59 protein-coding genes (1 of these 59 running past the window's edge) are annotated in these 57,671 nt (G+C 42.1%); 30 read left to right on the forward strand and 29 right to left on the reverse strand.

The annotated features are described in order from the left end of the window. Nucleotides 1–125 precede the first annotated feature (125 nt). The 3 genes from F957_RS06290 to F957_RS06280 are packed head-to-tail and all read right to left on the reverse strand — an operon-like array spanning nucleotide 126 to nucleotide 2,933. On the reverse strand, nucleotides 126–1,187 hold the full coding sequence (locus F957_RS06290) for a DUF6670 family protein (RefSeq protein WP_016542465.1): 1,062 nt from the start codon (nucleotides 1,185–1,187) through the stop codon (nucleotides 126–128). A gap of 16 nt (nucleotides 1,188–1,203) precedes the next feature. Continuing rightward, nucleotides 1,204–2,037 carry a CDP-diacylglycerol--serine O-phosphatidyltransferase gene (gene pssA, locus F957_RS06285; protein WP_016542464.1) on the reverse strand — a complete coding sequence of 278 codons (834 nt, stop codon included), beginning with the start codon at nucleotides 2,035–2,037 and terminating at the stop codon, nucleotides 1,204–1,206. 38 nt (nucleotides 2,038–2,075) lie between these two features. Continuing rightward, nucleotides 2,076–2,933, reverse strand: coding sequence for a 23S rRNA (adenine(2030)-N(6))-methyltransferase RlmJ (locus F957_RS06280; protein ID WP_004802589.1), 858 nt, complete (start codon nucleotides 2,931–2,933; stop codon nucleotides 2,076–2,078). Nucleotides 2,934–3,375: 442 nt separating this feature from the next. On the opposite strand from F957_RS06280, the gene F957_RS06275 reads away from it, so the two are divergent. Both F957_RS06275 and F957_RS06270 read left to right on the forward strand, forming a co-directional pair. After that, entirely contained in the window at nucleotides 3,376–4,002 is a 627-nt protein-coding gene (locus F957_RS06275) for a 2OG-Fe(II) oxygenase (RefSeq protein ID WP_016542463.1), read from the forward strand. 62 nt (nucleotides 4,003–4,064) lie between these two features. Further along, nucleotides 4,065–4,592 (forward strand): hypothetical protein, encoded by a 528-nt coding sequence (locus tag F957_RS06270; RefSeq protein WP_016542462.1) that lies wholly within the window; start codon nucleotides 4,065–4,067, stop codon nucleotides 4,590–4,592. A 29-nt stretch (nucleotides 4,593–4,621) separates the two neighbouring features. Here F957_RS06270 and F957_RS06265 read toward each other — a convergent pair whose 3' ends face one another. The 4 genes from F957_RS06265 to F957_RS06250 all read right to left on the reverse strand — a co-directional run bounded on the left by F957_RS06265 (nucleotide 4,622) and on the right by F957_RS06250 (nucleotide 8,796). Beyond that, nucleotides 4,622–4,864: a DUF2789 family protein gene (locus F957_RS06265; protein WP_016542461.1), complete on the reverse strand. Its 243-nt coding sequence runs from the start codon at nucleotides 4,862–4,864 to the stop codon at nucleotides 4,622–4,624. A 156-nt stretch (nucleotides 4,865–5,020) separates the two neighbouring features. Continuing rightward, the gene (locus F957_RS06260) at nucleotides 5,021–6,007 is read right to left on the reverse strand and encodes a malate dehydrogenase (protein ID WP_004655942.1); all 987 of its coding nucleotides are present in this window, start codon (nucleotides 6,005–6,007) and stop codon (nucleotides 5,021–5,023) included. A 167-nt stretch (nucleotides 6,008–6,174) separates the two neighbouring features. Continuing rightward, on the reverse strand, nucleotides 6,175–6,861 hold the full coding sequence (locus F957_RS06255; RefSeq protein WP_016542460.1) for a ribonuclease T2 family protein: 687 nt from the start codon (nucleotides 6,859–6,861) through the stop codon (nucleotides 6,175–6,177). Between the two features lie 27 nt (nucleotides 6,862–6,888). Next, on the reverse strand, nucleotides 6,889–8,796 hold the full coding sequence (locus F957_RS06250) for a lytic transglycosylase domain-containing protein (RefSeq protein WP_171068314.1): 1,908 nt from the start codon (nucleotides 8,794–8,796) through the stop codon (nucleotides 6,889–6,891). 300 nt (nucleotides 8,797–9,096) lie between these two features. Between F957_RS06250 and miaB the strand changes: the two genes are divergently transcribed. The 4 genes from miaB to F957_RS06230 all read left to right on the forward strand — a co-directional run bounded on the left by miaB (nucleotide 9,097) and on the right by F957_RS06230 (nucleotide 12,529). After that, on the forward strand, nucleotides 9,097–10,548 hold the full coding sequence (miaB, locus tag F957_RS06245; protein ID WP_016542458.1) for a tRNA (N6-isopentenyl adenosine(37)-C2)-methylthiotransferase MiaB: 1,452 nt from the start codon (nucleotides 9,097–9,099) through the stop codon (nucleotides 10,546–10,548). Between the two features lie 39 nt (nucleotides 10,549–10,587). Then, nucleotides 10,588–11,664: a PhoH family protein gene (locus F957_RS06240; RefSeq protein WP_004655946.1), complete on the forward strand. Its 1,077-nt coding sequence runs from the start codon at nucleotides 10,588–10,590 to the stop codon at nucleotides 11,662–11,664. Between the two features lie 68 nt (nucleotides 11,665–11,732). After that, nucleotides 11,733–12,218, forward strand: a complete 486-nt coding sequence (gene ybeY, locus F957_RS06235) for an rRNA maturation RNase YbeY (RefSeq protein ID WP_016542457.1) — start codon at nucleotides 11,733–11,735, stop codon at nucleotides 12,216–12,218. Nucleotides 12,219–12,229: 11 nt separating this feature from the next. Beyond that, a complete protein-coding gene (locus F957_RS06230; RefSeq protein ID WP_016542456.1) occupies nucleotides 12,230–12,529 on the forward strand; it encodes an antibiotic biosynthesis monooxygenase family protein in 300 nt (99 codons plus the stop codon). Nucleotides 12,530–12,600: 71 nt separating this feature from the next. Here F957_RS06230 and F957_RS06225 read toward each other — a convergent pair whose 3' ends face one another. Both F957_RS06225 and F957_RS06220 read right to left on the reverse strand, forming a co-directional pair. Beyond that, complete coding sequence (locus F957_RS06225; RefSeq protein ID WP_016542455.1) at nucleotides 12,601–14,751, reverse strand: TonB-dependent siderophore receptor; 2,151 nt, start codon at nucleotides 14,749–14,751, stop codon at nucleotides 12,601–12,603. Between the two features lie 287 nt (nucleotides 14,752–15,038). Beyond that, a complete protein-coding gene (locus F957_RS06220) occupies nucleotides 15,039–15,926 on the reverse strand; it encodes an energy transducer TonB (RefSeq protein ID WP_016542454.1) in 888 nt (295 codons plus the stop codon). A 243-nt stretch (nucleotides 15,927–16,169) separates the two neighbouring features. Here F957_RS06220 and F957_RS06215 point away from each other — a divergent pair, with 243 nt between their 5' ends. The 3 genes from F957_RS06215 (at nucleotide 16,170) to F957_RS06205 (ending at nucleotide 18,413) form a co-directional block, all read left to right on the forward strand. Beyond that, nucleotides 16,170–16,850 (forward strand): hypothetical protein, encoded by a 681-nt coding sequence (locus F957_RS06215; protein ID WP_016542453.1) that lies wholly within the window; start codon nucleotides 16,170–16,172, stop codon nucleotides 16,848–16,850. A gap of 194 nt (nucleotides 16,851–17,044) precedes the next feature. Beyond that, entirely contained in the window at nucleotides 17,045–17,749 is a 705-nt protein-coding gene (locus F957_RS06210) for a DUF3108 domain-containing protein (RefSeq protein ID WP_016542452.1), read from the forward strand. An 88-nt stretch (nucleotides 17,750–17,837) separates the two neighbouring features. Further along, nucleotides 17,838–18,413 carry a xanthine phosphoribosyltransferase gene (locus F957_RS06205; protein ID WP_005239835.1) on the forward strand — a complete coding sequence of 192 codons (576 nt, stop codon included), beginning with the start codon at nucleotides 17,838–17,840 and terminating at the stop codon, nucleotides 18,411–18,413. 48 nt (nucleotides 18,414–18,461) lie between these two features. Here the strand turns inward: F957_RS06205 and F957_RS06200 are convergent, their stop codons facing one another. Continuing rightward, complete coding sequence (locus tag F957_RS06200; protein WP_016542451.1) at nucleotides 18,462–19,286, reverse strand: YwqG family protein; 825 nt, start codon at nucleotides 19,284–19,286, stop codon at nucleotides 18,462–18,464. Nucleotides 19,287–19,445: 159 nt separating this feature from the next. Here F957_RS06200 and thyA point away from each other — a divergent pair, with 159 nt between their 5' ends. From thyA to msrA, 5 genes are all read left to right on the forward strand, one after another. After that, entirely contained in the window at nucleotides 19,446–20,288 is an 843-nt protein-coding gene (gene thyA, locus F957_RS06195; RefSeq protein ID WP_016542450.1) for a thymidylate synthase, read from the forward strand. A 16-nt stretch (nucleotides 20,289–20,304) separates the two neighbouring features. Next, nucleotides 20,305–20,814 carry a dihydrofolate reductase gene (locus F957_RS06190; protein ID WP_016542449.1) on the forward strand — a complete coding sequence of 170 codons (510 nt, stop codon included), beginning with the start codon at nucleotides 20,305–20,307 and terminating at the stop codon, nucleotides 20,812–20,814. A gap of 18 nt (nucleotides 20,815–20,832) precedes the next feature. Continuing rightward, the gene (locus tag F957_RS06185) at nucleotides 20,833–21,888 is read left to right on the forward strand and encodes an Lnb N-terminal periplasmic domain-containing protein (RefSeq protein WP_016542448.1); all 1,056 of its coding nucleotides are present in this window, start codon (nucleotides 20,833–20,835) and stop codon (nucleotides 21,886–21,888) included. 125 nt (nucleotides 21,889–22,013) lie between these two features. Continuing rightward, nucleotides 22,014–22,490: an META domain-containing protein gene (locus F957_RS06180; protein WP_016542447.1), complete on the forward strand. Its 477-nt coding sequence runs from the start codon at nucleotides 22,014–22,016 to the stop codon at nucleotides 22,488–22,490. 107 nt (nucleotides 22,491–22,597) lie between these two features. Continuing rightward, a complete protein-coding gene (gene msrA, locus F957_RS06175; RefSeq protein ID WP_016542446.1) occupies nucleotides 22,598–23,122 on the forward strand; it encodes a peptide-methionine (S)-S-oxide reductase MsrA in 525 nt (174 codons plus the stop codon). Nucleotides 23,123–23,175: 53 nt separating this feature from the next. Here msrA and F957_RS06170 read toward each other — a convergent pair whose 3' ends face one another. The 5 genes from F957_RS06170 to F957_RS06150 all read right to left on the reverse strand — a co-directional run bounded on the left by F957_RS06170 (nucleotide 23,176) and on the right by F957_RS06150 (nucleotide 26,852). After that, nucleotides 23,176–23,580, reverse strand: a complete 405-nt coding sequence (locus F957_RS06170) for an ExbD/TolR family protein (protein WP_016542445.1) — start codon at nucleotides 23,578–23,580, stop codon at nucleotides 23,176–23,178. Nucleotide 23,581: 1 nt separating this feature from the next. Beyond that, a complete protein-coding gene (locus tag F957_RS06165; RefSeq protein ID WP_016542444.1) occupies nucleotides 23,582–24,202 on the reverse strand; it encodes a MotA/TolQ/ExbB proton channel family protein in 621 nt (206 codons plus the stop codon). A 42-nt stretch (nucleotides 24,203–24,244) separates the two neighbouring features. Further along, complete coding sequence (locus F957_RS06160; RefSeq protein WP_016542443.1) at nucleotides 24,245–24,994, reverse strand: energy transducer TonB family protein; 750 nt, start codon at nucleotides 24,992–24,994, stop codon at nucleotides 24,245–24,247. Between the two features lie 207 nt (nucleotides 24,995–25,201). Beyond that, complete coding sequence (purU, locus tag F957_RS06155) at nucleotides 25,202–26,065, reverse strand: formyltetrahydrofolate deformylase (RefSeq protein WP_016542442.1); 864 nt, start codon at nucleotides 26,063–26,065, stop codon at nucleotides 25,202–25,204. Between the two features lie 88 nt (nucleotides 26,066–26,153). Then, entirely contained in the window at nucleotides 26,154–26,852 is a 699-nt protein-coding gene (locus F957_RS06150; RefSeq protein ID WP_004655980.1) for a TetR/AcrR family transcriptional regulator, read from the reverse strand. A gap of 121 nt (nucleotides 26,853–26,973) precedes the next feature. Here F957_RS06150 and F957_RS06145 point away from each other — a divergent pair, with 121 nt between their 5' ends. From F957_RS06145 to F957_RS06130, 4 genes are all read left to right on the forward strand, one after another. Continuing rightward, a complete protein-coding gene (locus F957_RS06145; protein WP_016542441.1) occupies nucleotides 26,974–28,428 on the forward strand; it encodes a coniferyl aldehyde dehydrogenase in 1,455 nt (484 codons plus the stop codon). Nucleotides 28,429–28,596: 168 nt separating this feature from the next. Continuing rightward, a complete protein-coding gene (rpmB, locus tag F957_RS06140; RefSeq protein ID WP_004649871.1) occupies nucleotides 28,597–28,833 on the forward strand; it encodes a 50S ribosomal protein L28 in 237 nt (78 codons plus the stop codon). Between the two features lie 12 nt (nucleotides 28,834–28,845). Further along, nucleotides 28,846–29,001 carry a 50S ribosomal protein L33 gene (gene rpmG, locus F957_RS06135; RefSeq protein WP_003654787.1) on the forward strand — a complete coding sequence of 52 codons (156 nt, stop codon included), beginning with the start codon at nucleotides 28,846–28,848 and terminating at the stop codon, nucleotides 28,999–29,001. Nucleotides 29,002–29,221: 220 nt separating this feature from the next. Beyond that, a complete protein-coding gene (locus F957_RS06130) occupies nucleotides 29,222–30,937 on the forward strand; it encodes a cation:proton antiporter (RefSeq protein ID WP_016542439.1) in 1,716 nt (571 codons plus the stop codon). Nucleotides 30,938–30,995: 58 nt separating this feature from the next. On the opposite strand, the gene F957_RS06125 is transcribed toward F957_RS06130, so the two are convergent. Next, nucleotides 30,996–31,277 carry a hypothetical protein gene (locus F957_RS06125; RefSeq protein ID WP_004655985.1) on the reverse strand — a complete coding sequence of 94 codons (282 nt, stop codon included), beginning with the start codon at nucleotides 31,275–31,277 and terminating at the stop codon, nucleotides 30,996–30,998. Nucleotides 31,278–31,380: 103 nt separating this feature from the next. Beyond that, nucleotides 31,381–31,884 (reverse strand): DUF6586 family protein, encoded by a 504-nt coding sequence (locus tag F957_RS06120; RefSeq protein ID WP_004655987.1) that lies wholly within the window; start codon nucleotides 31,882–31,884, stop codon nucleotides 31,381–31,383. 352 nt (nucleotides 31,885–32,236) lie between these two features. On the opposite strand from F957_RS06120, the gene F957_RS06115 reads away from it, so the two are divergent. Beyond that, a complete protein-coding gene (locus F957_RS06115; RefSeq protein ID WP_016542438.1) occupies nucleotides 32,237–32,581 on the forward strand; it encodes an EF-hand domain-containing protein in 345 nt (114 codons plus the stop codon). Between the two features lie 12 nt (nucleotides 32,582–32,593). Here the strand turns inward: F957_RS06115 and F957_RS06110 are convergent, their stop codons facing one another. The 8 genes from F957_RS06110 to F957_RS06075 all read right to left on the reverse strand — a co-directional run bounded on the left by F957_RS06110 (nucleotide 32,594) and on the right by F957_RS06075 (nucleotide 40,609). Beyond that, a complete protein-coding gene (locus F957_RS06110) occupies nucleotides 32,594–32,956 on the reverse strand; it encodes an ASCH domain-containing protein (protein ID WP_016542437.1) in 363 nt (120 codons plus the stop codon). A gap of 6 nt (nucleotides 32,957–32,962) precedes the next feature. Next, nucleotides 32,963–33,208: an RNA recognition motif domain-containing protein gene (locus tag F957_RS06105; protein ID WP_004802550.1), complete on the reverse strand. Its 246-nt coding sequence runs from the start codon at nucleotides 33,206–33,208 to the stop codon at nucleotides 32,963–32,965. Nucleotides 33,209–33,272: 64 nt separating this feature from the next. Then, entirely contained in the window at nucleotides 33,273–35,252 is a 1,980-nt protein-coding gene (locus F957_RS06100; protein WP_016542436.1) for an ATP-dependent helicase, read from the reverse strand. 117 nt (nucleotides 35,253–35,369) lie between these two features. Next, the gene (locus F957_RS06095) at nucleotides 35,370–35,942 is read right to left on the reverse strand and encodes an HdeD family acid-resistance protein (RefSeq protein ID WP_016542435.1); all 573 of its coding nucleotides are present in this window, start codon (nucleotides 35,940–35,942) and stop codon (nucleotides 35,370–35,372) included. Between the two features lie 177 nt (nucleotides 35,943–36,119). Then, nucleotides 36,120–36,878, reverse strand: coding sequence for a hypothetical protein (locus tag F957_RS06090; protein WP_016542434.1), 759 nt, complete (start codon nucleotides 36,876–36,878; stop codon nucleotides 36,120–36,122). A gap of 89 nt (nucleotides 36,879–36,967) precedes the next feature. Next, nucleotides 36,968–39,607, reverse strand: a complete 2,640-nt coding sequence (gene topA / locus F957_RS06085) for a type I DNA topoisomerase (protein ID WP_016542433.1) — start codon at nucleotides 39,605–39,607, stop codon at nucleotides 36,968–36,970. 33 nt (nucleotides 39,608–39,640) lie between these two features. Then, nucleotides 39,641–40,090 carry a hypothetical protein gene (locus F957_RS06080; protein ID WP_016542432.1) on the reverse strand — a complete coding sequence of 150 codons (450 nt, stop codon included), beginning with the start codon at nucleotides 40,088–40,090 and terminating at the stop codon, nucleotides 39,641–39,643. A 156-nt stretch (nucleotides 40,091–40,246) separates the two neighbouring features. Next, nucleotides 40,247–40,609 carry a winged helix-turn-helix transcriptional regulator gene (locus F957_RS06075; protein WP_016542431.1) on the reverse strand — a complete coding sequence of 121 codons (363 nt, stop codon included), beginning with the start codon at nucleotides 40,607–40,609 and terminating at the stop codon, nucleotides 40,247–40,249. Nucleotides 40,610–40,723: 114 nt separating this feature from the next. On the opposite strand from F957_RS06075, the gene F957_RS06070 reads away from it, so the two are divergent. Further along, the gene (locus F957_RS06070) at nucleotides 40,724–41,734 is read left to right on the forward strand and encodes a zinc-binding alcohol dehydrogenase family protein (protein WP_016542430.1); all 1,011 of its coding nucleotides are present in this window, start codon (nucleotides 40,724–40,726) and stop codon (nucleotides 41,732–41,734) included. A 56-nt stretch (nucleotides 41,735–41,790) separates the two neighbouring features. Here F957_RS06070 and F957_RS06065 read toward each other — a convergent pair whose 3' ends face one another. Beyond that, complete coding sequence (locus F957_RS06065; RefSeq protein ID WP_016542429.1) at nucleotides 41,791–42,036, reverse strand: SlyX family protein; 246 nt, start codon at nucleotides 42,034–42,036, stop codon at nucleotides 41,791–41,793. 32 nt (nucleotides 42,037–42,068) lie between these two features. Here F957_RS06065 and F957_RS06060 point away from each other — a divergent pair, with 32 nt between their 5' ends. Further along, nucleotides 42,069–43,973, forward strand: a complete 1,905-nt coding sequence (locus tag F957_RS06060; protein ID WP_016542428.1) for an ATP-binding cassette domain-containing protein — start codon at nucleotides 42,069–42,071, stop codon at nucleotides 43,971–43,973. A 56-nt stretch (nucleotides 43,974–44,029) separates the two neighbouring features. Here the strand turns inward: F957_RS06060 and F957_RS06055 are convergent, their stop codons facing one another. Next, nucleotides 44,030–44,560: an O-acetyl-ADP-ribose deacetylase gene (locus tag F957_RS06055; RefSeq protein WP_016542427.1), complete on the reverse strand. Its 531-nt coding sequence runs from the start codon at nucleotides 44,558–44,560 to the stop codon at nucleotides 44,030–44,032. Nucleotides 44,561–44,683: 123 nt separating this feature from the next. Between F957_RS06055 and F957_RS06050 the strand changes: the two genes are divergently transcribed. Next, nucleotides 44,684–45,619, forward strand: coding sequence for an LpxL/LpxP family acyltransferase (locus F957_RS06050; protein ID WP_016542426.1), 936 nt, complete (start codon nucleotides 44,684–44,686; stop codon nucleotides 45,617–45,619). A gap of 59 nt (nucleotides 45,620–45,678) precedes the next feature. Here F957_RS06050 and F957_RS06045 read toward each other — a convergent pair whose 3' ends face one another. Then, nucleotides 45,679–47,277: a PT dipeptide repeat lipoprotein gene (locus F957_RS06045; protein ID WP_016542425.1), complete on the reverse strand. Its 1,599-nt coding sequence runs from the start codon at nucleotides 47,275–47,277 to the stop codon at nucleotides 45,679–45,681. Between the two features lie 136 nt (nucleotides 47,278–47,413). On the opposite strand from F957_RS06045, the gene F957_RS06040 reads away from it, so the two are divergent. The 3 genes from F957_RS06040 to F957_RS06030 are packed head-to-tail and all read left to right on the forward strand — an operon-like array spanning nucleotide 47,414 to nucleotide 50,304. Next, complete coding sequence (locus F957_RS06040) at nucleotides 47,414–48,655, forward strand: cupin-like domain-containing protein (protein WP_016542424.1); 1,242 nt, start codon at nucleotides 47,414–47,416, stop codon at nucleotides 48,653–48,655. 48 nt (nucleotides 48,656–48,703) lie between these two features. Next, nucleotides 48,704–49,585, forward strand: a complete 882-nt coding sequence (locus F957_RS06035; protein WP_016542423.1) for a DUF6502 family protein — start codon at nucleotides 48,704–48,706, stop codon at nucleotides 49,583–49,585. Between the two features lie 2 nt (nucleotides 49,586–49,587). Beyond that, nucleotides 49,588–50,304 (forward strand): hypothetical protein, encoded by a 717-nt coding sequence (locus F957_RS06030; protein WP_016542422.1) that lies wholly within the window; start codon nucleotides 49,588–49,590, stop codon nucleotides 50,302–50,304. A gap of 311 nt (nucleotides 50,305–50,615) precedes the next feature. On the opposite strand, the gene F957_RS06025 is transcribed toward F957_RS06030, so the two are convergent. Beyond that, nucleotides 50,616–51,734: an endonuclease/exonuclease/phosphatase family protein gene (locus F957_RS06025; RefSeq protein WP_016542421.1), complete on the reverse strand. Its 1,119-nt coding sequence runs from the start codon at nucleotides 51,732–51,734 to the stop codon at nucleotides 50,616–50,618. Nucleotides 51,735–51,922: 188 nt separating this feature from the next. Between F957_RS06025 and asd the strand changes: the two genes are divergently transcribed. The 5 genes from asd to truA form a co-directional block, all read left to right on the forward strand. Next, entirely contained in the window at nucleotides 51,923–53,041 is a 1,119-nt protein-coding gene (gene asd, locus F957_RS06020) for an aspartate-semialdehyde dehydrogenase (protein WP_016542420.1), read from the forward strand. A gap of 141 nt (nucleotides 53,042–53,182) precedes the next feature. After that, nucleotides 53,183–54,646 (forward strand): FimV/HubP-related protein, encoded by a 1,464-nt coding sequence (locus F957_RS06015; protein ID WP_016542419.1) that lies wholly within the window; start codon nucleotides 53,183–53,185, stop codon nucleotides 54,644–54,646. 61 nt (nucleotides 54,647–54,707) lie between these two features. Then, nucleotides 54,708–55,964 carry a hypothetical protein gene (locus F957_RS06010; protein WP_016542418.1) on the forward strand — a complete coding sequence of 419 codons (1,257 nt, stop codon included), beginning with the start codon at nucleotides 54,708–54,710 and terminating at the stop codon, nucleotides 55,962–55,964. Nucleotides 55,965–56,008: 44 nt separating this feature from the next. Further along, on the forward strand, nucleotides 56,009–56,977 hold the full coding sequence (locus tag F957_RS06005) for an asparaginase domain-containing protein (RefSeq protein WP_016542417.1): 969 nt from the start codon (nucleotides 56,009–56,011) through the stop codon (nucleotides 56,975–56,977). 15 nt (nucleotides 56,978–56,992) lie between these two features. Next, nucleotides 56,993–57,671, forward strand: the 5' portion of a protein-coding gene (truA, locus tag F957_RS06000) for a tRNA pseudouridine(38-40) synthase TruA (RefSeq protein ID WP_016542416.1). 119 nt of this gene lie beyond the right edge of the window; only the first 679 of its 798 coding nucleotides appear in the window; it begins with the start codon at nucleotides 56,993–56,995; its stop codon lies beyond the right edge, outside the window.

Below are 57,671 nucleotides of genomic sequence, written 5' to 3' on the forward strand. Positions count from 1 at the left end.
TAGCCAAATCCTTGTTTCTCAACAAGTTTTTATCTGCATCACCGCCGATGGATGTGCATTCTACAGTATTTCAGTTCAGGTGCAACCCCCTTTTTCAAATTTATTTAAATTATTAAATCAAGCGACTATTTTTTGCACAAATAAGGCTGAAAATGTGCGATTTGGTCGATTATTTGCTCAGTTTTATTTTTTTCTTGCCAGTGTAACGGCCTGCAATCGATATATTCACAGTATCCAGTCCCCTCATAGTTTTCATTTCCCCATAAGAGTTGATAGTGAAAGCTGCCCACATAGCCTGCAGCCAAACCAAATTTATAATCACCTCGGCTTTGTGCTGTCAGATGAAATACAACTGCATCATTTTCTGAATATTGCCATGTAAATTCTCGTGGTAAATACATGTCACGCCCATTCGGTGTTTGCACCTTTGGATAGACACGGCTGACATCAAAAATGACTTGATGATCATAAAGTACCGAATGTTGTTCATTCGATTGTATTTCAATGCGAGAAAAAACAATGTTATTCCATTGATTCCTAAGTTCAGACAAGATGATCTGAAAGTCTGAATTGACCTGAATAATTTGATAGGTAAAAAAGTGAAAGGCAATAAAAGGTAAATAGATGGCTCGGGCATGTTTTAAAATTCCCTGCGCCTCAATTTGATAGTGTTGTTTTTTATAGGTGATTTCCCCTTCACATTGGCAGCGTACATACCAGTAATCCCCTACCCCCCATTGCAAAGCTGAATGGTTTTCAATGTCCGTGCCAATATTGACTTTGAGCTGGCAACTGAGTTCCTCATCATCACGCTTAAAATAATAATTTGGGAAATCAACCTGAATATGATCAACATCTAGAAATTGATAACGATCTTGCTCTAATTGACACTGCTCTTTGGCGCTATAACTTTTGAGATGTCCGACAGTCGATAAACTACTGGCAACTAAAACCGTCGCAGTATCGATTGCAGTCGTGGTAATCGCACTGGCGTTATAACAAATGGGGATGCGAGGTTGGCCGATTAGGCTAATGAAATTTAAATAATGAAAGGGTTCAGGTAAATTGGGCAAGATCAAAGCCTGATAGACGATCTTAAATAAGCCTTTAGGTGGGTGGAACGTTAAAGCATCTGACTTATTAAGGTTCAGCTGCTTTAATTGATTGTTATTCATCAATATTGGCATACTGAACCTCCGTATTTTAACTTGTTATTTTGGCATCATTTTTTTTGGCAAATAGTGTCGTTACAAATCCTGAAAGGACGTAGATGATACAGACAATCAGTATCCCTACAGGAATGTTGTACGTGATTGCAGCAAAAATCAAGACCACAGGTAACATCACGACGAAAGGTACACGCTTACGGTCCATTTGTTTAAATGAATAGTATTTGATGTTGGAAATCATCAGTAAACCCACAGCAACCATAACCACTGAGTTAATCACTTGAATAACAATATCATTTAAATCAAAGATGAATGGATAATCACGGCCGACCCAAACCAATGAAATCACCGTCACTGCTGCAAGAGGACTAGCAATACCAATGAAGTAACGTTTATCTACAACACCAATCTGTACATTAAAACGTGCTAAACGGAAAGCTGCACAAGCCGTATAGATAAAGCAACAAGCCAAACCAATACGCCCAAGATCATGTAAACTCCAGCTATACATCAAGATCGCTGGGGCAACACCAAACGCCAACAAGTCAGAAAGCGAATCGTATTGCTCACCAAATGCACTTTGTGCACCAATGGCACGTGCCACCCGACCATCTAATCCGTCAAGTAATGCAGCCAAGAAAATGGCATAGATCGCTTGATTAAAGTTTCCATTCATACTGGCAATAATAGAATAAAAACCAGAAAGCAGTGCGGCTGTTGTAATTAAATTCGGCCATAAATAAATACCACGGCGTTTCACTTTTTGTCCTTCGTGCGTATGCTCTTCTTCTTCTACTTCAAAAGTGATTCCATCAAAAGAATGATCTTCTTTATTCAAATTAGAATCAGGTTTAAGAGAATTTGTCATTATTTTCAATTCCTCGAGAATATTTGGACATTGATGGGTTATTCACCCACCAACCAACGCACAGCAGCATGTCCACCATTTTCACTCATGCGCAAATGTGGAAACAACCATTGTAATGCTTGATCCGCATCTTCTGAGAACTTCCAAGGTGGGTTAATTACCAATAAACCACAACCATTTAATCCAACTGGTGTGTCATCTGGCCATACACAAATTTCACAAATGAGCTGACGGCGAATCCCCGTTTTCATCATTTTCTTTTCAAAACGCTCAATCATGGCGCGATCTTTGATTGGATACCACACAGCAAATACACCGGTTGGCCATTTTTTATGTGCGGCTTGGAGTATTTCAACCAATTGCGGGAAATCTTTACGCTCAATTTCGTAAGGAGGGTCAATCATGACCAATCCACGCTTTTCTTTAGGCGGAATGACACCCATCAAGCCTTCATAGAAATCACGCTCATGCAAACCCGCACGTTTATCGCGAATATTAAAATACAATTGCTGAAATACATCACGCTGCATTTCAAATATAGTCGCTTTATCAATATCACGCATGCCTTCAAGTGCAAACCAAGGTGAACCTGGATAAGCACCTTTACCCGAACCTGCACGCATATCTTCAACAATTTTAAGATATTGTTTTACACCTTCAGGCGCATTACGTTTAATCGAATCGTCAAGCTTGACCAAACGATGGATACCCGTTAAGAATTCACCTGATTTTTGTGCTTCCGACGTAGATAAATCATATTTACCTGCACCACCATGGGTATCGATATATCGATAAGGTTTATCTTTAGCATTTAAACGAGCGAGCAGTTGAAGCAAAAGTACATGCTTCATAACATCGGCAAAGTTACCCGCATGGAAATGGTGACGGTAATTCATGTTGACAATTTATTCCTCAATTCAGCAGGTAGTTTAACATGAAAATAGGGGCCGATGACATTTCACCTTGCGAGCTCTAGCTCTCATTGCGACTGTAGACATTTTTTAGCTGATACAAGGCATGGTTTACGAAATTTAGTATCCTAAATGAGAAAAACATAACGCTGTAGCAGCAAAAAACGTCACAGTCCTTGAGCTTCGCCTTGCGCTGCAACCAAAGCAATGTTTTGCTTTTGCTCAGGGTTATAGCTAAAACTACCCTAAACTTCGTTATGAAACTTGACAAGGGAATCGCCATTGCCTACGTTCCATGCCTCGTTTATGTCGTTTTAGCTTATAACGCAAAGCATGGTTGAAACGTCAGCAGCCCCTAAATTATTCTTTAGCGTTGATGTGATCGTCTAAAATTGTCCTGTAATCAACCCAATGTCACTGGAGTGCCATGCAAGCAACCTCTCTCCCCCAAGCTTTTAATCTTCAATCTTGGAATTTGGACCAAGTGCTGAATGATTTAAATGAATTTGGTTTTGCCTTGATTGATCAAGTGTATTCAGATGAATATGTACAAGCACTTGCACATGAATGTAGTGCTCATCTTGCAGAATTCAGAGCAGCTGGGATACAAAATGGTGTGGTCAGCCATATCCGCAGTGATCATATTTTATGGATTGATGGACAACTGCCGATTGCACAACAACATCTACAAACGCTAGAGCATTTATCGCAAGCATTGAATCAGGCCTTCTATTTAGGTATTAAAGAAGTTGAGGCTCATTTTGCCTGCTATAACGCAGGCGAATTTTATGCGTTGCATCGAGATAATCCGCAGCAGAAAAACGACCGAATGATTTCAACCGTGTTTTATTTGCATGAAAATTGGCAAGAGGATTGGGGTGGGCAATTACGCTTACAAGATAAAAAGGATCAATGGCATATCATCCAACCGCAACCGAATCGTCTGGCGATTTTTCAAAGTGACGTTTTGCACGAAGTACTGCTTTCCAAACAACAGCGTTTATCGATCACCGCATGGCTACGCAGTGGCGGTTCTATTTGGAATCAGCGCTAAGACCTTTAAATTACTAAAAACACCCTTATATACCACGCATAACTGACGATTTTGGATCCATAATGTCGAATGAAACTCAACAAGTGATTGCTCGAATTGGTGAAACAGACCAACTCTATTTAGACAGCAATACTCCCGAACTTGCTCTAGAGCGTGCTGACCTACGTTTGCAATTAGTGGTACTGAGTCATATTCGTCAGGAACAATTGCATTTCTTGCAAGAAGCAATCGTACTGCTTGAACAAGCGCGTGTTGAATATGATGAAATGCCATTAAGCTTGTATTTGAATTTGTCTTTATGTTTAGCCAAAGCCTATATGATTTACTTTGAGCTCACTAAAGAGCAGCGTTTTGCTTTAATTACACAGCAAATTCTTAAACCTTTGGCATATACAGAACACTTAGATATTTATTTCTTCTTGGCTTACGCTTCAGCTGCTAAGCAAGAACTAGCATTAACACGGCATTGGCTAACGAAATACGTATCTTGCTTGGATCATGATTTAGAGTTATTACAACTCCACCCTGCATTTAATGCCATACGCCAAGAAGATTGGTTTAAAACCTTGATTCAAAAAAAAGCTCACTAATGTGAGCTTTTTTTGATCGGACTAATGAATTATCTGGTGCTATCGACATGCAGTTGTTGATTCAACTCATCAATCACGATCGCCCACTCATCATCTTTATCCCAGTGACTTTTGAGAAAATCACGCTGTCCTGCACTCCAGAACTCAGCTTCATGTAACTTTTGATCAGCGGGTAGTTGATGAGTTTTCACAAAATTTTCGATTGCTGCCTCATCAGCCCCAAGCCCAAGTTGTTCGAATAAAAGCCCAAGTGTCGGTTGCTGTTCAAACATTGTTATTCTCCAAGTGATGTCCTTTATCAAAATAATCTAACAGTAAATCGCCTTGTGATGCAGCGATAGGTCTATCTTTTCTTGTTGTTTTTTGTGTTTATTCGCATAAAAAAAGCACTCTCTAGGAGAGTGCTTTCAATTTATCCAAAAGATAAATTATTTTACCATGTCAGCAATTGCTGCACGCTCTTCTTCAAGCTCATTCAGCGTGAAGTTGATACGTTCACGGCTGAACTCATCAATTTCTAAACCTTGAACGATTTTGTATTCACCGTTTTCAGTCGTTACAGGGAAACCAAACATTACGCCTTCTGGAATACCATAAGAACCATCAGATGGAATACCCATAGTTACCCATTTACCGTTTGTACCTAATGCCCAGTCACGCATATGGTCGATTGCAGCATTTGCAGCTGAAGCAGCTGAAGACAAACCACGCGCTTCGATGATCGCAGCACCACGTTTACCAACAGTTGGAAGGAACACATCTTTGTTCCATGCCGCATCGTTGATTTTGTCTTTTAAGCTTACGCCATTTGCAGTTGCAAAACGGTAGTCAGCATACATTGTTGGAGAGTGGTTACCCCAAACAGTCATGTCTTCGATGTCAGAAACTGCAACACCTGCTTTTTGAGCAAGTTGAGTTAATGCACGGTTGTGGTCAAGACGTAACATTGCGGTAAAGTTTTTCGCTGGAAGATCTGGAGCAGATTTCATTGCGATGTATGCATTGGTGTTTGCTGGGTTACCAACAACCAATACTTTAACGTCACGGCTCGCAACTTCGTTGAGCGCTTGGCCTTGACCGATAAAGATTTCGCCATTCACTTTCAACAAGTCAGCACGTTCCATACCAGGACCACGTGGGCGAGAACCAACTAATAACGCATAGTCAGCATCTTTAAATGCAACTTTAGGATCATCAGTCCCGATCATGCCTGCCAATAATGGGAAAGCACAGTCATCAAGTTCCATCATCACGCCTTTAAGCGCTTGTTGAGCTTTCTCAAAAGGAACTTCAAGCAATTGTAAAATTACTGGTTGATCTTTACCTAACATTTCTCCGCTTGCGATACGGAATAATAAGCTATAACCAATTTGACCAGCAGCGCCTGTAACGGCAACACGAACGGGTTGCTTCATGTGATATTCTCCAATGAGATGCGTTTGCACGATTGAACGCTATTATTATTCAATCGAATTATCATAAACGGCAAAGATTGTACTCTAAAGCGAATACAGATGCATGTAAAAGAGAATGAATTTCAACGAAAGTCTAATAGAAAATACAAATCAAACTAGGTAAATACCTAGTAACTGCCTTTAATTGTAAATTCACTTGGGCAGCCCGTCACAATATGGCTTGCACACTGTTTGTATTGACCATTTTTCTGATAGCAGACCCGTATTTCAGTCAAGACTGAATCAAATCTCGATGACTGGCAAGTAAAGCGAATACCATTCGGCGGTAAAGACGGATTGAGCTTGGTAAATTGCTGTCTCAAGCTTTCTTTTTGTACTTCTATCGTATTCGGGCTAGTCAAATCTGCGGGGATTTTTAAACGCTCTGCAAAGTTAATAATGGTTCTAAAATATTGGCTGGCATTCATTGGCATACATCCACCCACATCCTGCCATAACTGCACACGTGCATTTTCATCAGGCATGACGCGCGCCACCACCTTGGCTTGTAAAGGTGAGAGTTTGGCAGACGTTTTGGTTGAGCAATCACGGTTGGGCGGTACTTCAGGCAATAAACTTGCAATGGTCAGTGAATAGCCTTCTAGACATTTGCGTTGCTTTTGTCTTGACGAATCAAAAGAGCACGCGGCGGGTGTCATCTGCACATGCATCACATAGCCCGTAACGTCTGAATTACTCGCAGCATGTAATGGCATAGCAAAAGACAAGACCAAATAACAAGCCAATGCCTGCAAAGATCTCATCAACTGCCCTGTGAGTAATTCGATTGGTTTCATCAAATGCAAAAACTTCATTATTTCACTTAAACATCTTGCTGTGTCTTAAGGCCCACTGCGTACAGGAATCGTGCTCATTCGTTTTTCTAACGATTGTGACCCCTGCCCTAACACCACGCCATAATGCGTGGCGTTGGTCATGACATGTTTAACATAGTCACGTGTTTCCAATAATGGAATGGTTTCAGTGTACTGATCTGCCGCCATATTCTGAGCATCCGGCTGCCAACGGCGCGCACGATTTGGGCCCGCGTTATAGCCTGCTGTTGCCAATACGGCATTACCGCTCAATTGACTTTGAATCATTGAAAGATAATAGGTCCCATAACGAATGTTGGTATTCATCTCACTCAGTGCCGCAGGATTATACGTTTCACCCATTTGTCTTGCGATCAGTTTGGCTGTGTTTGGCATAATCTGCATTAACCCCCCTGCCCCAACATGAGAGCGTGCCGAGGTTACAAAACGGCTTTCTTGGCGCATTAAACCATAGGCCCACGCAGGATCAATACCAGCATTGTAACTATGACTGGTGACATTACTACGATGCGGCGTGGCATAGCGATAGGTATCGTTGTGGCGAGATGTGGTTCGATCCGCCGCATAAATCGCACGATCATACCAACCCATATCATGCGCACGTTTCGCTGCTGCTAAAAGCAGACCATCGTCGTGTTGTAAATAGGCCTGACGAACTGCCCAGTTCCATTCACGGTTAGTATAGTTGGCAGGCGCATTGACATCTCTGAGTGCAAAAGCTCGTCTAAAATGAATATTTTGATTCAGACGCTGAATATCTTGGGTGCTTGGCTGCTCATTATAAGGCTGATGGTTATAACGTTCGCCTAGACGATCTTTTGCCAACAAATTATGGTAGTCATCCCCAGCTTGTGCCAATTTGCGATAGATCTGCTGCGCTGCTTGTTTAGAACCACCATCTGAACGCTGTTCCGATGCACGTGCCAACCAATACTGCCAACGGTCTTCTTGCTTTTGCGTCACTGACATGGCATCAATCGCACGAATCAGACTTTCCCAAGCCCCGAAACGAATCGCCTGACGCGCATAAATTTCAGCTTCTTCTGGACTTAATGGATAACCATAACTTTGATCATAGGCATTTAATACTTCACGATTAAAGCCATTCTTCATCACGGTGGTGCCACCGACATAGCCAATGGTGCGATACAAATATTGTTGTACGGGTTGCGGAACATCCTGAGCAGCACGCTGTACATTGCCCAAGGCATTGGTTAAGTCACTATCTGCCACACGTCCCAAGGCAAAAATCAAATAGGCATAATCGGCATCATTGGCTTTCGGCGCACTCCACAGATAACCCAATGGATTGGCTTGAATTTGATTGAACTGTGCTAAAGAAAGATTCAAGCCTATGGTTTGAGCGGTCGCAATCGCCGGCCCAGACTGGCCTGCACGCAGCTGTCCCCATAAACGTTGTTGACGATCTTGGGCCGTCATCAGTGGACTAGACAACATCAGATGACCTAAACCATTACATGATTCAGGTTGGGAATTGGTAGCGAGCCAAATGTCTTTATATTCTGCAAAAACCAGACTATCACCTGTTTTTGCACGAACTTGCGCAACTGCACAACTTTCTTCTTGATCTGGATTGGTCACATAACTCAGTACAGGCTTGGCATCGGCAAAGCTTCCGAGTTTGACTTTTTCTTCCACATAATCAGCAGAGAGTTTTTCTGCCATTGCCGATTGCGGATAACGTTGCGCAAAGCTGATAATCGAAGCAGCGGGCTGAAAGCCTAAATTGGTATTGAGCTTCCAATATTCGGGATAATAACCCAAAGCATCATTTTGCATGTCAGATTGGTACTGATCGAGCAAAGCAGAATTGCCCGCATTGGCAGCACGCAAAGCATCATTAAATTGTTCATCTAAAGCATAGACAGACGAGCAGGCAATCATTCCTCCCATTGCAATAAAACAACGGAAGCTCTTCTTGTTATTCAATTTACGAGTTAAGGTTGTTCTAAAATTATGCTGCTTTTTCATCTTCATCAATATCTATGCTCAATTTTGCCCAGCCATTATAGTGTAATAAGTCTCGCCTTCCACTATTGTTGTGTTATGTAAATTACTGATTCATATTCATTAAAATTCACGCAATTTTATTCACAAACTGTCCATTTTTGTCAGTTTTTTATTCTCTGCGTTCGATCTAAAATACTGCTATAATCCGCCGTTTATTTAAATCCACCTTGTTTAGGAGCCTGCATGACGGTTCAAACATTCACTCCCAGTGCTGTAAAAGCTGCTTCAGAAAACACTGTTACCCAGCCAATGCACACCGCTGATGTTTCGATCAAGAAATTGTTTATTGAAACTCAAGGGTGTCAGATGAATGAGTATGACAGTCATCGTATGGCAGATTTGTTAGGTGATTCACATGGCTATGTGCTCACTGACAATCCAAATGAAGCAGACATTCTGCTCATGAATACCTGCTCGATTCGTGAAAAAGCGCAAGAGAAAGTATTCAGTGGTTTAGGTCGCTGGCGCAAACTGAAAGAACAAAACCCAGATCTCATCATTGGTGTGGGTGGTTGTGTTGCATCGCAAGAAGGTGACAACATTCAAAAACGTGCGCCTTATGTGGATATGATCTTTGGCCCACAAACGCTGCACCGTTTGCCGCAAATGCTAGATCAGCATCACGCTCAAATTGAAAAACCAAAGAAAGAAAAAATCAAATTGGTTGATATTTCTTTCCCTGATATTGAAAAGTTCGACTTTTTACCAGAACCACGTGTGGAAGGCTTCAAGGCATTTGTTTCCATCATGGAAGGTTGCTCGAAGTATTGTTCATTCTGTGTGGTCCCTTATACCCGTGGCGAAGAAGTGTCTCGTCCGTTGGATGATGTGTTGGCAGAAATCGCTGGCTTGGCTGAAAAAGGCGTACGTGAGATCAGCTTACTCGGTCAAAACGTCAATGGTTATCGCGGTGAAACCTTTGAAGGTGAAATTTGTACTTTCCCAGAATTATTGCGCTTAGTGGCAGAAATTCCAGGGATTGGTCGTCTACGCTATACCACTTCTCACCCGCTTGAATTCTCTGAAGATTTAATTCAATGCTACCGTGATTTACCGCAAATGGTTTCGCATTTACATCTACCCGTACAAAGTGGTTCAAACGATGTATTGCAAGCGATGAAACGTAACCATACGATTGATGTCTACATCGATAAAATTGCCAAATTACGTAAAGTCCGTCCAGATATGCATTTATCCAGCGACTTCATTATTGGTTTCCCCGGTGAAACCGATGCGCATTTTGCTGAAACACTGCAATTCATTAAAGATTTGGATTTCGATCATTCTTACAGTTTTGTTTACTCTAAGCGTCCAGGTACGCCTGCTTCTGATTTACCAGACAGTACCCCTGAGCAAGTGAAAAAAGATCGCTTGGCTCAAGTACAAGAAGTGATTAAACGTTCGAGTATTGATAAAACGGATGCCATGCTCGGTAAAATTGAGCGTGTGTTGATTGAGAAAGTTTCTGATAAAGATCCAAATGTTTTGATCGGTACAGCAGACAATACACGTTTAGTGACATTTATCGGTGATGCCGCGTGGATTGGACGTTTCGCAGAGATTGAGATCACTGAAATTAAAACTTTAAATTTAGTTTACGGAGAACTCTTGAATCTTGAACCTGACGTGGCGTAATGTAAGGGTATTCCTACAGAGCAACAAAAAGGGTTTATCTTGACTGCAGCGATTCGACGTACAGTAACGTTCCCTGAAATTCAATTGGAACGTTTGAAAAGCATGCTCGGTGCGTATAACGGGCATTTAAAACAAATCGAACAACGTTTAGATGTCAAAATTACTCACCGTGGCGATGCCTTTTATCTCGATGGTGATATAGAAGCGGTCGAAAGAGCCGAAGCACTATTGCAACGGCTCTATCAAGAATCAGAAATTTCCTCACAAATTAGTGCCGATGTGATTCATTTGATGATCCAAGGTTCACAGACGGATCGTGAACTGATGGATGATTCAGATCAAGAACATACAGGCCTCGACAGTGTTTGGTTACAGACCCGCAAAGGGCGAATTAACCCACGTGGCGCCAATCAAAAACGCTATGTGCAACGTATTTTACAAAGTGATATTTCCTTCGGTATTGGCCCAGCAGGGACAGGTAAAACCTATCTGGCGGTTGCTGCCGCGGTTGATATGCTGGAACGTAATGAAATTCAGCGAATCTTGCTGGTTCGCCCAGCAGTTGAAGCCGGTGAAAAGCTCGGTTTCTTACCCGGTGACCTCACCCAAAAAATCGATCCCTACTTGCGTCCTCTTTACGATGCCCTGTATGAAATGCTGGGCTTTGAAAAAGTAGCTAAACTGATTGAACGCCAAGTGATTGAGGTCGCTCCGCTGGCCTACATGCGCGGACGTACCCTGAACCATTCATTCGTGATTTTAGATGAAGCACAAAACACCACACCTGAACAGATGAAGATGTTCCTGACCCGTTTAGGTTTTGGTTCACGTGCCGTGATTACGGGTGACGTCACACAAGTTGACTTACCACGTGGACAACAATCAGGTTTAGCACAAGCATTACGTGTACTTGAAAATGTCCATGAGATTCATATCACCCGTTTCCATTCACGTGATGTGGTTCGACATCAATTGGTACAAAAAATTGTTGAAGCTTACGAAGGTTGGGACAGTGAACAGCAACGCCTGTCTGCTGAAGCCCGTGCCGAACGCAAAGCCAAACAAGAAGCACTGATCGCAGAAAATGATTCTGCGGCAGATGCGCAACACATTTAGAAAAATCCCCCTCACTCCCTCTAAGATGCTTTAGTCGCATCTTAGGGGGACGATTTTAAGGATCTACTTTGAAAATCAATCTAAGTCTTCAACAAGACTTTCAAGCTGCGGAATTACCACTCAAACGTGGTCAAATCAAAAAAAATATCGAAACTGCACTGCGTCATGTCGGTTTTGATGTCAATTGTGAAATTGGAATTGCCTGTGTTGATCTAGCTGAAAGCCATGAACTCAATCTGCAATACCGCGAAAAAGACAAACCGACCAATGTGCTGTCTTTTCCAAGTGATATTCCTGAGGAAATGCTCAGCTTACTCGATGCAGAACCTCTAGGTGACTTGGTCATTTGTATTCCTGTGGTTTTACAAGAAGCTGCAGAACAGCAAAAGACGCCAAGCGATCATTTCACCCATTTACTGGTTCATGGCGTTCTACACCTGCTTGGTTTCGATCATGAAACCAGTGAAACTGAAGCCGAAGAAATGGAAGCTTTAGAAATTGCGATTCTAAAAAAATTGGGAATCGCCAATCCTTACCAAGCCGATGAAAGCTAATCCAAGGTTCTATGTATATCGTTATTTTTAAAGCCACCATCAAACAACTTGATGCGACTTATTCAGAAATGGCGCAAAAGTTGAGACATAAAGCCTTGAGCCAATTTAACTGCATCAAGTTTGAAGCGTGTAGTGAAAATGGTTTTGAAATAGCACTGTCTTACTGGCATAAGCTTGAAGATATCAAGCAATGGCAACGCGATGCAGAACATCTGGTTGCTCAGCGTTTGGGTAAAGAAAAATGGTATCAGGATTTTAGTGTCGAAATCTGCACAGTTGAACGTGCTTATTCGAGTCAAAATAGCTTGTGAATAAGCGCGAACTTATCCACATTTTGAATAAAAAAACGGCTGCATTCAGCCGTTTTTTTATTTATCAAATTTTAGAACTGATAACGTAGCGTCAAAGTGACATTGCGAGGTGATCCATAAACCATACTGTTATTCCCGATGCCTGAATAATATTTTTTATCAAATACATTATTCAAATTAATCTGTGCTTTGATATTTGAGTCGATATCATAGCCCACCATTAAGTTTGCTAAAGCATACGCATCTTGATTAATTCGTTGGCTACCTTCTCCCGTATAAAATTTACTCTTATAGTTTAGCCCACCACCAACACTCCATTGATCCCAGGTATATTTGGTAAAGAGATTGGCGCTGGTTCTTGAAGACATAGTTTGAACTTCATTCCCTTTTGCATCTTTGGCATTGAAATGTGCAACACCAAAACTTAAGTTCCAGTTGTCTCGAATTTCACCGTCTAATTCAAACTCAACCCCTTTGCTTTCAACGCTATCTACACTACGGTAGGCTTTTTCATTCGATGAGCTACCATTGGGATTAGGTACAAAAACACCATCAATCTCTTCTGGGACATTATCCTGTAAGGTTTTAAATACCGATAAAGCTGCATTCAATTTACCGTCTAAAAACTCACCTTTTAAGCCAGTTTCATAGCTTTTACCTTCTCTTGGATCAAGATATTGGCGATTCACATCTCGTTTATCTTCTGGCTTAAAGATACTGGTATAACTGGCATACCAAGAGTATTGATCCAGAAAATCAAAAACTAAGCCTGCATAGGGTGTAACTTCATTATTAAATTCCCGATTACCTTCACCATTGTCACTTTCATACTTCCAGTTTGATAAACGTACCCCTGTAATTAACTTCAATGGCTCCAATAAGCTGAACTTGCCGGCAAGATAAGCGCCTGTTTGTGTGGTCTTATTTGGGGGTTGATACAAGTTATTATTCTGAATTGCACCGATTAATGGAATATTTGGATGATCAAAATCAAGCACAGCACCTGAAGCAATTGGAGGCGTTCCTGAGTACCATTTATCTTTCTTGCTTTGGTTATACATAAAGCCTGCAACAACTTCCTGCTTTAAACCACCCAACATAAAAGGTGCTGAGAGATAGGTATCAATATTATTTTCTTTGGTCTGGGTGGCATCAGACCAAGTCATGAAAGAGCCAAGTGTATTGGTTGCTTTATCTAACTTCCCCCATGAATAGAGCAAAGCCGTGTCTTGTTTTACTTCTCGATAAGCATAGTTCACATTCAAATTGATATCGTTAAATAGATTCTGCTTCAATGTCGCAAACGCCGTGGTGGTATCGGTATTCCAGTAAGTCCAATCCGAACTCACCGATTTAGAACGATCGAAATGAGTTCGGGTACCATCGGTGTAAAATGCGGGCAATCCGCCCCAACGAACACCATTTCGCTCCAGATTCTGATAACCCGCGCCGACTGAAAGGTACGTCTTATCCGTAATATCCGCATCCACAACCGCATAGACGACATTATTGGTTTTTTCGTAGCGATCCATATAAGAATCCGTATCCTCATGCTTCACCACGACACGACCACGGACACTGCCATCTGCATTTAATGGCGTTGAAACATCTGCTGAACTTGACCATGCATTCCATGAGCCCAAAGAAGTGCTGACATTCCCTGTCAACTCTTTCGCGTTGGCATGTTTTCGAATCATGTTAATTGCAATTGCAGGATTCCCAGCACCTGTCATCAAACCATTTGCACCTTTCACCAGTTCAACTCGATCATACATGGTTAAATCAGGGTCATTGGCTTCCATCCCCACATTGCTTGGAACACCATCAAACAGATAATAGTCGACGTCAAAACCACGCGCCGTTGGATATTGACGCTCATCCCACTGATTCACAGTCACGCCTGTGACGTTACTTAACATGTCCTGAAACGATGTAATATTGGCATCATCCAAATACTCACGGGTGAGAACTTTGACAGATTGTGGTGTTTCTCGAAGCGATAAATTGAGTTTAGTCGAGGTATTGGTACTTTTAGCGGTATAGCTTTTCTTTCCTTCCGTTACAGCCAGAGCTCCTTCATCTGCTTTTACTGTAATCGTTGGCAATTTTGCATTTTGTTTAGCCTCATCTTCTGCAAATGCCAAGGTCGGTAATAAGATTGCAGCCATCGCCAAGACCAAAGGGCGGGCTTTAAACAGATTTAAAGTTGGATGTTGATGCATGAAATATATCCTTATTGCAAGGGAGCGGTCTTGAAAACATGCATCTCATTCCCCCGATAAATTTTAAGAAGGATGCATTTGTTTTCAAAAGGAGAGTTAACCAAAAACATATTGCAAATGATAATTGTTTTTATTATCAATTCAAGTTTCAAGCAATAAATTTACTTAATTGTTTTTATTGGATTTAAAAAAATATTTAAGACAATTAAAAAGTAATCAAATGATTTTTATGAATATTTAATTTTTAGTTTATCCATCATTATTTTCCAATAAGAAGTACCCCTTCATTAGTGCACTTCAAATTCGGCATCGACGGGATCAAAACGCCAAGTCCGAATGATACGTAACTCAGAGATTTCTTTTTTCATACTGGCATCAAATGCGCCAAAAGGTGCACCACGGCGTACCGATGCTTTAGCTGCTTCATCCAAGATTGCATGACCAGAACTTTCAATAAGACGAATCGCTCGGATTCCTCCTTCAGCATTCAAAATCACCATTAAACGCACTTCACCCGCCAAGCGTTGTTGTTTGGCTTGATCGGGATAATAGCGATTCCCGTATAACTCGACTTTTTGGCGAAATTTATCTAAGTAAGCAGCAGATGCGTCTTGTTTGGCCTGAATGCCATCAACCGTTTTAATCCGTTGTTTACGGCTAAAATTCTGTTGGCGTTGTAAATATTGCGCTTCTAAGCTCGCCACCATGGCAGCTTTGGCTTGAAACTGACTTTGTAAATCATCCAGCGTCTTTTTACGTTCGCTCTGCTCAGCTTGCTTTTGCCAGCTTAAAACCGTCATGAGCACTTTTTCTTCGAATTTTAATTCCCGTTTTTGCTGAATTTTTTCCAGACTTTCTAACTCTTTTTCACCTGTGGTCGCATCGGCTTGCATCGGTGCAGGCAGATCACTCGACATACGGTGTGCTTCGCGGAAGTCACCAGAACCTTTTTGATCCGCTTGCGCCAAAAAGTCTGCATCTTTCACTTTTTCTGCACTTGGACGAACAGTGACGGCAATTTCTTTGGTCGAGGTGTCAGAGGGTGATGGCATGGTAAATTGAATGGCCAGTACAGCCCCATGAAGCAGCATCGCCAAAGCGACTGCCCCAACAAAAATTGGATCTTGCCACCAATAAGGAGACAGTTCTGAACGCAAATTTATTTTATTCAACATGGCATTTAAGCGACAAAAAATGTCCCATCCCCAACGGTAGCACCGTATAAAAACCCAACCAATATTCAAATTTTTACAAAAATGTGATCCACTTATAGTTACAGTGTTTCCATACCATCATTTTATGAAAATGTAGCAATTAATTTTGCTACACTGCAAGTCAGAAATTTATTTTTATTTTTTAGTGAATACAAAGATTGTGGCATTGCTGTACTTATCAATTCACTTTCTGGAACAACTTTTATGCAAACGCTAATTTCATCCGTTGTTAAACGTCTACGTAAAGTTTACCAAAAAGCAGAAGAATTCATCGAAGAAGAAAGAGAATTTTCACTGTCACAAGTCTTTGTGAATGCCACCATGGAACGTTATGTCACCGAGAATGTGGGCATCATGCAAGACTTGCACGCCGACCTATATGATGGTTGGTTACGCTTATATACCACCCTTGATGTGAAAGGTCTGCATACCACCTTATCGGTTGATTTAAAGTTGATTCAAATGGAAATGAATCAAAATGTGCAACTGATGGTTTTTGAACAAATCAGCAATACCCAAGTGATTGAAGCCAAATTCAAAAATATCTTTCAAAAATGGGGCTTTTATGTGGCGATCTGGTATTACCAGAAATTCCGTGAAGAAGATCCGCTGGGCAAAATCTTAGAACATTTTGAAGTGGTCAAAGTCCAAGATGATTTACTTTATCTAGATTTAAATCGTTGGTTAGGCAAAAAAGCCAGCATTATCGAAACCTTGAGTAAAGTCCATGTCAATCGCGCACGTGTCCGCCCTGCCGAGCTGATTGTTTGGGGTAATGTCAATCTTGCCGCAATTTTATCGCCATCCAACGAAGATGACTTTGACGAAGACGATTTAAATGATACTGAAGTCACTCCGATTCAGCAAAAAGACAAAAAAGCATAAATCAGTTCGATTCAGGTGGCATATCATTGTAGATGAGATGCCACTGCACTACACATCTTCATGATTTATACGAAAAATTAACAAGCGCTTAGTAAAAAACCTGATCTTTTCTTCATAATCTACAGGCATAATATCTTTAAATCGTAATGATAAATGAGTAGTTCAATTCAGGATTGCTCAAAGGATATAGTGTTATGACAAAGAAATTATTGAACGTACTTGGTCTTACTTCAGCTGCCATTTTCAGTGCAAGCATCTCTAGTCATGCCTTGGCAATGGCGCCTTTCCAAGCCAGTTATCAATTTAGCTACAACAATAAAAACCTCGGTTCAGCAACACGCACACTATCTCAGCAAGGCAATAACTGGACCTATCAATTCAGTGCCAAAGCAGGTGGTATTGCTTCTGCATCTGAAACCAGTCAATTTAGTTTTGCTGACAACAAAATCAATTCACAGAAATTTAGTCGTAGCAGTAAAATCTTGATTCACAACAACACAATGAGTATTAACTTCAATCCAAACACTAAGGTTGTGAACACCAAAAAAGATGACACGGCTCGTTCATTTGCATGGCAAGCGGGTGCCTTGGATGAACTCAATGCTGAATTGCAAATTCGTGAAGACTTAAAAAGTAATGCATTGAAAACCAAATATCTGATTGCCGATGCAAAAGCATTGGATGAACGTCGCTTTGTGAAACAAGGCACTGAAAATGTCAAAACTCCTTATGGAACATTCAGTGCCATTAAAGTGGTGATGCAGCATGATAAACCTGAACGCAATACCGTATTCTGGTTAGCACCAAAACTTGACTATTTACCCGTCAAAATGGCGCATAACGATGGAAAATCATCATATGGTCTGCTTTTAACAGGCTATTCAGGTAAAACAAACTAAGCATCTGGTCAATTTTGGCTTGCATTTTTTTTGATGCTTTTTAAAATATGCCTTTGCTTGAACAAGCATCCGTTTAGAGGATTCTCCCGTGTACGCTTTAGAACAGAAAATCTTAAATGAAGGTATCGTTCTATCTGATCAGGTTTTGAAAGTTGATGCTTTCTTAAACCACCAAATCGATCCTGTGTTAATGCAGCTGATTGGTAAAGAGTTTGCCGCTCGCTTTAAAGATGCAGGTATTACTAAAATTATTACCATCGAAGCTTCAGGTATTGCACCTGCAATCATGGCAGGTTTAGAACTTGGCGTTCCTGTTATTTTTGCGCGCAAATACCAGTCATTAACACTGAAAGACGACCTTTACCGTTCTAAAGTGTTCTCGTTTACCAAACAAACTGAAAGTACCATTGCGATTTCCAACAAGCACATTAGTTCAAGCGATAAAGCGCTGGTGATTGATGACTTCTTGGCCAATGGTCAAGCCGCGCTGGGCTTAATTGATTTGATTCATCAAGCCAAAGCTGAAGTGGTGGGTGTCGGTATCGTGATTGAAAAATCATTCCAGCCAGGCCGCGATGTATTGCTAGAAAAAGGCTACCGCGTTGAATCGCTAGCACGCGTTAAATCTTTAGAAGGCGGCAAAGTCACTTTTGTCACTGAATAAGATGCAACACTGAGAAAAAAGCGGATGAAAACTCATCCGCTTTTTTATTTAACAACAATCCCAGTTGTATAGTACTTTGGAAAAGTCTCGTTTCTTTAGATCTTCTGGATGAATAAAGAAATTCCCCACACCCGAATCACCCCACATAATCTCGTTTTCCGCATCATCGGTATCGAGCTGAAACAGCAGCACATAATCTTGAACTTTTTCATTATATTGACGTGGATCAGTTTGAGTAAAATACGGATAGCCACCTAAACGATGTCCACTTGCGGAAGCCAATTCATCATAAGGCTCGATAAAATCATCTTCAAAATCACCACCATCAAATTGATCTTCAAAATCATAAAGGTCTTCAACCCCTAAAATTTTCGGCGCAAAAGCGAAATCACCCAAACTGATCGGCTGAGTGCTTAAAGCAAACTCAATCGAGTATTGTCCGGTAAATGGCAAATAATCATCTTCGCCCAATTGAACCTCAGAAAAGTCCTGTTTTAATTGTGATGCATCCTCAAGCACTTGATCAAAGTACAACACTTTAAAACCCGATTGCTGCTGTTGGTCATCAAAGTTCATCCCATACAAATCATCGGCAGCGATATAGAACTGTAAAATTCCCTGATTAGGAAAGTCAGGTAAATTGGGGATTTCGGCAAAATTAAACTGTGCTAGCAAAGCCAATGGATTGCCATTCGAATCGACTGGATAAGTCACATCCAGTGGTAAGTAAGGTTGTCCCCCAATTTTACTTTGCCACAAAGTTAATTCATCGCTGGGGGTGAGTTGCATGGTAACTGTTGGCAGAATAGTCGCCGAGATTTTTTCTAGGTAGGGCTGCACACTGTTCGGCAAAGTTTCTGGTTTAAAATTCATTCTGTTGGTTATCCCTCTACTTATTTATAGAATGTAATATAAAACAAGTAAATAAATTCAGATAGCGGTTAAACATCCTTCTGCGACAATAACTGACGCTCAATTGCGGCATTATTTCTGATAAGATGAGCCCAGGCAAAATCTGCGGTAGGAATGACAATGCGTACATACTTAGACCTTTTACAACATATCCTTGACAATGGCGGCGACAAAGGTGACCGCACAGGCACAGGTACACGTTCAGTATTTGGTCATCAGATGCGTTTTGATCTTTCCAAAGGCTTTCCACTGCTCACCACCAAGAAAGTCCATTTCCGTTCGATTGTGATTGAGCTGCTTTGGTTCCTCAAAGGCGATACCAACGTTCAGTATCTCAAAGACAATAAAGTTTCCATTTGGGATGAATGGGCTACCGCAGAACAAACAGCACGTTTTGGTCGTCCAGAAGGTGAACTTGGCCCCGTCTATGGTCACCAATGGCGTAACTTTGGCGCAACCCAAAATGAAGATGGCAGCTATCAGCAAAATGGTTTTGATCAGATCAAATGGTTGATCAATGAAATCAAGACCAATCCAAACTCACGTCGTTTGATTGTGTCAGGCTGGAACCCGAATGAAGCCGGCAAAGTGGCATTACCGCCTTGCCATACCCTGTTCCAATTTTTCGTACAAGACAACAAACTGTCCTGCCAACTGTATCAACGCAGTGCTGACGTATTTTTAGGTGTACCATTTAATATTGCCAGCTATGCCCTGCTGACTCATATGATTGCACAAGTCTGTGGTTTAGGTGTCGGTGACTTTGTCTGGACAGGTGGCGATACGCATCTCTATGCCAATCACTTTGAACAGGCACAGTTACAGCTTAGTCGTGAGCCACTAGCGTTGTGTCAATTAAAACTCAATCCTGAAATTACCGATATTTTCGACTTTAAATTTGAAGATATTGAAATTGTTGGGTATGAATCACACCCAGCAATCAAAGCACCTGTCGCAGTTTAAGTAGAGAGATATACAAATGGCATGGCAAGGCACTGAAGTTGTCCACGTAGTCGCAATGGATAAAAATCACTGTATCGGCAAAGGTAATGCTTTGCCGTGGCATATCTCGGCTGACCTAAAACACTTTAAAGCCATCACCCAAGGCGGTGTGGTGATTATGGGACGTAAAACCCTTGAATCGATGGGACGCACCCTGCCGAATCGTGTCAATTGGGTGATTACCCGTGATCCTGAATGGCAATTTGAAGGGGTTAAGATCGCGCATAGTATCGAAGATGCACTCAATACCGCACTTACAGACGTGCAACATTCAGAAAAAGCCGCCTTATTTATTATTGGAGGTGGAGAGATCTTTACTCAGACACTGGCTATTGCCGACCGCCTCGAGTTAACTCATGTGGATCTGGATGTTCAGGGCGATGCACACTATCCAAAAATCAGTGAAGATTTTCGTAAAGTAAACGCAGAGCAACATACTGATGAAAAGTCTGGTATCGCTTTTGAGTTTGCCACCTATCAAAAATAAAAATGGATTGCATCGGCCATGCATAATATTGGATCACGAGAGTTTTTCATCGCTTTAGGCGTCGGGCTTTTACATAGCCTATTTACTTTATTCGTGGTTCTTTCAAGTGTCTGGCTCTGTCTAGCCTTATGGATTCAACAGCCACTCGGTTCATTCTTTAGCCGAGTCAGCATTATTCTGTGGAGCCTGTTCGCACTCAGCTTAATTGGCGTCTATGTCAGCGGTCATCTAGTGAGTCGCCGCACCGATATCATTATTTATTGTGTCGCCTTTGCGTGTGCCTTAGTCTGGTATTTTTCCTTAGAGGCAAGACAAGATCGGGATTGGAATCCTGAAGTTGCAGAACAACTGAGTTATGAAAAGAATGGGGATCTGGTCAAGCTGCATAATGTGCGAAATTTTGACTGGCATGCCGATGGCAGTTATGACATTCATTGGGAAGATCGTAGCATTGATCTGAATAAAATTACGGGCATCAATGTCATTACCTCCTACTGGATGGGTCCACAAATTGCCCACACCTTAGTAAGTTTCGATTTTTCTGATCAAAAACCGTTGGTGTTCTCGATTGAAATCCGCAAGGAAAAAGGCGAAGACTTTTCTGCAATTGGTGGCTTTTTCCGTAAATACGAACTCAGTCTAGTGGCTTCCGATGAAAAGGATCTGATCTATACACGCAGTAATGTTCGTCATGAACAAGTCTATTTATTCCCGATCAGAATGCCTGCAACTGAGCGCAAAGCCCTGTTTATTGAATATCTGCATAAAGCAGATGAACTCCGTGCAGAAGCCAAATGGTATAACACGCTGACCAGTAACTGCACCACACTGGTCTTTGATATGGTTCAGGCAATTAATCCGCAGCGCTTACCCAAAGATTACCGCCTATTGGCCTCAGGTTATTTACCGAACTATCTCTACGATCTAAAAGCCCTCAATCAAAATTACAGCATGAATGAATGGTATCGCTTGGCACACATCAATCCCCGTGCCGAACAATATGAACAACAGCCGAACCAAAGCAGTGAATATTTTTCGGATGTCATTCGTACAGGCCTTCCCAAGACTGAGTGATTTTTCCACTCATTTTATTAAAAACACCTGAACATTTACAAAAGGATACGCAATATCCTGCTCCACTCCATGTTGTTTTACTCTAATACCGAGCATAGAAACACAATGATTTGGACTTAAATTTTATGTTAAAACCTTTTTTAACAACATGTACTTTGGCAATCGCCGTAGCAATGACGGGTTGTTCAACCACAGAATCTCTCCAAACCTCACCCAATGCGTCTCAAAAAGAAAGCATCAACCTCTATGGCCGTAACTGGATTGCTACTCATATCAATGGTGTCGAGGTCAAAAGCAATGATCTTTCTAGCAAGCGCCCTGCAATTCAATTTGATGCCAAAGGCAAACGTTTCTTTGGTGCAGATGGTTGTAACCAAATTCAAGGTAGCTTTGAAAGCCAAGGTTCTATCTTACGCCTCGGCCCAATTGCTTCAACCATGATGGCGTGTATTGGACAAGATAACAGTGCGCTCTCACGTCAATATAGCAATGCATTGGCAAGCACCACCAACTATGAACTCAAAGGCCATGAGCTTAAATTCATGGATGCATCCGGCAAAGTACTGGTCAGCTTCGTTACCGTAATTCAGCCGCTTCCGTAATTTACAGATCACAAAAAAGTAAAAGCTCGTTGCGAACACGGGCTTTTACTTTTTGAGCACTTCGTTTACTTTAGTAACATTCTTAAAATTAAAAATTGGGGAGTCTTATGCAACAAGCACTATTTGGTGGTGGATGTTTTTGGTGTGTCGAAGCCGTGTTTCTACAACTCAAAGGTGTAGAGAAAGTGGTGAGTGGTTATGCAGGTGGCATTAGTCAAAACCCGACTTATGAACAGGTCTGCCAAGGCACGACTCAACATGCTGAAGTCGTTCTGATTGATTTTGATGAGCAGCAGATCAGCTATACGCAATTGTTGAATGTGTTTTTTACCACACATGATCCAACGACACTCAATCGTCAAGGCAATGATATTGGCACACAATATCGCTCGGTGGTGTATTACTTCAACGAAGAGCAAAAACAGCAGGCTGAACAGGTCATTCACGGTCTAGAAGATGAAGGACTGAATATCGTCACTGAGCTCAGCCCAGTACCGACGTTCTACCCTGCGGAAGAGTATCATCAGAACTTCTTTGCACGTAATCCATCACAAGGTTACTGTAACTTTAGCATTCCGCCTAAGCTATCCAAATTACGCGCCAAGTATCTTGATCTACTCAAAGATGCCTAAGCACAAAAAAAGCAACTCATTGAGTTGCTTTTTTATTGATATCACGTGTTGTCTTAGTTTTCACTGACGAACGCAATATCACTTAAACCTGCTTCACTGGCACGAGACATGACTTGTGCAACCGTATCATATTTTGATTCTTTATCTGCACGTAACTGCACAGTCGGTTTTGTCTCTGCTTGACCCGCTTCTTGGAAACGTTTCTCTAGCTCGTCTAAGCTAATGATCTGCGCATCCCAAGCCACCTCACCTTTATCATTAATACTAATGGTAATGGCTTTTGGTGGTGGATCGACAATTTCAGCAGTGGTCTTTGGTAAACTTAGTGGAATTGATGGGTTAGCAACCGTTGCTGTGACTAAAAAGATAATCATCAATACCAACATAATGTCGATCAGAGGAATGAGGTTCATCTCATTCATGCCACTGTCGTGGTCTTCACCCAATTGAAAGCCCATCTTAAGCTTGACCTCCAACTAAACTTTGTTGTGTGGTTTTAGTTTCAGTCTTTACCGTTGTTTCTTGCTGCAACATGGTATCGATTAACAAGCTATGTGCTTGATCTTGTAAATCATGCGCCAAGCCACGGTTAAAGCGTACACAGATGTTGTAGGCCATCACCGCAGGAATCGCAACTGCAAGACCCAGACCAGTCATAATCAAGGCTTCACCTACTGGTGTGGCAACCTGAGCTAAGCCAGCTTGACCACTCTTACCTACCGCAACCAAGGCATGGAAAATACCCCATACCGTACCAAATAAGCCCACGAACGGCGCAAGTGAAGCGATGGTTCCAAGAACTGATACGCCTTTTTCTGCTTGAGATTTCTCTGCAGAGATTTGGCGAAGCAATGCTTGTTCAGCCACAGCTTTACGTTGTTCAAATGACAACGGTTGTAACTTCGCTTTGAGCGAAGCCAAAGCTTGTACCAGTTGCTTATAAGCCTGTTGTTTTAATTGGCGTGTTCCTAAAATGCGCAGAATGAAAATAGTCCACGTCGCAATCGACATTGCTAAAAGGATGAAATACAGTGTTTTACTTACTGCATCTGCATGTTGCCAATAAACTGAAAAGTTCATATACGAACTCCTGATTTAATCTGTCGCAAGGACTCAAATTTATTAAGGACTAAGATCAAACGGTTGCTCTGCTCGAATCGGGTAAGCAACACCATTTTCCATATACGGTTTAAATTTCGCACTTCTGACAGCACGTAAAACTTTTTCATCTAAATTCGGGACACCACTGCTACGTGTAATACGTGCATTGGTAATTTTACCTTTTTCATCCGCCTCAATCAGCACCATCACTGAACGTGTTTGGTTATCCAGATCTTTGGCTGTGACAGATAATTTTGGTGAACGACTCCACTGTACGCCTGAACCACCAATCGATACACGTTTTGGTGTTGGATCTGCAGCAGGTTGAGGTTTCACAACTTCCTGAACTGGTTGTGGTTTTTCAACCACTTTTTCAGTCACAGTGGTCACAACCTTGGTTTCCACCTTTGGCTCAATCTTTTGTTCAGTTTTTTGAAGTACAGGTTTTGGCGCCTCTTTGACCTGTTGAACCTTTTCAATCTTCTTCGGTGGCGGTAAAGGTTTTTCAACAACCTTCACTTCCTTCACTTCTTTTTTAGGTTCAGGTTTCGGCTTTTCTTTCGGTTTTGGTGGTTCAGGTTTTGGCGGTTCTTTAATTTTAACGAACTTCACCTTAAGCGGTTCTTTCTCGATTGGTCTTAACTCAATCGTTTTCATGTGGCTCACCGCCCACAGAACTCCTACATGTCCAATCACAACTGCAACTAAGGCAGCGATGATTTTCTTTTTCATCGGGTGTGGCGTGTTGAATGTAGCAGGAGATTGACTCATAAGAATCTAAGTACCTAATAGATGGTGACGCTTTCAAAAAAACGATTTCACTCATCGGATAGAACAATGAAAGTGCCGTAATAATAAATGAGAAGTGTTTTCATTTGCAACTGTTTTTTCTTGTATATTTGCTAGCCATTGAAAAATAGACATAAAAAAACATGCCTTGCGGCATGTTCTCTTTACATACTGTTACATGGCAATTGATTAGAAAACTACGGTCTTGTTGCCATCCACAATGATACGATCTTCCAAGTGCCATTTGACGGCACGCGCCAAGACATTACGTTCAACATCTTCACCCAACTCACGCAATTGCTCAACGTTATAGTCGTGGCTCACACGCTCAACATCTTGCTCGATGATTGGGCCTTGATCCAGATCAGCCGTCACATAATGTGCAGTCGCCCCAATCAACTTCACCCCTTTCTCATAAGCTTGCTTGTATGGGTTCGCACCAACGAAAGCAGGTAAGAATGAGTGGTGAATATTGATGATTTTCATTTCCCACTGAGCAACAAAGTCTTCACTGAGAATTTGCATATAACGTGCCAAGATTAACAAGTCATTGCCCTGCATCATCTCATTAATCTGCGCATAAGCTTCGACTTTATTGTCTTTATTCACAGGCACCACATGGAATGGGATACCAAAGTTTTCAACCGATTCACGTAAATCTGGATGGTTAGAAATGACTTGGGTAATTTCACATGGTAATGAACCACGCGCATGACGCCATAACAGCTCTAATAATGCATGATCAACTTTAGAAACCAGAATACCGACTTTTTTCAATTCACCGACGAAATTCAATTTCCATTGCATGTTGTAGCGTTCTGCAACATTGGCAGCAAAAGTCTGCATCAATGCTTCTTTACGCGATTGCAAATGATCAAGCTCAAACTCAACACGCATGAAATAACGCCCGCCTTGAGCTTCTGTTGCGTACTGATCAAGTGCGGTAATGTTTGCTCCCTGATGATACAAAAAGCTCGATACGGCTTGCACAATCCCCGGCTTGTCTTCACAAGTAATCAGTAATCGTGCTGTGTGGGCTGTAGTCGTGTTCATTTGGTTAATATCACTTATTCGAATCAAATTAAAATCAAGCCGAGCATTCTAACCCTTTTTTGCTATTGACTAAATAGCTGCTGACGATCTATTCATCATCATTTTTAAGATTGGATAAGCTGGCAAATAAATCTGATGGCCCTAGTGATTTCAGTAATTGCTCATAAGTTTGACGACTTTCACCCATTAAATACGGGCCTTCCAAGAACACCATTTGGCGTAAGGCCTGCCAAACCCACTTTTCTTCAAGGCGGTTATTATCGCTAATATGCCCCGACATATATAAAAAGTTAGTCCAGTTAGTCAGCACAATCCACAAGTTAATGATCAAAGCTTCAATTTCTGAATCCGTCATCTTCATCAGACCAGCATCCACAAAGGCACGATAAATTTTTTGCCCTTGCTGCATCACCTGCCCTGCAAAACGTGGATAGATTTTGCGGAAGTCTTCATTATTTTCAACCAGATGATAGACATCGCGGTGAATAAAACGATAAGCCCACAACTGATTACTCAGCACTTGGAAATAACTGATTTTATCGTTGGCATTTAAAGGTCGATCAGTTGGCAAAGCCAGCATTTCCAGGGTTTCTGCCTGATACTGTTGTGCCAGCTCCTTAATAATTTCCTGCTTATTACGGAAGTGATAATACAGATTGCCAGGGCTAATCCCCAACTCAGCCGCAATGTGATTGGTGGTGACCGAACGTTCTCCACGCTCATTAAACAACTGCAAACTGATTTGCAAAATTCTATCTTTTGTTTTGTTCGGTTTAGCGTGCGACATTGAGTTTAACCATCTATAACATTATCAATAGGTTATAAAACAAACCTATAAAGCGACTTGACACTTTAGAGTATTTACTCTAAAAATTAAAAAATAATAAGCTTTCTTTTGGTCTACTCCTATGAACAGTCAAACAAAAACAACCGCTATGACACCTCATGTTGATGTAAAACGGCTGCATGATTTGCTTGAACAGCAAAAAGCAGCTTACCAACGTCATCCTGTTCCAAGCGCCAAAGAACGTATTGAACGCTTAGCCCGTCTTAAAAGTATCTTGGTAAAATATCAAGATCAATTTGCTAACGCAATTAGTCAAGACTACGGCAATCGTGCCGTAATGGAAACCAAAATTGGCGAAGTTCTGACTTGTCTAGAGCATATTAAATACTATAGCAAGAACCTAACTGAATGGATGAAACCATCTAAACGCCATATCAGCATGTTACACCAACCAGCCAAAGGGTGGGTAGAATATCAGCCACTCGGTGTGATTGGGGTGATTGCACCCTGGAACTATCCTTTATTACTTTCTGTTGGCCCACTGATCTGTGCCTTGGCAGCAGGTAACCACGCTATGATCAAAATCTCAAGCGCATCGTCAAACTTTGGTTATGTGCTTGAAAATGCATTGGCTGAAGCCTTCCCTCAAGAATTGGTCGCTGTTGTAAACGGCGGTGGTGTTATTTCAGATGCATTCAGTCATTTGGCATTCGATAAGATGATTTTCACAGGTTCAACCTCAGTGGGTAAAACCGTGATGGCTGCGGCAGCCGAGAATCTTGTCCCTGTGATTTTAGAATTAGGGGGCAAGTCACCGGCACTGGTTCATTCAGCCATGAACATCCGTGATGTGGCGCAGCGTATTGCCGTGGGTAAACTCTGGAATGCAGGTCAGACTTGTGTTGCACCTGACTATATGTTCTTGCCTAAGGGCAAAACAGCCGAGTTCACCAAGCACTATAATGACTTTGTGACCACCATGTATCCGACTTTGCGTGACAATAAAGACTACACTTCAATTGTGAATGACAAACAGTACAACCGCCTGCAAGGCTATTTGGAAGATGCTCGCGATCAAGGTGCGACGATTGTTGAACTAAATGCCAAAAATGAGTCTTTAACAGAAGTTCGTAAGATTGCACCGACCTTATTAACAGGTGTGACGACGGAGATGGAGATTATGCGGAATGAAATCTTCGGTCCGATTCTACCTATTTTAGAATATGAACATATCGAAGATGCATTGCAATTTATTAATAGTCGCCCTCGCCCCTTAGCGTTCTATTACTTCGACATTGATAGTGCACGTGCGGATTATGTGGCTAGCCGCACTCACTCAGGGCACTTCGGGATCAACCAGACGCTGACTCATGTGGCACAGGATGATCTGCCATTTGGTGGTATTGGCGCATCAGGTATGGGCAAATATCATGGTAAAGAAGGGTTCTTTAGCTTCTCACATGAACGCTCAATGATGTCGAATCCTGTTAGCCCTAAACTTTACAGTTTAAAATTCATCCTTCCACCGTATAATAAAGCCACGCACAAACTGCTTTTGAAAACACTATTTCGCTAAGCTGGTTAAGGCATGAGCTATCACACCAGTTCATGCCTTGTTTTTACCAAATTCGCTTGTCTTTTAATCGTATTTTTGGTATAAAACGCCCCTTGAATGATTTCATCCGTTTACTTGAATGGCTAGTTGCACGAAATTGTGCTGTATAAACTAGCAATGGAGTTCACCATGTCTAAGGTTTGCCAAGTTACCGGCAAGCGTCCTATCGTTGGTAACAACGTATCGCACGCAAACAACAAAACCAAACGCCGGTTCGAGCCGAACCTGCACCACCACCGTTTTTGGTTAGAAAGCGAAAAGCGTTTTGTACGTCTTCGTCTAACCACTAAAGGTATGCGTATTATTGATAAATTGGGTATCGAGAAAGTTGTTGCTGATCTCCGTGCTCAAGGTCAAAAGATCTAAGGAGTCTGAACAATGCGTGATAAGATTCGCCTCGTTTCTACAGCTGGTACTGGTTATTTCTATACCACTACTAAGAACAAACGTACTATGCCGGAAAAAATGGAAATCAAAAAATTTGATCCAAAAATCCGTCAACACGTCATTTTCAAAGAAGCTAAAATTAAATAATTTTAGTTCTTTAAAAAAAACGACTTCATTTGAAGTCGTTTTTTTTTGCCTAAAAAAAGCCTATATAAAAATGGGAAAGCGATTTACATGATTTTTTTTGATAAATAAAAAAATTGTCATCAACAAATTCGATTTTAGTTGTTACACTTTATTTGTTGTTTTCTTGGCATGCTTTATGCTCATTTATTTCTACCTTAACCGCAACGATTAAGGAACTCAAATGCCACATGATGTTGATTTAATTATATTACTTGCTGTTGGTTTTGGTATGGCCCTTATTTTTGGCTATATCGCAGCTCGTTTACGCTTACCTCCTTTAATTGGCTATCTCGTTGCCGGCATTATTATTAGTCCAAATACGCCTGGTGTGGTCGGCGATATCCAACTGGCCAATCAGTTAGCCGAACTCGGGGTGATGTTCCTCATGTTTGGCGTGGGGATGCATTTTTCGCTTAAAGATTTACTGCAAGTACGCCGTATCGCCCTTCCTGGTGCAATTTTGCAAATTGCGGTCGCGACTTTACTCGGCATCGCCGTTTCCATGTTTTGGGGGTGGAGCTTCGGTGCAGCACTGATTTTCGGTTTAAGCTTATCTTGTGCCAGTACCGTTGTTTTACTCAAAGCATTGGGTGATCGCGGCTTACTTGATTCCGTTAACGGAAAAATTGCCGTTGGCTGGCTTTTGGTTGAAGATCTGGTCATGGTCTTGGCCTTGGTACTACTACCTGCAACAGCCGTGTTGCTCGGTGGTCAAGCATTACCAGGGACAGATACCTCACAAAGCATCTGGATTACCATTGGCATTACCCTGCTCAAAGTCACTGGTTTTATCGCCTTTATGCTGATTATTGGTAAACGCTTAGTACCAATGATCATGCAGTTCGTGGCACGTTTAGGGTCGCGTGAACTGTTCACCCTTACCGTTGTTGCCGCCGCAGTTTCAATTGCCTACGGTTCTTATGCCGTGTTTGGGGTATCAATGGCACTTGGTGCATTCTTCGCAGGGATGGTGGTCAAAGAGTCTGACTTTAGTCATCGTGCCGAAGAAGAAACCCTCCCCTTACGTGAAATCTTCTCGATTCTATTCTTTGTTTCGGTCGGCATGCTGTTTGATCCGAGCATTTTGGTTGAAGAACCATTACGTATTTTAGCCGTGGTTGCCATCATCATGGTCGGCAAAACACTTGCTGCAATGGCTTTGGTCCTGTTCTTCCGTTATCCAATCAACACGGCCTTAACCGTCGGTGCCAGTTTGGCGCAAATCGGTGAGTTTTCCTTTATCTTGGCAACACTCGGCTTATCGTTAGGTTTATTGACGCCTGATGCACAAAACCTGATTCTTGCTGGTGCATTGTTTTCGATTACCCTCAACTCATTTGTGTTCTCTGCGATTGAGCCAGTACAACGCTGGATTCGTGAGCGCTCGCATTTGGCCCGTATGTTAGAACGTAGTGGTGACCCATTGGCCATGTTGCCGGATGAGGTTGATCAAGCTTACCTGCGTGATCAGGTGGTGATTATCGGTTATGGTGGCGTTGGTCGTCGTATCAGTGAAAATCTGATGCAACAAAATATTAAAGTGGTGATTGCTGAAGAAAATCGTGAAATCGTAGAAAAACTACGTGAACAAGGTATTGCAGCTGTCAGCGGTGAAGCGACTGAACCGAATGTGTTAATTCAAGCCCATATTCAACATGCCCGTTTACTGGTGATTTCACCAATGGATATTCTAGACATTCACCGTATTGTCGATATTTCCAAACAGCTTAATCCTGAAATTCAGGTCTTGATCTGTGCAGAAAGTAAAGAAGAAGCAGTGGTGATTCGTGAAGAAAATATTGGTGAAGTGTTCTACGCCAAAGAAGAAATGGCCAAAAATATGAGTCATCATATCCTCAGTCAAATCGAATTGGCGCATCAGTCTGAAGCCCATTAACTGGTTTGAAAGCACAAAAAAAAAGCGTACTTGAAGTACGCTTTTTTTGTTTTTGAGATCAGCTCAAATGTGTTGGCTGTTCATCTAGCACTTCTGCTTGCCACTGATTCATCTGTTTTTCTAACAGACCAAACAAAGCCGCTTGAATCATGTGCTGTGCAACTGTTGGAGTCTGATCACCCAGAATTGCTTTTACTTCGTCACTAAACTGAATCTTGACCAAAGGTTCATGTTCTTCAGAACCCGCATTGCGCAAAGCCAGCTCACCACCTTCGAGTTGAACCAATTCAAGAACGGCTTCTTGATTACCAAATAATTCTTTTAACTGTTGCATTGACATAAATTTTCTCCATGCTTCAACATGGTGGCAAAGTATTTTGCGCTCACGTCTTATTTATATAAGTACTGTTGGCTTAAATTTCAAGTCATCTTCAAGATTTGACTTAGAACTCCACCATTTCATTACGAAAACCATCAATTAAATGACTTAACTCACGGTGCCATTCACGTAAGATTTTCGCATCAGGTAACCACGCTTGTGGGCTTTGTGTGACTTTAATAATCAGATTTGAAGAAGTTTCATTTTCAGGTTCTGGTGCTGTTGGCTCGGGTGCGTATTGACACATACGGTATGCGCGTTTCAACTCTGCCACAAAACCGTCTTTTGCCAATTGCTGTAACACCAGCACTTCCGGTGAAACCTGCCCTTTATCTGCCATATGCTCTTCAATCGACTTAAAGGTGGGCTGTAAATCATTGAGACGGTAATAACGGACCAATTCCTGCAAGAAGGCTAAAATTGCGCCGTGTAAATGAAATACTGCTGCCTCACGGTAAGCCTGTGCCTGCTGAATATGTTCAGTTTGCTCAGCTTGTTGACATGCAAGACGAGCAAAATACAGTTTCTGATTGGTGCGATCAGCATGATAACGAGCAACACGAGACATAATATTTTCCTTCAAGATCCTTTCGCTTGGTTTGGGGTCTGTTGATATTTCACAGATGCGTGCGACAGAGGGCATTTTTTAGATGCTACAAGGCAGGTCTTATGTAATTTAGTTATTCTAAATAAATAAGACATAACGCAGTAGCAGCAAAAAATGTCCCTGTCCCGTAGGGTTATGGCTAAAACATCCATAAACTGCGTTATGAAACTTAACAAGGGAGTCGCCATTGTCTTCGTTTCATGCCTTGTTTATGTCATTTTAGCCGATAACGCAATGCATGGCTGAAATATCAATAGACCCTACTTAAGATTAAATGCTTTAATGATAAAATCAATATCTTTTGAGCCTGTCCATGCGCCATATTCAACAAGCCATACTGAGCTTAATATGCTGTATGGCCATTCCCATCGCTTATAGCTGTGAACCTGCTGGTTTAGACTGGGAAAAGCTCTATGCCGATTACGATCTCAATCGTGATCAAATGATTGATCAAAATGAATGGAAGCAACTGATTCATTTAAAAGACCAACCTGTTGCTTGGCAGAAACAGGTATTCGCACTTGACCCCAAACGAATGAAAATCTTTAAAGCACTCGATCAAGATCAGAATGGCTTAATCGACCAGCAAGAAATCAACAATATCTATGACTATTTCATCAACCCTTGTCAGGGCTGGGGACAAACATGGGGTAAATAAGATTGAGATAAGTTACTCAATCTCCAGCTCAATCGAATAAAGTTTTCGCTTGGCCATGACTTGAAGCGGTGGATTAATCGGTCGGATATTACGGATGACCCAAGCCAAATAGCCTTCAGCCCAATACCTCGCACAAGCAGCATCCACCTCGTCAGCTTGCCACGCATGTACGGACTCAATATCGACCAGTGCAACGGCAAAACCGGCCTCTTCATCCCCATCATTCAAAAGAAAATTTTGATTCTCGACAATCACCACATCTTTCAGTGGCAAAGTTTCAGGTTGCCATGAGCGAATCTCAAGGGTTTTAAGCCCTTGTACAATCCGCTCAGCACTCGGAGCAACAATCGATAAAGCCGTATATTGCTTTATCATAGATTATTAAGCTTTGTCATCCGCAGCTTTGACACGAATACCTTGGCTCTTTACTTTCAAGGTATTTAAACCTTTGATCGCTTTAATCGCTTCACGTGGATTTGGCATTTCAACAAAACCGAAACCTTTCGATTTACCCGTTGCTTCGTCTTTGACCACGACACAAGACTCAACTTTTCCATATGCTTTGAATAAGTCGAGAATTTCTGCATCAGTCACATTACGGTCTAAATTACGAACTAAAATTTTCATGCTAAAGCCTAAAAGATGATTCACTGTTTATGCAATGAATCAAAAGAAATTGAATCTCGCTAGTTTAATCGAAATCAAGGCCAAAACCTAAATTGATTGCGCTAGTACGAGAACGATTGCTTTGTCCATAGGCACGTGGAATATCTCGATGAATCTGAACATCAACTAAATGTTGAGGTAAATCATTGAGGAAGTAGCTTTCTATTTTTCTTCCTAGCTCGTCATATTGATCCTGCGACCATAAATTTAAATTTTGTTTGGTCAAAATCAATTCATCTTCGGCACGGGTTAAGGCCACATAGAGTACACGGCGTTCTTCTTCGACATCATCAAAATCGCCTTGTGCGCGTGCATGAGGATATTGATTCGGAGAAACATGCGGGACATAGCACACTTTTTGTTCAGCCCCTTTGGCTGAATGAATCGTAATGAGCGTGACTAAATCTTGATCTGGGGTTTTATCAATTTCTGAAATGGAAATTGGATCCAATACATATTCTTCTAAGAACTCACCGAGAGAGTTGTGTTTGCGTGCCAATTGCTTAACCAGATCAAAGTCTTTGACACGGCGAGTCCAGTCTTTGGTTTTATAATTATTTTCCAGCTGTTCATTTAATGCATCTAGTGCCAGACCGATACAGGCTTCGACATGTTGCTGTAACACATCCAGTTGCATCAAAATCAAAATCGCTTGTTGTGGCACTTTGCCGTGTCGCTCTAGACGTTGGCAACGTGCTTCGATATCAGGAAGCTGAATCAACTCCTGTGCCAACTTACTGGCACCGACATCGCCTACACCATCCCAGAGTGTTAGGAAACGCATCCACGCCAAGTCATCCTGCGGGTTAACACTGACCCGCAGCAAGCTCAAGACATCTTTCACATGTGCTGATTCTAAAAGCTTCACCCCACCAATAAAACGATAAGGGATATTGGCAGCGATGAGTGCACCTTCTAGATAACGCCCACTAAAGCCAGAACGCAGCAGTACCATGTGCTCTGCCCAAGCCGCACCCTGCATATGACGACGATTCAAATCTTGAATAATCCAATTGGCTTCTTCAAACTCATTGCTCAAGATATGCAGTTGTGGCTTTAAACCTTTGCCCCGATAAGCCTGTAGATGCTTGTCATATTCAATTTGGCTCTGCGCTAGCAGCCAATTGGATAAATCTAAAATACCTTGGGTCGAACGATAATTCATTTCCAAAGTCAGGACTTCAGCATCCGGTACGCGTTCTTTAAAGTGATGGATATTTTCGAAGTCAGCACCACGGAAGCCATAAATAGATTGTGCATCATCTCCCACACAAAACAATTTGACCTTGCCCACTAAAGGTTGCAGTAAAGCCCATTGCAGTGGATTGGTATCCTGCATCTCATCGACCAATAAGGCTGAGCAGAAACCCGTGACCCATCTCACCAACTCAGGTGAGTTCTGCAAATGCACTGCCACGATAGATAGGATGTCATCATAATCCAAAAAGCTCCGTTCTTGCTTACGTTGCTCATAGGCTTTCATCAACTCGGCAATCTGCGCCTTATACTCCAGCGCTTGCGGTAATTGCTCAACTAGAGCATCTGAGAGTTTGGTTTTGGTATTCCGCGCATAAGAATACAGATCACACAGCTCCGCAGCCTTCGGCAGCACATTGCCCTTATCTTTGCCACGCAATAGGCGGAACATCAGCAATTGATCATCTCGATCAATAATACTGAACTGGGTCAAACCAAAAGCGCGTGGGTTACGGCGCAAGAGATACATACAAAAGGTATGGAAAGTTGAAGCACGTAAACCTTTAGCCTGTATCCCCATATGCTGTTCCACCCGTGTGACGATTTCGCTTGCCGAACGTCGGGTAAAGGTCAAGATTTGAATCTGTTGTGCGGGTAAGCCCTGATCAATCAGATATGCTGCTCTGGCGACAATGGTTTTGGTTTTACCACAGCCCGCCCCTGCCAAGACCAGACAATTTTGTGCAGCCGTGGTGGCTGCCTGTTTTTGTTGTGGATTCAGTTCATCAATTAGCTTGGCAAGCGTCATACAGTCGGTCAATTAGAAATGAAGGACTATTTTAGCAGACTAAGGCTATCGAGATGTTTTCCGCTACAAAAACAAAAAGAGCATGTAAATACATGCTCTCGCTTTGGGATGTGTCGCTTAAACTGTAGTTGAACTATGCGGTAACTGTTTAATCGCCCCTGCAAAAGTCAAATAATTAATCCCTTGGAACAAAATATCAATCGCAAGGAACATCCCCAATACCCAGAAAGGTGAATCAGGCGAAGATAGAATCAAAATCCCAGTTAATAGGGTTAAGATGCCTGAAAACAGTACCCAGCCCCAACCTGAAATCGGTCTGAGAATAAAGGCATTCACGCTACGAATCATTCCCGCAATAATTAAGGCAATCGCCAAGAAACTGGTGAGTACCACGGCAGTAATCACGGGGGTGGTAAAAGCAAAATAACCGGCTGCCAGATATAACACCCCAAACAAGGCCCATAACCAGCGCGTGCCCCCTTTAAATACCATAAATGCAGCGACAAAATGCAAAATACCACCCAACATCATCAGCACACCAAATAATAAGACCGCCGATAATGTCGCAAAGGGTAAGGCTGCTAAAAGAACTAAACCAAAAACGACCAATAATATGCCTAAGAGCAGATACCATTTACGATCAGCATGCAGCTGATTGCGAATTAGATCGTTACCCACTGTTTTCATCATTATTTACTCTTTTATCATCAATGTTATATCTCTATATTGATCGTGTTTTTCACTGAGTTCTGTATAAGGCATGTTGAGAATTAATGACGGAATGTCAGAAAACGGAGCTTTTCTCTGATTTTTTTAAGTTGTATCCCTCTTTTCAAAGATATGGATAAGTTGAAACTTATCCACAATTTATTTGATCCAGCCGATTTCTTGTGCAGTTAGTACGCTAATTACCGTTTGTTCTAAATCATTTGGCATTTTACTTTTGTGCTCGGACAACGGAATCCGTCCCCCCATAATTTCAGCTTCTACCTGTGGATAGAGTGGTTGTTTATCCGCCTGCGCATAACCTATCGGGAAAAGAGGTTCACCATTGGCGAGACTATATTTATCGGCCGCACCAAAGCCATGCAATAACTCATGTACCAACACCACATTATTTTGCTGTGCTTGTTTAACCGAAGCAAATAGATTGACCGATCCAATTCGCCCACGTTCCAGTGCTGTCGAGTGCTTGAGTTCCCGATTCAGTTTCGGGTCATAATAATTCAGATATAAGGTGAGACTGGGTGAACCATCAATAGATTGGTGCTGTTTCCATGCATAGAATCGGAACTTTAAACTCCATAGAATATTATTCAAAATATTCGCTTGCTCAGCCATTTTCGGTGGAGTTTGTTGTAACTCACGTCCTATCTGGATCATGAAATCACTAGACTGTCCTCGATATTGCTGGCTGTTTTTTTCTAAATATTGCTTGACCTCGGTAAAGTTATCTTGCTGCAAACCCTGAATATACTGTTGTGTACTGGCACGACCATCGGCATTAATCGGATGCAACAGTACATGAATCGGCTGATTCCAATCCTGATTTTGATCACGATAAGCATTGACTGCAACAACCAATAACACCAGCAGCAAACAGGCAATTCGAATATTTTTCCACATGAATTTCACCCCAATTCAAAATCATTATTATTTTTCTTTATTCAATAAAAATGCCAGCAATCGCCAGCATTTTCTTTCATCTTAAAAAGTTAGCCTTCTACCCATTTTCCATCTTGGAACACCAAACTCCACTTGGTCTGCTTACCTTCAGCGGTCTCAGAACCTACATATTGTGCTTGATTCTTACGGCTGAATTTCACGACCGTTGGATTACCTTCAGGATCGACATCTGGCGCTGCTAACAAGAACTGGTATTTTGGATCAAGCTGCTCGGCAACACTGCGTAATTCAGCCACTTTCGGTGCACGCGTTTCACGGATTTTCGGGAATTTGCTGGCAGCCAAGAAGAGACCTGCTGCACCATCACGTAACACAAAGAAATCATCATGTTTGGCTGAACGTAAGTGTTCCATTTTGATTGGATCAACACGCGGTGGTGCGGGTTGACCGCTCTTCAATACTTTACGGGTATTGTCACAGCTTGAACAAGCAAAGTACGGACCAAAACGACCTGTTTTCAACTGCATTTCGCCATCACATTTATCACATGGAATGGTCGGACCATCATAGCCCTTGATCTTGAATTCGCCTTCTTCAACTTCGTAGCCATCACAATCTGGGTTATTACCACAGACATGCAATTTACGGCCACCGTCAACCACATAACTGTCCATTGCGGTACCGCATTTAGGACAACGATGTTTCGACATCAAATCAGCAGTTTCAGCACCATCATCATCCGACAAAGCGGCTAAAGACTCGACTGGGGTTAAGTTCAGTGTGCCTTTACAACGTTCTTTCGGCGGCAAGTTATAACCCGAACACCCCAAGAAAACACCCGTGGTTCCAGTACGGACTTGCATTGGGCGTGAACATTCTGGACATGGCACATCCGCCACTTCGACAGGCTGATTACGACGCATGCCGCTTTCACCCTGCGCATTGGTTAAACGCTTTTTGAAGTCACCATAGAACGTATCCAGCAATTCTTTCCAGTTCCGCTCACCCATGGCAACACGGTCTAACTGGCCTTCTAAATCTGCAGTAAAAGCATAATTCATCAGGTTATTAAAACTTTCATCCAGACGGTCGGTGACAATCTCGCCCATCTTCTCGGCAAAGAGACGACGGTTTTCCAGTTTGACATAGCCACGTTCTTGAATAGTCGAAATAATCGCAGCATAGGTCGATGGACGACCAATGCCTTTTTTCTCTAATTCCTTAACCAAAGAGGCTTCGGTAAAACGCGCAGGTGGCTTGGTAAAGTGCTGGCTCGGATCAAGCTTTTCTAACTTGAGCACTTCACCTACTTTTACCGCTGGCAGTAAAATATCATCATCGGACTTGTTCGCACCACGCACGCGAGTAAAGCCATCAAAAACCAAGGTTCGGCCTTTGGCTTTTAACTCAACATTTGACGCTTCAACGGTTAAAGTAGACGATAAATATTCTGCTGGTGTCATTTGGCAAGCGACAAACTGACGCCAGATCAAATCATATAAACGTTGCGCATCACGCTCAACTCCAGCAAGTTTGTCACCCGTTAAGCCAACATCAGATGGACGAATCGCTTCATGGGCTTCTTGTGCCCCTGCTTTATTGCCGTAACGATTTGGCTTGGCTGGTAAATATTTATCACCAAAATTTTGCTGAATATGATTACGCACCATATTCACAGCGTCATCGCTCAAAAAGGTTGAGTCGGTACGCATATAGGTAATAAAACCACCTTCATACAAACGCTGCGCCAACATCATCGTTTTCTTTACTGAGAAACCTAAGCGTGTACTGGCCGCTTGTTGTAAGGTTGAAGTAATATACGGTGCACTTGGATTAACCTTGGTTGGTTTATCTTCGCGTAATGCAACTTTATATTCCGCATCTTTTAATACGTTCAATAACGCATCAGTTTCTGCTTTATTTTTTAGTTTAAGGGTTTTGCCCGCTTGCTTAACCGCTTCAAGGCGAATGTCATCTTTCTTAGAAATAGTGTCTGCAAACACTTGCCAATATTCTTCAGGAATAAAGGCACGGATTTCACGTTCACGCTCGACCACCAGTTTCACTGCAACTGATTGCACACGACCTGCCGATAAACCACGGGCAATCTTTTCCCAGAGCAATGGCGACACCATAAAGCCCACTACACGGTCAAGGAAACGACGTGCTTGCTGCGCATTAACTCGGTTTAAATCGAGGCGTGTTGGCTGTTTAAACGCTTCTTGAATGGCATTTTTGGTAATTTCGTTAAAGACCACACGATGGTAGCGACTGTCATCGCCACCAATCACTTCTCTTAAATGCCAAGCGATCGCTTCCCCTTCTCTATCCAAATCCGTTGCGAGATAGATTGCATCAGCATCTTTGGCGAGTTTTTTTAGTTCGGCAACGACATGTTCTTTGCCTGGAAGCACTTCATAATGCGCAATCCAATCATGCTCTGGATCAACCCCCATACGGTTGATGAGTGCAGACTGTGCTTTTTCAGCTTTCTGTTCATCGGTGAGTTTGGTACGGGTTACGGGCTTCTTTTCAGTGGATTTCGCCCCGCCTCCTGTCGGTAAGTCACGCACATGACCCACCGATGACTTCACCACATATTGTGAACCCAAATATTTATTAATTGTTTTCGCTTTTGCAGGCGACTCCACAATCACTAAGGCACGTTTCTTTGCAGCAGATGCGGGAGCTGCTGTGCTTTCTGAAGCAGAGCGTGGAGTTTTCGCCATAATAAATCGTTTTTCCTATGTTTAATCAGTGAATTAGCGCTGTGCTAGTTCATGTAAATAAGCTTTCATATCTTCAAGCTGTGTGGCTTTCAGGTCTGTTTCTTCATCCCAATACAGCCCGACACAGTTTGCCTGCATATCAATAGCATAAACTCCTTTTAATGCAATGGTTAAATCATTAAATTTCTGATCACCTTGCACCACCTGAAGCTTGCCATCCACCACTCGAGCACGCATCAAGGCTAAACGAGCCTCTGGAATAAGCACACTATAATAGGCCACCATGCTGGCACGTTTTTCCGATGCCATTGGAATCTTGGTCCATTCTGGCGCGGCAATTAAACGTGGATGTAATCCCATTTTACGCGCCTGATCACGCATCATGCCCAATGCCTTTTCTCGTGGGCTGACACGCAAGCCAAAAATCGAGCCAAGTACAAACAGTACAATCGCTACCGTGATCCAAATTCCAATATTACTCATAAAGTCGCCCAAAACTTCCTTTTATTAGCGTTACATAAGTTGAATCCAAAAGGCAAGTTACAATATAAAAAATAATCTAGATTCAAACTAAGCTGTAAAACATGCCTTTTCATACCACCAAAAGGCAAAAACTTAAAATGCTGTCACCCACTTATTTTATTCACTGTGCGAGAGTTTTCCGAATTGGTCCAAATGCGCATCGCCCCAATGTTTTAATGCAACAATAATTTGTTCCAGACTACGGCCTAAATCTGTTAAGCAATATTCAACTTTTGGCGGGACTTGGGGATAAACCTCTCGATGCAAAATGCCATCCTGTTCGAGTTCACGCAGCTGATTGGTCAGCATTCTCTGGGTAATACTTGGGACACGCTTGCGAATTTCATTGAAACGCAAAGTGCCTTCATTGAATAAATGCCAGAGAATCACGCATTTCCACTTGCCGTCAATCAAACTGATCGCAGCTTCAACTGAACAGCCTGGGGAGCAAGCAAAACTGGAATGTCGCATTTTTGCCATTTTACAGTATCCTTTTTGACACTATGAGCGTTATTTGTCTGTAGTCACTAAAATTAAGCTTAGGTTATGCTGAAACTTGAATCAAGTGAAATCCAATCCAGAGGAAACATAACCATGAAAGCTGTGGCCTATCAACATGCGGGTGACATTACATCAGTAGATGCACTGGTCAATATTGAAATGGATATACCAACGGCACAGGGACACGATTTGCTAGTGCGTGTACAAGCGATTTCAGTCAATCCTGTTGACGCCAAAATCCGAAATCATAAAAGTGCTGAAGCGAATCAGTGGAAGATATTAGGCTGGGATGCTGTCGGGATTGTTGAAGCGATTGGCGAGCAAGTCACCCAATTCAACATCGGTGACCAAGTCTGGTATGCAGGTGCACTCAACCGACAAGGCAGTAATAGTGAATTACAATTGGTTGATGAGCGTATTGTTGGGCATGCCCCCGTATCACTCAATGCAAGCGAAGCAGCAGCACTGCCTTTAACTGCAATTACCGCATGGGAAATGCTGTTTGATCGATTAGCGGTTCCTCAGCTTACTACTGAGAACACCACGATTTTGGTGATTGGCGGTGCAGGTGGCGTGGGTTCAATGGCCATTCAGTTGTTGAAACAATTAACCAAGCTCACGGTCATCAGTACTGCATCTCGACCAGAAACGTCTGAATGGGTCAAGCAATTAGGTGCAGATTATGTCTTGGATCATCGTCAAGCTTTAGCGCCACAAATTCAGCAGCTTGGCTTAAATGCCCCTTTATATGTATTTTCAACCACGCAAACCGATCAGCATCTCGCTGATATTGCCGAACTGATTGCAGCACAAGGACATTTTGGATTAATTGATGATCCCGAGCAGCTCGACATTAAAATCTTTAAATCCAAGTCTGTCTCGGTGCATTGGGAATTTATGTTCACGCGCTCTATGTATCAAACGCAAGATATGATCAAACAGAGCCAATTGTTGAATCAGATTGCAAGCTTAGTTGACGAGGGGAAAATTAAAACCACAGTGAGTCAAATGCTCTCCCCCATCAATGCAGAAAACCTGAAACGTGCGCACCAACAAATCGAAAGTGGCACCACCAAAGGGAAAATTGTCTTGCATGGCTTTTAAAAGCATCACATTCATACGACTACGATGCGAAGTCTGGACTTCGCATTGCTCATATCTTAATAATGCGGCGGGCGATTGCTCATCGGATCAAAAGGCGCAATGCCTTCAGCCAAATCTGAGGCCTCAACACGTTGATAGAGTATCTGCATTTGCTTTTTCAAATCTGCAATTTCTTTGGTCTGAATCGCGAGTTGATCATTCAATTGTTCAACTAAATCGTCCAAAAATGCAATTCGGACTTGCAAATCTTCAATGGGTGCGGAAAATGACGCGTGATCATCAAATTTTTGTGGTTTAGTCATTTCAGACCTCATCTGAACTTTTAGGAAACATTATGGCCTATATTACTTTAAGGGATGTCCATCTCGCATTTGGCGGACCTGCCTTACTCGACGGCGCGAACTTTAACCTGGAACGTGGCGAGCGAGTCTGTTTAATTGGTCGTAATGGAGAAGGTAAGTCTACTTTATTAAAACTGATTGAGGGAAGCTTGTTACCCGATAACGGTGAAGTTTCGATTCAAAATGGTTTAACTGTTTCAATGTTAGCCCAAGATGTGCCAATGGACTCAGGCAAAGTCGCCGACATCGTTGCCGATGGTGCTGGTGAAGCTGCCATTGTGTTGAAAGAATACCATGAAGCCAGTGATGCTTGTGTCTTAGGCGATATGGAAGCTTGCGACCGTATGGGTATGTTACAGCACAAACTGGATCAACTGGATGGTTGGGCATTAGAAAACAAGGTTAACTCAATTCTAAGTAAAATGGGACTTGATCCTAATGCCGATCTAGCTGATTTATCAGGTGGTCGTAAACGCCGTGTACTGTTAGCGCGTGCCCTACTGACTCAACCTGATGTTTTATTGCTGGACGAACCAACCAACCATTTGGATGTGGAAAGTATCGAATGGCTTGAAAAGTTCCTGCTCGACCAAAACAATCTCACTTTATTGTTTATTTCGCATGACCGTTCATTTGTGGACAGTATTGCGACCCGCATTGTCGAACTTGATCGTGGTATTTTACGTGGCTACGAAGGTAACTATTCGCGCTATCTCGAACTGAAAGCGCAGCAAATGGAAGCTGAAGAAAAACAAAATGCTTTATTTGATAAAAAGTTAGCGGAAGAAGAAGCTTGGATTCGTCAAGGGATTAAAGCGCGTCGTACCCGTAATGAAGGTCGTGTCCGTGCCTTAAAAGACTTACGTGAGCAGTCTAAAGCACGTCGTTCACAACAGGGCAAAGTCAGTATGGCAACGCAAGAAGCCAACCGCTCTGGTAAGTTGGTGTTCGAGATTGAAAACTTAAGTGTCGGTTACGACAACAAAGTTCTGATTCATGATTTCTCTGCAATCGTGTTACGTGGCGACCGTATTGGTTTGGTCGGTGACAACGGTGTCGGTAAAACCACCTTGATCAAAGCCATTTTAGGCGAGATTGAACACGGCGGGTCAGTGAAAACTGGTACGCAACTAGAAGTTGCCTATTTTGATCAGTTGCGAAATGCACTCGACTTGGAAAAAACCGTGATGGCCAACGTGTCTGAAGGTTCCGACTTTGTTGATGTGAATGGTAACCGTCGTCATATCTATAGTTATCTGCAAGACTTTTTATTCTCACCAGAACGTGCCCGTACACCTGTTAAAGCTTTATCAGGCGGTGAGAGAAACCGTATTCTGTTAGCAAAACTGTTACTCAAGCCATCAAATTTGATCGTGATGGATGAGCCAACCAATGACTTGGATATGGTGACACTTGAGTTGCTTGAAGAAATGCTGTCTGACTACAAAGGCACGTTGTTACTGATCTCGCATGACCGTGCTTTCATGGACAATGTCGTGACTTCAACATGGGTATTTGATGGTAAAGGTCAGATTGATGAATACATCGGTGGCTATCAAGATTATTTGGAACAGCGTCCTGACCAAAAAGTAGTTGACCAAAAAAGTGATGTAAAAAAAGCGCAAGCCAAAGCTGAAGCAGCGGCTGCCGCAGCAGCACCGAAAAAAGTGAAGCTCAGTTATAAAGATCAGCGTGAGCTTGAACAACTGCCTGCTGAAATTGAAAAACTGGAAACTGAACAAGCAGCATTATCAGAAAAATTGGCGGATGGCTCATGGTTTGTTTCAGATGCCAATGCTGCAACTGCAGCCAGCCAACGTTTAGCAGAAATTGAAGAATTGCTGTTGGAAAAGCTAGAGCGCTGGGACATTTTAGAAAATATGTCGAAAGGCAACTAAGCAGAGTGAGCATTTATCCTTACCGAGGATAAATGCTCTCATCCAAAACACTCAATTCATTTCAAGTTCAAACTCTCTTTAAGCTCTTGGTAAATATTAAAATTTTCATCATCAAAACAAACAAAAATCACTTCTTTTAGAGACTGGCTTCGATTTAGCTCCTCGCAGATTGTAGTTAAGGCAATTTGAGCAGCAAGTTGCTTAGGGAAACGATAGATTCCTGTTGAAATATTTGGAAAGGCAACACATTCCAGTTCCAACTGCTCTGCCAATTTAAAGCAATTTCGATAGGCATTTTCGAGTAATCTGGCTTCCTGATGTTGTCCATCTACCCATGTTGGCCCAACTGTATGAATCACATATTTTGCAGGTAGATTCCCAGCCGTGGTCACTACTGCTTCTCCAACAGCACAGCCCCCTTGCTTAGCACGAATCTTCTGACAATCTGCCAAAATCGCAGCCCCTCCTCGACGATGGATTGCACCATCCACGCCACCACCACCTAATAGTGAAGTATTGGCCGCATTGACAATTGCATCTACAGCTACTTGGGTAATATCAGCTTTTATAATATTGATACTTTTCAAGTTTTTCTCCTACTCTTATATAGCCGATTATAAAACAAAGCTCATTTAACATGACATTTAAAGTCGCCACCTACACTTCATGCTACACTGCTGCAAAATTCAACGTTATTCTTTTTCGAATTTATGAGTCAAAAACAGCCTTATCCCCCTGGCGAGTTTCAATGGGCTTTTTTATTGCCCAAATATTGGAAAATCTGGATCGCCATTATGTTTTTAATGCTATTGGCCGTCTTACCTTGGGCAATTCAATGGCGCTTAGCCCATGGCTTGGCAGCTTTGTGCTGGCGCTTACTCAAATCACGCCGTAAAACTACACTCCGGAATTTAGAACTCTGTTTCCCTGAGTGGTCACCAGCTGAGGTTGAAGCACAAGCAAAACAGGTGTTTGTGGATATGATGCTCGGTGTATTTGAAACCCTCAATGCATGGTACTGCCCGAAGTGGTTTAAAGGTCGCCACAGTATTGAAGGTCTAGAACACATCACCAATGCAAAAGCACAAGGCAAAGGTGTGTTGTTACTGGGCACACACAGTACCCTACTCGATGCAGGCGGTTATATTTGTGCTCAATATTTCGAGCCTGATGTGGTCTATCGCCCTCAGAATAATCCACTGCTGGATATGCTGATTTATCGTTGCCGCGCCACCATTTATCAACATCAAATTGACCACGATGATATGCGGAGTTTGATCCGCCGACTCAAAGATGGCGGTGCGATTTGGTATAGTCCCGATCAGGACTTTGGTTTAAAACAAGGCGTGATGGCACCCTTCTTTGGTGTTCCTGCTGCAACAGTGACTGCACATCGTCGTTTACTCAAAATCTCGAAAGCCGTTGCGATTCCCTTATATTTCTATCGCTATGGTGATGTACGTAATCCACAATATAAAGTGCTGATTGAGCCAATTGTGGAAAATATGCCAAGTGAAGATGAAATCGATGATGCGATTCGCGTAAATCAAATCATTGAAGCTCAGCTTCGTATTGCACCAACACAATGGATGTGGTTCCACCGTCGTTTTAAAACCCGCGCCGAAGGTTACGACAAAATCTATTAAGTTAAAAAAGCCACTTTATTCATATATAAAGTGGCTCTTTTCTAAAGCAATAACAACAATTAATTCGGGAAAATCACCCCAGTATTTAAATCAAAATAGGTTGGGGTATTGCTATACACTGAACCCAATTTGACATTAATAAACCAGCCTAAATTGCCTTGATCTTGTAAACGGTTTTGAATCTCACTCGGAAGATCAAGCTTATAAATCGCATCTTCTTTAAAGACTTTTGATTCAATGCTTGTTGTACTAACGCTATCACGTTCAAATAAATAACCTTTGGTGTTAAAGAATGCAATCGCATTGTCCTTATCAATCAAATGATAACCCTCAGCCGCTTGTTGCTTCAGTAGCAAATCAAGCTTAGTTGGGTTGTCATCATAGAACCCTGCCTCTGTTTTTGGCATCTCAAAATAACGATAACTATAAGTTCCATTATGGGTACTGCTATTCACACAGGTCGGCACATAAAAAGTCCCATTGCTAGCACCATTATTGGTAAAAGTACTGCCTGCATAAATCAATTTACAACCTTGCGCTCCAAGTTCATTAAAGGCTGCCATAATATTGGTTCGGTTTGCATTACCACTCACAATAAAGCGATTGTCATAATTATAAGTTGCTGACTTTTTATCGTTTTTAACAAATAAATATTTATAGGTATTGCTTGGATCTTCACCTAAAGAAGACTTATACGCAAAGCCGAGCGCACCTTGCTTTTTAATTTCTGCTAACCAGAATAAATAGACATTGGCAACCACGTTGGTTTTTACATCGACAATTTTATAGCTATAAGTATCGGTTGAAGCATTATTTTTCACATATAAGTTTTTAGGTTCAGGGAAGTCACTATTGGCTTTTTTCACATCCAAAGACGTAGCTGCCAAAGCAAAACCTTGGCTGCCTTGCGTATTGGCTTGCGCCAAGAAGTTCGTCCAAGAACTTTGATTATCGAGTAGACGATAACTTGCGGTGGCTTTACTCACAGTCGGTTTTAATAAGCTATAGCCTTCAACATTGGTACGGGTATAACAGGTCACTGTTTTCGATGGGTCGACTGCGTCCATATAGGCTTGAATATCTTTGATCGTTGCCGTTTCATTCACGGCACACATCCCATTACCCTTAAAAGCATAAGCCCATGCGCTTCCATTACGGTATCTATCCGTATATTTCACTCGATTCGCTGTCGTTGTACCGCTAGTTTCTGTCGGAGCGATCTCGGTAATCAACGCATCATCGGAAGCAACATCGTAATTTTTAATCACAGCACCTGTGCAATCCTCTTTTTCAAACTGACGTGTTTCGGTGGTAAAGCGAACACTATTCGCGGAAGTCTTATGCACTGTTAAATTTGAACGGCGTCCTTCAAAGCAAAAACCTCCTAACCATGAACCCACAAAGCGATCAGCCACGACTGGGGTTGGTGTCGGCGTTGGAGTCGGGGTCGGTGTTGGTGTCGGCGTTGGGGTTGGTGTCGGAGTCGGCGTTGGGGTTGGTGTCGGCGTTGGAGTTGGGGTCGGCGTTGGAGTCGGCGTTGGAGTCGGGGTCGGTGTTGGCGTTGGAGTCGGGGTTGAATCTGAATCGTTATCAGATCCACAACCTACCAAGATTGCGCAGGTTACGCTCAGTGCTAATTGTGTCCATATATTTTTCATTGCATCACCCTCTGTGTGATTTTTTCACATATTTGTGTATGTGAAAATTTAACACTTTTATACTTGAGTGCAAATATGTTTATGCGTAAATTAATAACGAAAGGTCAAAATCATTTTTTATGGATGGTTGGAATGTATGGATACACAAGCAAGCCTAGCAAAACAATTTAGTGCCTTATCGAAAGAATGGCGTGCATGGCTAGAAGAAAATTTAGATCGTGGCTGTAACCCAGTCGACTTGGCTAACATCTTGTTACGAGAAGGATTGATTGATCTGAATCAAGATTTTTCTGTGCCAATACAAGCTGAAGAACAGCATTACGCAGTACTTGAGAAAATCGCAACAGAAAAACAAACTCAACTCAGCAGTACATTTACGCCAGAACAAAAGAAATGGCTGGCTCAAGCAGTACTTGATGGTTTAAGCAAAGCCGAAATTTATTATTCATTAGTGAAACAAGGCTTAAGTGAAATTGATATTGCCCTCGAATGGGTCCAGTTAAAACAACATCCTTATTTTCAAATTGCTCAAGAGCAGCATTTCCTACTCAAAAAACGCAATTGGTTACTCAACACTCTCGATCATTTTGCCCGTTTGAATCCTGATTATCAGCAAATCAAGCGAATTTCAAAACCGGAGTTTCCTGATTTTATTCAACATTATTACAGCCGAAACCTGCCTATTATTCTGACCGATGCCATCCAGCATTGGCCCGCCTTACACAAATGGTCACCGCAATATTTCAAACAGACTGTCGGTATGCAGGAAATTGAAGCCCAGTTTAATCGTGAACAAGATCCTTTATTTGAACGTAACTCGATTCAACATAAAACCAAAATGCAGATGAATGATTTTGTTGATTTAATTGAAAAAACTGAACATTCCAATAATTTTTATATGACCGCCAACAATGCCAAGGCCAGCCAATCTAGTTTGGCCGTATTGTTTCAAGATATTGGTCATTTTCATGGCTATACTGACCATGCTCAAGTTTATGATCGTAGTTTCATCTGGTTTGGTCCCAAAGGCGCTTTTACCCCGCTACATCATGACTTAACCAATAACTTTTTAGTGCAAATTTATGGACGGAAAAAAGTCACCCTGATTCCTGCAATGCAAACACCACATCTCTATAATGATGTGGCTGTGTTTAGTAAAATTGCCGATCCTCATCGTCCTGATCTCCTCGAGTCATTCCCTGATTTTGCCCATAGCAGCAAAATCGAATGTATTCTCAATGAGGGTGAAACCTTGTTCATTCCACTGGGCTGGTGGCACTGTGTCGAGAGTTTGGATATCTCTATCAGCGTTTCCTTTACTCATTTTAATATTGATAATGCTGGAGCTGAATCCTTTCCATCTCCAAGTGGACATTAAACCATGTCAACGAATGACCTATACCGAATCTGTTCTTAAGGTGCTTTAATGGTAAAACCAACAGACCAAGCCATCCTAAACACAACCTCATCTGCATTAAATGCACAAGGTGTTATTCCGCAAGATGCAGAAACCACCTTGGATAGCATTTATCCGATGATGCAACATATCGCACGTTGGTTAATTCATTCAGGTGTCGGCTATACCGATTTCGTGGCGGCACTCAAACCGATTTTTTACGAGCAAGCCTTGCTTGAATTAGATCGAATCAAGCAGAACAAGACTGATTCAGCAGTCAGTTTATTATCTGGACTGCATCGAAAAGACGTCAGCAGTTTTAGGCAGCAAGCCAATCAAACTGCCACAGAAACACCAAATTTCGCCATTAGTGTTCCTGCCCGTGTCATTGCCCGCTGGATTGCACTTGATCTTCCAACTCAAATTCCTATTTCTGGTGAAGAAAATAGTTTTGAAGCCTTAGTCAAGCATATTTCAACAGAAAAGCATCCGCGCTCGATTTTGTTTGAATTACAACGCTTAGGTGTGGTTGTGCAAATCGATCAAGATGTCATGTTACAACAACATAGCTTTACCCCAGATAATCAAATGCAAGAGAGCAAAGCACTGTTCTCTGCGAACCTTAGCGATCATTTGGCCGCAGGGATTGATAATTTTATTAGTGAAAAACCGTTTACCCATCTTGAACAAGCCGTGCATGCCGAAAAATTAACGGCACAATCGGTTGAAGCACTTCGAGAGTTGAGTATCGAACTGTGGCAAGACATGGCAAAACAACTCTTAAATGCCGCGATTCATCATTGTGATCAAGACCAAGAAAAAGATGATGCACATTATCAATTCCGATTTGGCGTTTACCAGTACGATACCCAAATAAAACTACAAGTGCCTTATATTTTTAAGGATAAATAACCATGAGAAGCTTATTGTGCCCTCTCGTTTCTCTCATTTCAGTGCTTAGCTTAACTGCATGTGGCGAAAATTTTTCAGTCGCGAATGTGAGTTTAGGTGGCAGTGGATCTGGTACACAAAAACCTCTACCAGGCGGTGGTGGCAATGGTGGGAACTCTAATCCATCTACAGGCGATAAAGATGAAGCCTATGAATATGTGGTAACGATTCCTCATGAAGCACAAGATACTTGTTTCGGCATTCAACGAAGTCTACGTTTAATCGACTCAGGGACCAAACAGCCATTGCCTACAGGTCGAATTCAATCCCTTAAGACCACACCACTACAAATTGAAATTAAGAACACGACACCCAATTATATCTATCAATTGATACCGCTTTGTCGACCTATTGAATATCAAATTGGCCAAAATGTATTATTCGAGGGTCAATCTCTCAGGTGCGACGCAGATCAAGATGAATTACAAGTTTTACGTCCATTTGAAACTCGTCGCTATGAACTTGATCTCACCTTTGCAGAAACAGAGCTTCCTTTCGTAGTAAATTACAACGCCTTTTACCAAACCGAATTACCAACAGCAAATACCGCATGGGAAAAATGTGATGCAGCTAAAATCACAATCCCTATTCATAAACGTCGAATTGTAAAAGTCATTGAAACGTCAGATCAGACAACCGAGACTCTGCCAGAAATCCCAAAGGGGGAGAAGCCAGAATAAGACTTTAAAAAATTAAAGCCCGAGTTCTGCATCCTGCAAAACTCGGGCAAATGAGGTTGTGCTTTCAAACTACTTTTATTATCCTGCGTCCATCGCATGCATCATATCCATGATGACTTTTCCATCTCAGCGTCGCTATCCTTAAGCGGAAATCCATTCCTGCGTCCTTGTGCTGATGTATTTAGAATAAACCTTTTACCGATTCCGTACTATTCGTTGCAGACTTAAATCTATGTACGAAATAACGTACATTAATTAGTTAAACTTTAAAATTAAGCCATTGTACAAGTCTCTCTCAGCTAACATCAGTTTTACATCCGTTGCTTATGCGGTTGAGCTAAAGAATCAGTCACTGCTTTTTCTTCTTGCTCAGCCTTTTCAATACCTTCTTGTATCGCTTCTTGCGCTTCTTGTTCATCCTCTGCGGTTTGCTCTAACGCTTGCTGCTGCTGTTCGAACACCCGTCCTGTTTGTAAGACCACATACACGGGGAAATGATCTGAACCAATATGTGGCAAGCGCTTCATATCAACCAGACCAAAATCAGTACTATGAAAGATATGATCCAGCGACCATCGTAATAAAGGATAGTCCGCATGAAAGGTATTCATAAAATAGCGCCCGACTCGAGGATCAAGTAAACCACTGATACGCTGAAATAACCGCGTTGTTCTTGACCATGCGACGTCATTTAAATCTCCCATGACGATACAGCTCTGATCAATATCTTTAATCTGATCCCCCACAATCAGCAACTCCGCATCTCTTAAAGTCGAGTCCTTGGCCTCGGTTGGACTCGGTGGTTTAGGATGTAAACAATACAACTGCACTTGTACGCCTGAAGGTAATGTCACCGCGGTATGAATTGATGGAATTTCATCACTTAGAATAAATTTAACTTCGGTATCATTTAAGGCTAAACGGCTATATAAATGCATGCCGTACAAATTTTCTAAAGGCACGGCAACACGAAACGGATAATCTGCTTCAATTGGACTCAGCGCTTGCTGCCATTCCGCATTTGACTCCAATGTGAGCACCAAATCTGGTTTTAAAATTTCAATCTGTTCAAGTAATAGATGATACTGATGATTAGGCGTGAGCACATTCGCAACCAATAAGGAAATTTGCTGCTCTGGATTCAATTGCGCCTTTTTGACTTTTTTGACTTGCTTGCGCCATAACGGGGTATAAGGCAACACCATTTTAAGCTGATAAGCAATCGCCGCCACTAAGCCAAGAAAGAGCAGTTCAGTGCTCAAACTCCACTCGGAAAGCACAAATAACATCGCAAAAAATGTGATGATGCCCAGTGCCAATATTTGTAATCTCGGAAAGTCTGCACCCCGAAACCACCATTCATCTCTGGGGATCAAAGACCAAAATGAAAGCCATATCACCAGCGCTGCGCAAATCTGAATCCATATCATGTTCATTTTTCTCTTTGGGGTAGCATAGATTTACAATAAAGTTTCCGCTTTATCAATTTTCTATCTAATATAAACAAGATATTCCACTCAATAAACGCACTGTTTTATTTCAGTAAAGCTTGCAGTTGTGGGCACTTTTGATACACTCAAACCCCTTTAAATTTTTTTACATACCGAGGCACAATGACATGAAAGTAGGTCTGGTCGGTTGGCGTGGGATGGTTGGTTCTGTCCTGATGCAACGTATGGTTGAAGAGAATGATTTTGCTCATATCGAGCCATTCTATTTCTCTACCAGTAATGCAGGTGGCGAAGCACCTTCATTTGGTGGTAAGACTGCCCCAGCACTTATGGATGCAACAGACATTAACAGTCTGAAGCAAATGGATGTCATTTTAACCTGTCAAGGTGGTGATTATACCTCTGAAGTTTTCCCTAAACTGAAAGCTGAAGGTTGGAATGGTTACTGGATTGATGCTGCATCTACACTGCGGATGGCAGATGATGCAATCATCGTGCTTGATCCAGTCAACTTAAACGTGATCAAAGATGGTTTGGTCAACGGGACTAAAACTTTCGTTGGCGGTAACTGTACCGTTTCATTGATGTTGATGGGCTTAGGTTCACTGTTCCAAAACAATTTAGTGGAATGGGCGACGTCAATGACCTATCAAGCAGCGTCTGGTGCGGGTGCGCAGAACATGCGTGAGCTGATCACTGGCATGGGTTATTTGTATAACAATACTCAAGCATTATTGGATGACCCTAAATCTGCAATTCTTGATATTGACCGTCAAATCGCAGAATTACAACGTGGCGAAGGCTTCCCGAAAGCAAACTTTGGCGTGCCATTGGCGGGTTCATTGATTCCGTATATCGACAAACAACTCGAAAGCGGTCAATCGAAAGAAGAATGGAAAGGTCAGGTTGAAACCAACAAGATCTTGGGTAACCAGCAAATTGTGCCGATTGATGGTCACTGTGTACGTATTGGTGCAATGCGTTGCCACTCTCAAGCAATCACATTGAAACTGAAAAAAGATGTGCCACTTGATGAAATCGAAGACATGATTCGCAACTCAAGCCAATGGGCAAAAGTGGTTCCAAATACACGCGAAGCATCAATGACTGATCTGACCCCAGTTGCAGTCACAGGGACTTTAACTGTTCCTGTCGGCCGTTTACGTAAACTGAATATGGGTAAAGAATACCTCGGTGCATTTACTGTAGGTGACCAATTACTTTGGGGCGCTGCTGAGCCATTACGTCGTATGCTCCGTATTCTAGTTGAATATAAGAACGCCTAAGCAAAAATCCCTAAAAATCAAAAGCCGATCACATTTGATCGGCTTTTTTCTTGCGATGAACGATGAATAATTTACAATTCATTTACATCACGGTAATGTATACTTTTTCCAGACGATAACATCACTTTTTCATGGATCGAGATGACTGTTTATAACAAATTAAAAATTGCCATTTTAGCCATCATTTCTTCGCAACACCTTTATGCAATTACGCTTGATCCAATTCAAATCCAGTCTGCACCCGGCGAACTTTTGTATGCAGAAATGAGCTTTCATCAGGCAGATGCCAACTCCAAATTAGATGTGAGTTTAGCAACGCCTGAAGATTTACTGATGCTAGGCGCGGCACACCAGCCACCATCCAGCCTGAATTTTTTTACCCGTCGAAATAACCAAGGTGAAGGGGTTATCGTCATTACTTCATCCCGTCCAATAACGGATGCTGAGCTAAATATTATTTTAAAAATTCAGGAAGACGGCGCATCTCATCTAAAGCATATTCGTCAACCCATGCGTCAAATTGCCAAAGCACCGATCGCAAAGAATGCCAATGAACAATCATTGACACCCAAATTTATTGTCAGTGAAAAAGATATCGCTTTAAACCTACCTGAAAGTACCCGCTTTAATGTTGTGAATCCAAATCCGCAGCCACAGAATTTAAAACAAGAAACGCTGTTGAATGCACCTTTTACGCTGCCACCTGTCTTAGAAACATCAAAACCAAATTCGACAGCAACAGCCGCCAGTGCAGTTGCAATTGCTGCACCAGTTAAAGTAGAGGCTGTAACCACTGCTGCTCCCCCATCACAGCCCGTAACACCCGTCGCTGATACTGTAAAACAGCCGCTAGCGGCAACTCCAATGAAACAGGAAGATGCTCAAACTGCGAATGCGACGACCAGCACCAAGCAAAATGCGGCATTGGATGAGGAATTAAAAGTAGCTGAGCTTAAACCGATCGAAACCAAAGAAAAAACTAAAACACAGGAACAAGTTCAAGAAACGGTTCAGGCCACCAAGAAAAAGCCTGCTACAAATTCAGCGCCAAGCAATGACAAGCCTCAACAGCATTTGGTGCAACGCAATGAATCTTTATGGAGTATTGCGCAACGAATTGCGGGACAAACACAACAGCCTGTTGCTCAGGTCATGAATCAGATTAAAGCACAAAATGAACACGCCTTTATTGGGGGAAATGCCAATCGACTCAGACAAGGCTCTCATTTAAACTTTAATCTTACAGCAACGTCGGTACAGCAAAATAAAAATACCCAGCAAATTGCGGCGCAAACACAACGTCCGACCACTGGAAAAACGAAATATCGTTTGCAACAAGCTGAAATGTCTCTGGTGGCTGAAAGTCATCAAGATTCCAGTACAGGAAGTGCCAAGAAAGACACATTACAGCAAAAAACCAGTGCTGACTTATCATTAAAAGTTATGACAGCACGAGAAAAAACCGTTACATTACAAAGAAACGTAACACAGTTAGAATTGGCACTACGTCACAAGGAACAACGTATTCAGCTGTTGAATGCACGGCTTGCCGAACTGCAAGATCAGTTGAAAGCGCAACAGGACACTAAAAAGCCAACACGCTAGGTTGCGAGAATATTCTCATAAATTTGCATAAAAGCGGCTCTATCTTTAAGGGGTATAGATCATGTCAACTATAATCATTGTACTGCTGGTCATTGTACTGATTGTCGCCATCGTTTTAAAAAAACGTGAAAGCAATCAAGCCAATGCTGCACCGAAAAAAGGTGCCAGCAAAACGGCAAAAAAAGCAGCGACACGATCTGCTTCACGAACCACATTAGTCCGTGAGGAACAGGAATATGCCCCTCCAACCACGACTGAAATTTCTGAAAGTTTGCGCCAGAAACTTGAACAACAAATTCAAAACGGTAATTTCCAGTCTGCCGAAGCACAAATCAATCAGGCCCTAAAGCAAGATAACGCTCAACACGAACTGTATCTGTATTTACTTGATATTCATTTAAAGCAAAAAGATGATTTGGCGATTGATCAATTGATCAAACATATCCATGCCTTGAAACTGGAAGATATTGCTCAAGCAGCTGAAGCCAAACATCGTGAATACGAGCAGAATAAACAACCTGATTCCATTGATTTTAATTTAACATCTCATCATTTTCAGCAAACGCCTGTAACAGCTGAGCCTCAAACTCAAAACAATGTTGCAGACTTTGATGCACTGGTTCAAACGCCAACAGCACAAACATTTGATGACTTGCAATCAGAATATGCGGCATCTGCAGAAGAAACAAAACCTGTAGAAACCGCTCCTGAAGTTCAGCCTTTAGACTTTAATTTCTCGTTTGAGCAGAAGCCGACTCCTGAAGCTGCACCTGCCCCAGTTGAAACACCTGAGAGCAAAGAACAGCCTCCACTTGAGTTTTCATTTAACTTAGAACCAACAACGCCGCCAAGTATTGAAGAAGCAAAAGTTGAAGAGGCAAAACCAGCGCTTGACTTTAACTTTACCAACTTAGAAGTTGCGTCTCAACCGATTGAAGAAAAAGCACCGGTAGAAGAAACGGCACCAAGCCTAGATTTTAACTTTGAACCTACAGTAGCAAAAACTGAACAACCTACGTCACTTGAAACCGCAGCGTTTTCATTTGATGTTGCTGAACCTGCCGCAGTTGAAACATCACCTGAGCCGACCGCTCCTGTTACTGCACCGTCAATAACGATTGCGATTCATGACCCATTGGTACAGTCTTTCCCTGATCTACAACAGCTTGATGAAGCCCAGCTGAATTTAGAGCTTGCAGAGCAGTATATTGAACTAGGTGCCTATGATTCTGCACGTGAGTTGTTAAAAAACAATCAGGCATTCAATGCAGAACAACAACAACGTTCAGAAAATTTACTGAATAAAATAGCTTCCTGAATTTGATCAGTCTAATATAAGCAGTCTCTCAGGCTGCTTTTTTTATGATGAAAACAATCGCTTTAATTTATATGGGTGGGACGTTTGGTTGTATTGGCGAACCCTTGATGCCAATGCCTGAACAGGATTTTTTGCCTTTATTAGCGAAGGTGATTCCAGCACATTTACAGGTTGAATGTTTTGCTGCGACCAGCATTAAAGACAGCAGTGCCTGTACCGCAACCGATTGGTTGCAATTGGTACAACAAATCCAACAATTACAACTCAATGGCTTTCAGCATTTTGTCATCATTCATGGGACAGACACCTTAAGCTATGCTGCTGCAACACTGGCACGTTTTTTAGGCCATTCTTGCCATGCCATCATTACGGGCAGCCAATACCCATTATTGAATATTGAAGGCAACGATACCCGTGAATTCACCGATGCAATTGGTAATCTGTATTTAGCACTGGAGCAAGTGCTTGCCTTACCGAGTGGTGTTTATCTTGCCTTCCATGAGCAAGTCTTTCATGCACAAAGTACTTTAAAAGCCCATACCACTGAATTAGATGCTTTTGTTGGCATCAAAGCAGACCAGCGCTGTGACACGACTGCAGATGCGCTTATTGTCCAAAATCAACAGATTGATCAAGCCGCTCAACTCAGTGTCTTGAATTTGATGTTGCAGCCGATTGCGAAACAACAATTTATTTTGCAGTTAAACAATCTTCTGCTTAGCCCACCCGATTTCTTGATTCTGCAAGGCTTTGGTACTGGCAATATTGCGGTGAATGATGAAATTCTGGCGATTTTTGAACAACTTTATCAAAAACAATGTTTGCCGATTATTAGTACGCAAGTGACCTTTGGGCAAATTGACCAACGCTATGCTGTCAGTTCATGGATTCAATCCGCCAAAGTTTTAGTCAATGATTGTCATAGCCATGCCGATTTATATGCAAAAGTCTTGCAAATGTATTTAAAATATCCGACCCACGAACAGTGGTTCGAACATTGGCATCAACATTAATTCTGAGGTTAGAACATGCAACGTTATGCAATCGGTATTGAATTTTGCGGTACTCAATACCGTGGTTGGCAAACCCAACAGGCTGGCGTTATCACTGTTCAGGAAACCCTAGAAAAAGTGCTAAGTCGTATTGCCAATCAACCGATTATGTTACATGGTGCTGGCCGAACTGACGCAGGCGTACATGCGACCAATATGGTGGCGCATTTCGACACTGAGGCTATTCGCCCAGAGCAAGGTTGGATTCGTGGCGCCAACAGTCAACTGCCCAAAGATATTTCAATCCAATGGATTAAATGCATGGATGAAAATTTTCATGCACGCTTTAAAGCAGTGGCTCGCCGTTATCGCTATGTGGTGTATAACGCTCCGACTCGCCCAGCCTTACTACATAAGCAGGTCACCCATCTTTATCAAACCCTTGATGTGCAAAAGATGATTGCCGCGGCAGCAAAATTTGAGGGTACGCATAATTTTGAAACTTTCCGCGCTGCAGCCTGTCAATCCAATCAGCCAGTACGCCATGTAAAACACTGCCGCTTATTTGAACATGGGCGCTATCTGGTCTTAGACATTCAGGCAGATGGCTTCTTGCATCATATGGTGCGTAATATCATGGGCTGCCTGCTTGAAATTGGGCAAGGTCTGTATGAAATCGACCATATTGATACCATGTTTGCCGCAGAAGATCGTA

This window comes from Acinetobacter gyllenbergii CIP 110306 = MTCC 11365 (assembly GCF_000413855.1).
GTDB lineage: Bacteria > Pseudomonadota > Gammaproteobacteria > Pseudomonadales > Moraxellaceae > Acinetobacter > Acinetobacter gyllenbergii.

Coding starts and splice junctions, on each gene's coding strand:
- F957_RS06170 (WP_016542445.1), bottom strand. CDS start 23,580: ATGGGCTTTCAATTGGGTGAAGACCACGACAGTGGCATGAATGAGATG.
- F957_RS06010 (WP_016542418.1), top strand. CDS start 54,708: ATGTCAACTATAATCATTGTACTGCTGGTCATTGTACTGATTGTCGCC.
- F957_RS06225 (WP_016542455.1), bottom strand. CDS start 14,751: ATGCATCAACATCCAACTTTAAATCTGTTTAAAGCCCGCCCTTTGGTC.
- F957_RS06275 (WP_016542463.1), top strand. CDS start 3,376: ATGCAAGCAACCTCTCTCCCCCAAGCTTTTAATCTTCAATCTTGGAAT.
- miaB (WP_016542458.1), top strand. CDS start 9,097: ATGACGGTTCAAACATTCACTCCCAGTGCTGTAAAAGCTGCTTCAGAA.
- F957_RS06090 (WP_016542434.1), bottom strand. CDS start 36,878: ATGTGGAAAAATATTCGAATTGCCTGTTTGCTGCTGGTGTTATTGGTT.
- F957_RS06220 (WP_016542454.1), bottom strand. CDS start 15,926: ATGTTGAATAAAATAAATTTGCGTTCAGAACTGTCTCCTTATTGGTGG.
- F957_RS06045 (WP_016542425.1), bottom strand. CDS start 47,277: ATGAAAAATATATGGACACAATTAGCACTGAGCGTAACCTGCGCAATC.
- F957_RS06185 (WP_016542448.1), top strand. CDS start 20,833: ATGCATAATATTGGATCACGAGAGTTTTTCATCGCTTTAGGCGTCGGG.
- pssA (WP_016542464.1), bottom strand. CDS start 2,037: ATGACAAATTCTCTTAAACCTGATTCTAATTTGAATAAAGAAGATCAT.
- F957_RS06290 (WP_016542465.1), bottom strand. CDS start 1,187: ATGCCAATATTGATGAATAACAATCAATTAAAGCAGCTGAACCTTAAT.
- F957_RS06260 (WP_004655942.1), bottom strand. CDS start 6,007: ATGAAGCAACCCGTTCGTGTTGCCGTTACAGGCGCTGCTGGTCAAATT.
- F957_RS06025 (WP_016542421.1), bottom strand. CDS start 51,734: ATGATATGGATTCAGATTTGCGCAGCGCTGGTGATATGGCTTTCATTT.
- F957_RS06165 (WP_016542444.1), bottom strand. CDS start 24,202: ATGAACTTTTCAGTTTATTGGCAACATGCAGATGCAGTAAGTAAAACA.
- purU (WP_016542442.1), bottom strand. CDS start 26,065: ATGAACACGACTACAGCCCACACAGCACGATTACTGATTACTTGTGAA.
- F957_RS06035 (WP_016542423.1), top strand. CDS start 48,704: ATGGTAAAACCAACAGACCAAGCCATCCTAAACACAACCTCATCTGCA.
- F957_RS06130 (WP_016542439.1), top strand. CDS start 29,222: ATGCCACATGATGTTGATTTAATTATATTACTTGCTGTTGGTTTTGGT.
- F957_RS06270 (WP_016542462.1), top strand. CDS start 4,065: ATGTCGAATGAAACTCAACAAGTGATTGCTCGAATTGGTGAAACAGAC.
- F957_RS06125 (WP_004655985.1), bottom strand. CDS start 31,277: ATGTCAATGCAACAGTTAAAAGAATTATTTGGTAATCAAGAAGCCGTT.
- F957_RS06115 (WP_016542438.1), top strand. CDS start 32,237: ATGCGCCATATTCAACAAGCCATACTGAGCTTAATATGCTGTATGGCC.
- F957_RS06160 (WP_016542443.1), bottom strand. CDS start 24,994: ATGAGTCAATCTCCTGCTACATTCAACACGCCACACCCGATGAAAAAG.
- F957_RS06145 (WP_016542441.1), top strand. CDS start 26,974: ATGAACAGTCAAACAAAAACAACCGCTATGACACCTCATGTTGATGTA.
- F957_RS06210 (WP_016542452.1), top strand. CDS start 17,045: ATGACAAAGAAATTATTGAACGTACTTGGTCTTACTTCAGCTGCCATT.
- F957_RS06150 (WP_004655980.1), bottom strand. CDS start 26,852: ATGTCGCACGCTAAACCGAACAAAACAAAAGATAGAATTTTGCAAATC.
- msrA (WP_016542446.1), top strand. CDS start 22,598: ATGCAACAAGCACTATTTGGTGGTGGATGTTTTTGGTGTGTCGAAGCC.
- F957_RS06075 (WP_016542431.1), bottom strand. CDS start 40,609: ATGGCAAAAATGCGACATTCCAGTTTTGCTTGCTCCCCAGGCTGTTCA.
- F957_RS06015 (WP_016542419.1), top strand. CDS start 53,183: ATGACTGTTTATAACAAATTAAAAATTGCCATTTTAGCCATCATTTCT.
- F957_RS06060 (WP_016542428.1), top strand. CDS start 42,069: ATGGCCTATATTACTTTAAGGGATGTCCATCTCGCATTTGGCGGACCT.
- rpmG (WP_003654787.1), top strand. CDS start 28,846: ATGCGTGATAAGATTCGCCTCGTTTCTACAGCTGGTACTGGTTATTTC.
- F957_RS06180 (WP_016542447.1), top strand. CDS start 22,014: ATGTTAAAACCTTTTTTAACAACATGTACTTTGGCAATCGCCGTAGCA.
- F957_RS06100 (WP_016542436.1), bottom strand. CDS start 35,252: ATGACGCTTGCCAAGCTAATTGATGAACTGAATCCACAACAAAAACAG.
- topA (WP_016542433.1), bottom strand. CDS start 39,607: ATGGCGAAAACTCCACGCTCTGCTTCAGAAAGCACAGCAGCTCCCGCA.
- F957_RS06110 (WP_016542437.1), bottom strand. CDS start 32,956: ATGATAAAGCAATATACGGCTTTATCGATTGTTGCTCCGAGTGCTGAG.
- F957_RS06005 (WP_016542417.1), top strand. CDS start 56,009: ATGATGAAAACAATCGCTTTAATTTATATGGGTGGGACGTTTGGTTGT.
- F957_RS06215 (WP_016542453.1), top strand. CDS start 16,170: ATGCAAACGCTAATTTCATCCGTTGTTAAACGTCTACGTAAAGTTTAC.
- F957_RS06200 (WP_016542451.1), bottom strand. CDS start 19,286: ATGAATTTTAAACCAGAAACTTTGCCGAACAGTGTGCAGCCCTACCTA.
- thyA (WP_016542450.1), top strand. CDS start 19,446: ATGCGTACATACTTAGACCTTTTACAACATATCCTTGACAATGGCGGC.
- F957_RS06105 (WP_004802550.1), bottom strand. CDS start 33,208: ATGAAAATTTTAGTTCGTAATTTAGACCGTAATGTGACTGATGCAGAA.
- F957_RS06050 (WP_016542426.1), top strand. CDS start 44,684: ATGAGTCAAAAACAGCCTTATCCCCCTGGCGAGTTTCAATGGGCTTTT.
- F957_RS06070 (WP_016542430.1), top strand. CDS start 40,724: ATGAAAGCTGTGGCCTATCAACATGCGGGTGACATTACATCAGTAGAT.
- rpmB (WP_004649871.1), top strand. CDS start 28,597: ATGTCTAAGGTTTGCCAAGTTACCGGCAAGCGTCCTATCGTTGGTAAC.
- F957_RS06065 (WP_016542429.1), bottom strand. CDS start 42,036: ATGACTAAACCACAAAAATTTGATGATCACGCGTCATTTTCCGCACCC.
- F957_RS06040 (WP_016542424.1), top strand. CDS start 47,414: ATGGATACACAAGCAAGCCTAGCAAAACAATTTAGTGCCTTATCGAAA.
- asd (WP_016542420.1), top strand. CDS start 51,923: ATGAAAGTAGGTCTGGTCGGTTGGCGTGGGATGGTTGGTTCTGTCCTG.
- F957_RS06265 (WP_016542461.1), bottom strand. CDS start 4,864: ATGTTTGAACAGCAACCGACACTTGGGCTTTTATTCGAACAACTTGGG.
- F957_RS06280 (WP_004802589.1), bottom strand. CDS start 2,933: ATGAATTACCGTCACCATTTCCATGCGGGTAACTTTGCCGATGTTATG.
- F957_RS06230 (WP_016542456.1), top strand. CDS start 12,230: ATGTATATCGTTATTTTTAAAGCCACCATCAAACAACTTGATGCGACT.
- F957_RS06095 (WP_016542435.1), bottom strand. CDS start 35,942: ATGATGAAAACAGTGGGTAACGATCTAATTCGCAATCAGCTGCATGCT.
- F957_RS06030 (WP_016542422.1), top strand. CDS start 49,588: ATGAGAAGCTTATTGTGCCCTCTCGTTTCTCTCATTTCAGTGCTTAGC.
- F957_RS06250 (WP_171068314.1), bottom strand. CDS start 8,796: ATGGGAGGAATGATTGCCTGCTCGTCTGTCTATGCTTTAGATGAACAA.
- F957_RS06190 (WP_016542449.1), top strand. CDS start 20,305: ATGGCATGGCAAGGCACTGAAGTTGTCCACGTAGTCGCAATGGATAAA.
- F957_RS06120 (WP_004655987.1), bottom strand. CDS start 31,884: ATGTCTCGTGTTGCTCGTTATCATGCTGATCGCACCAATCAGAAACTG.
- F957_RS06080 (WP_016542432.1), bottom strand. CDS start 40,090: ATGAGTAATATTGGAATTTGGATCACGGTAGCGATTGTACTGTTTGTA.
- F957_RS06255 (WP_016542460.1), bottom strand. CDS start 6,861: ATGAAGTTTTTGCATTTGATGAAACCAATCGAATTACTCACAGGGCAG.